The organism is Eubacterium sp. ER2 (assembly GCF_000765215.1).
Taxonomy (GTDB): domain Bacteria; phylum Bacillota; class Clostridia; order Lachnospirales; family Lachnospiraceae; genus Claveliimonas; species Claveliimonas intestinigallinarum.
The window spans coordinates 1-57671 of the sequence record NZ_JPJE01000005.1; the positions used below are offsets into that span (position 1 = coordinate 1).

General features: G+C 54.9%; 52 protein-coding genes and 4 tRNA genes (1 of these 56 running past the window's edge). 50 read left to right on the top strand and 6 right to left on the bottom strand.

The genetic code is table 11. The features are described from left to right. Positions 1 to 134: 134 nt before the first annotated feature. The 4 genes from NI21_RS0101450 to NI21_RS0101465 all read left to right on the top strand — a co-directional run bounded on the left by NI21_RS0101450 (position 135) and on the right by NI21_RS0101465 (position 4384). The gene (locus NI21_RS0101450) at positions 135 to 1214 is read left to right on the top strand and encodes a glycoside hydrolase family 172 protein (RefSeq protein WP_205156082.1); all 1080 of its coding nucleotides are present in this window, start codon (positions 135 to 137) and stop codon (positions 1212 to 1214) included. Positions 1215 to 1278: 64 nt separating this feature from the next. Next, a complete protein-coding gene (locus NI21_RS0101455) occupies positions 1279 to 2772 on the top strand; it encodes a glycoside hydrolase family 32 protein (protein WP_033124475.1) in 1494 nt (497 codons plus the stop codon). Between the two features lie 25 nt (positions 2773 to 2797). Beyond that, complete coding sequence (locus NI21_RS0101460; protein ID WP_033124476.1) at positions 2798 to 3763, top strand: PfkB family carbohydrate kinase; 966 nt, start codon at positions 2798 to 2800, stop codon at positions 3761 to 3763. Between the two features lie 282 nt (positions 3764 to 4045). Further along, a complete protein-coding gene (locus tag NI21_RS0101465) occupies positions 4046 to 4384 on the top strand; it encodes a hypothetical protein (RefSeq protein ID WP_033124477.1) in 339 nt (112 codons plus the stop codon). Positions 4385 to 4457: 73 nt separating this feature from the next. Here NI21_RS0101465 and NI21_RS0101470 read toward each other — a convergent pair whose 3' ends face one another. Genes NI21_RS0101470 through NI21_RS16680 form a run of 3 tightly spaced genes read right to left on the bottom strand, consistent with a single transcriptional unit; the run spans position 4458 to position 8314 of the window. Then, positions 4458 to 6539 carry a glycogen-debranching protein gene (locus tag NI21_RS0101470; RefSeq protein WP_033124478.1) on the bottom strand — a complete coding sequence of 694 codons (2082 nt, stop codon included), beginning with the start codon at positions 6537 to 6539 and terminating at the stop codon, positions 4458 to 4460. Between the two features lie 60 nt (positions 6540 to 6599). Continuing rightward, on the bottom strand, positions 6600 to 7223 hold the full coding sequence (locus NI21_RS0101475) for a response regulator transcription factor (RefSeq protein WP_033124479.1): 624 nt from the start codon (positions 7221 to 7223) through the stop codon (positions 6600 to 6602). After that, entirely contained in the window at positions 7220 to 8314 is a 1095-nt protein-coding gene (locus tag NI21_RS16680; RefSeq protein WP_138302706.1) for a sensor histidine kinase, read from the bottom strand. The genes NI21_RS0101475 and NI21_RS16680 overlap by 4 nt, the downstream gene beginning before the upstream one ends. A gap of 132 nt (positions 8315 to 8446) precedes the next feature. Here NI21_RS16680 and NI21_RS0101485 point away from each other — a divergent pair, with 132 nt between their 5' ends. From NI21_RS0101485 to NI21_RS0101530, 10 genes are all read left to right on the top strand, one after another. Next, entirely contained in the window at positions 8447 to 9412 is a 966-nt protein-coding gene (locus tag NI21_RS0101485) for an ABC transporter ATP-binding protein (protein WP_207742229.1), read from the top strand. Position 9413: 1 nt separating this feature from the next. After that, positions 9414 to 10547, top strand: a complete 1134-nt coding sequence (locus NI21_RS0101490; protein ID WP_033124480.1) for an ABC transporter permease — start codon at positions 9414 to 9416, stop codon at positions 10545 to 10547. Continuing rightward, complete coding sequence (locus NI21_RS0101495) at positions 10534 to 11688, top strand: ABC transporter permease (RefSeq protein WP_033124481.1); 1155 nt, start codon at positions 10534 to 10536, stop codon at positions 11686 to 11688. Before NI21_RS0101490 ends, NI21_RS0101495 begins: the two co-directional genes overlap by 14 nt. 63 nt (positions 11689 to 11751) lie before the next feature. After that, positions 11752 to 12936, top strand: coding sequence for an iron-containing alcohol dehydrogenase (locus NI21_RS0101500; protein WP_033124482.1), 1185 nt, complete (start codon positions 11752 to 11754; stop codon positions 12934 to 12936). A 24-nt stretch (positions 12937 to 12960) separates the two neighbouring features. Then, complete coding sequence (locus tag NI21_RS0101505) at positions 12961 to 13911, top strand: ornithine cyclodeaminase family protein (RefSeq protein WP_033124483.1); 951 nt, start codon at positions 12961 to 12963, stop codon at positions 13909 to 13911. 3 nt (positions 13912 to 13914) lie between these two features. Next, on the top strand, positions 13915 to 14292 hold the full coding sequence (locus NI21_RS0101510) for a Rid family detoxifying hydrolase (RefSeq protein ID WP_033124484.1): 378 nt from the start codon (positions 13915 to 13917) through the stop codon (positions 14290 to 14292). A gap of 49 nt (positions 14293 to 14341) precedes the next feature. Beyond that, a complete protein-coding gene (locus NI21_RS0101515; protein WP_033124485.1) occupies positions 14342 to 15172 on the top strand; it encodes an Mrp/NBP35 family ATP-binding protein in 831 nt (276 codons plus the stop codon). A 265-nt stretch (positions 15173 to 15437) separates the two neighbouring features. Beyond that, positions 15438 to 16745, top strand: coding sequence for a putative DNA modification/repair radical SAM protein (locus tag NI21_RS0101520; protein ID WP_033124626.1), 1308 nt, complete (start codon positions 15438 to 15440; stop codon positions 16743 to 16745). Beyond that, the gene (locus tag NI21_RS0101525; protein ID WP_033124486.1) at positions 16742 to 17542 is read left to right on the top strand and encodes a TIGR03915 family putative DNA repair protein; all 801 of its coding nucleotides are present in this window, start codon (positions 16742 to 16744) and stop codon (positions 17540 to 17542) included. The genes NI21_RS0101520 and NI21_RS0101525 overlap by 4 nt, the downstream gene beginning before the upstream one ends. A 100-nt stretch (positions 17543 to 17642) precedes the next feature. After that, on the top strand, positions 17643 to 20045 hold the full coding sequence (locus tag NI21_RS0101530) for an ATP-dependent DNA helicase (protein WP_033124487.1): 2403 nt from the start codon (positions 17643 to 17645) through the stop codon (positions 20043 to 20045). On the opposite strand, the gene NI21_RS0101535 is transcribed toward NI21_RS0101530, so the two are convergent. Then, positions 20027 to 20908, bottom strand: a complete 882-nt coding sequence (locus NI21_RS0101535; RefSeq protein ID WP_033124488.1) for a LysR family transcriptional regulator — start codon at positions 20906 to 20908, stop codon at positions 20027 to 20029. The genes NI21_RS0101530 and NI21_RS0101535 overlap by 19 nt on opposite strands. A gap of 94 nt (positions 20909 to 21002) precedes the next feature. Here NI21_RS0101535 and NI21_RS0101540 point away from each other — a divergent pair, with 94 nt between their 5' ends. The 22 genes from NI21_RS0101540 (at position 21003) to NI21_RS0101640 (ending at position 42373) form a co-directional block, all read left to right on the top strand. Continuing rightward, positions 21003 to 21722, top strand: a complete 720-nt coding sequence (locus NI21_RS0101540) for a TIGR01906 family membrane protein (protein WP_033124489.1) — start codon at positions 21003 to 21005, stop codon at positions 21720 to 21722. Between the two features lie 114 nt (positions 21723 to 21836). Beyond that, positions 21837 to 25637, top strand: a complete 3801-nt coding sequence (locus tag NI21_RS0101545; RefSeq protein WP_033124490.1) for a phosphoribosylformylglycinamidine synthase — start codon at positions 21837 to 21839, stop codon at positions 25635 to 25637. 255 nt (positions 25638 to 25892) lie between these two features. Then, the gene (gene gdhA, locus NI21_RS0101550; RefSeq protein WP_033124491.1) at positions 25893 to 27227 is read left to right on the top strand and encodes an NADP-specific glutamate dehydrogenase; all 1335 of its coding nucleotides are present in this window, start codon (positions 25893 to 25895) and stop codon (positions 27225 to 27227) included. Between the two features lie 114 nt (positions 27228 to 27341). Beyond that, positions 27342 to 27950, top strand: a complete 609-nt coding sequence (locus NI21_RS0101555) for a LysE/ArgO family amino acid transporter (RefSeq protein ID WP_033124492.1) — start codon at positions 27342 to 27344, stop codon at positions 27948 to 27950. 75 nt (positions 27951 to 28025) lie between these two features. Next, positions 28026 to 28643 carry a sugar O-acetyltransferase gene (locus NI21_RS0101560; protein ID WP_033124493.1) on the top strand — a complete coding sequence of 206 codons (618 nt, stop codon included), beginning with the start codon at positions 28026 to 28028 and terminating at the stop codon, positions 28641 to 28643. 148 nt (positions 28644 to 28791) lie between these two features. Further along, a tRNA-Val gene (locus tag NI21_RS0101565) sits at positions 28792 to 28864 on the top strand. 8 nt (positions 28865 to 28872) lie between these two features. After that, positions 28873 to 28946 (top strand) — tRNA-Met (locus tag NI21_RS0101570). Between the two features lie 133 nt (positions 28947 to 29079). After that, positions 29080 to 29439 carry a hypothetical protein gene (locus NI21_RS0101575; protein ID WP_033124494.1) on the top strand — a complete coding sequence of 120 codons (360 nt, stop codon included), beginning with the start codon at positions 29080 to 29082 and terminating at the stop codon, positions 29437 to 29439. Positions 29440 to 29442: 3 nt separating this feature from the next. Continuing rightward, entirely contained in the window at positions 29443 to 30024 is a 582-nt protein-coding gene (gene ispF, locus NI21_RS0101580) for a 2-C-methyl-D-erythritol 2,4-cyclodiphosphate synthase (protein ID WP_033124495.1), read from the top strand. Between the two features lie 6 nt (positions 30025 to 30030). After that, positions 30031 to 31029 (top strand): GNAT family N-acetyltransferase, encoded by a 999-nt coding sequence (locus NI21_RS0101585; protein WP_033124496.1) that lies wholly within the window; start codon positions 30031 to 30033, stop codon positions 31027 to 31029. 460 nt (positions 31030 to 31489) lie between these two features. Further along, entirely contained in the window at positions 31490 to 32200 is a 711-nt protein-coding gene (gene epsC / locus NI21_RS0101590; protein WP_033124497.1) for a serine O-acetyltransferase EpsC, read from the top strand. Then, positions 32187 to 33593: a cysteine--tRNA ligase gene (cysS, locus tag NI21_RS0101595; protein WP_033124498.1), complete on the top strand. Its 1407-nt coding sequence runs from the start codon at positions 32187 to 32189 to the stop codon at positions 33591 to 33593. Before epsC ends, cysS begins: the two co-directional genes overlap by 14 nt. After that, on the top strand, positions 33578 to 34138 hold the full coding sequence (locus NI21_RS0101600) for a ribonuclease III domain-containing protein (protein WP_081957930.1): 561 nt from the start codon (positions 33578 to 33580) through the stop codon (positions 34136 to 34138). The genes cysS and NI21_RS0101600 overlap by 16 nt, the downstream gene beginning before the upstream one ends. After that, the gene (gene rlmB, locus NI21_RS0101605; RefSeq protein WP_033124499.1) at positions 34135 to 34890 is read left to right on the top strand and encodes a 23S rRNA (guanosine(2251)-2'-O)-methyltransferase RlmB; all 756 of its coding nucleotides are present in this window, start codon (positions 34135 to 34137) and stop codon (positions 34888 to 34890) included. The genes NI21_RS0101600 and rlmB overlap by 4 nt, the downstream gene beginning before the upstream one ends. A gap of 47 nt (positions 34891 to 34937) precedes the next feature. Continuing rightward, positions 34938 to 35564, top strand: a complete 627-nt coding sequence (locus NI21_RS0101610; RefSeq protein WP_033124500.1) for a sigma-70 family RNA polymerase sigma factor — start codon at positions 34938 to 34940, stop codon at positions 35562 to 35564. A gap of 325 nt (positions 35565 to 35889) precedes the next feature. After that, positions 35890 to 37215 carry a hemolysin family protein gene (locus tag NI21_RS0101615; protein WP_033124501.1) on the top strand — a complete coding sequence of 442 codons (1326 nt, stop codon included), beginning with the start codon at positions 35890 to 35892 and terminating at the stop codon, positions 37213 to 37215. Between the two features lie 4 nt (positions 37216 to 37219). Further along, positions 37220 to 37402, top strand: a complete 183-nt coding sequence (locus tag NI21_RS16240) for a hypothetical protein (protein WP_081957931.1) — start codon at positions 37220 to 37222, stop codon at positions 37400 to 37402. Beyond that, a tRNA-Thr gene (locus tag NI21_RS0101620) sits at positions 37385 to 37457 on the top strand. The genes NI21_RS16240 and NI21_RS0101620 overlap by 18 nt, the downstream gene beginning before the upstream one ends. Before the next feature lie 33 nt (positions 37458 to 37490). After that, positions 37491 to 37563 (top strand) — tRNA-Ala (locus tag NI21_RS0101625). Between the two features lie 128 nt (positions 37564 to 37691). Beyond that, the gene (locus NI21_RS0101630) at positions 37692 to 39185 is read left to right on the top strand and encodes a polysaccharide deacetylase family protein (RefSeq protein WP_242842792.1); all 1494 of its coding nucleotides are present in this window, start codon (positions 37692 to 37694) and stop codon (positions 39183 to 39185) included. 103 nt (positions 39186 to 39288) lie between these two features. Then, the gene (locus NI21_RS0101635; protein WP_033124502.1) at positions 39289 to 40956 is read left to right on the top strand and encodes a glutamine--tRNA ligase/YqeY domain fusion protein; all 1668 of its coding nucleotides are present in this window, start codon (positions 39289 to 39291) and stop codon (positions 40954 to 40956) included. Positions 40957 to 40963: 7 nt separating this feature from the next. Next, a complete protein-coding gene (locus NI21_RS0101640) occupies positions 40964 to 42373 on the top strand; it encodes a PLP-dependent aminotransferase family protein (protein ID WP_033124503.1) in 1410 nt (469 codons plus the stop codon). Between the two features lie 117 nt (positions 42374 to 42490). On the opposite strand, the gene NI21_RS0101645 is transcribed toward NI21_RS0101640, so the two are convergent. Next, a complete protein-coding gene (locus tag NI21_RS0101645) occupies positions 42491 to 42769 on the bottom strand; it encodes a hypothetical protein (protein ID WP_033124504.1) in 279 nt (92 codons plus the stop codon). A 175-nt stretch (positions 42770 to 42944) separates the two neighbouring features. Between NI21_RS0101645 and cls the strand changes: the two genes are divergently transcribed. From cls to NI21_RS16840, 4 genes are all read left to right on the top strand, one after another. Further along, positions 42945 to 44504 carry a cardiolipin synthase gene (gene cls, locus NI21_RS0101650; RefSeq protein WP_033124505.1) on the top strand — a complete coding sequence of 520 codons (1560 nt, stop codon included), beginning with the start codon at positions 42945 to 42947 and terminating at the stop codon, positions 44502 to 44504. Between the two features lie 115 nt (positions 44505 to 44619). Next, positions 44620 to 45900: an adenylosuccinate synthase gene (locus NI21_RS0101655; RefSeq protein WP_033124506.1), complete on the top strand. Its 1281-nt coding sequence runs from the start codon at positions 44620 to 44622 to the stop codon at positions 45898 to 45900. Positions 45901 to 46080: 180 nt separating this feature from the next. Continuing rightward, on the top strand, positions 46081 to 47610 hold the full coding sequence (locus tag NI21_RS0101660) for a sodium:solute symporter (protein WP_033124507.1): 1530 nt from the start codon (positions 46081 to 46083) through the stop codon (positions 47608 to 47610). A gap of 182 nt (positions 47611 to 47792) precedes the next feature. Further along, positions 47793 to 47948, top strand: coding sequence for a hypothetical protein (locus tag NI21_RS16840; RefSeq protein WP_171031481.1), 156 nt, complete (start codon positions 47793 to 47795; stop codon positions 47946 to 47948). On the opposite strand, the gene NI21_RS16965 is transcribed toward NI21_RS16840, so the two are convergent. Beyond that, complete coding sequence (locus NI21_RS16965; protein WP_242842793.1) at positions 47939 to 48217, bottom strand: hypothetical protein; 279 nt, start codon at positions 48215 to 48217, stop codon at positions 47939 to 47941. The two genes, NI21_RS16840 and NI21_RS16965, sit on opposite strands and share 10 nt — an antisense overlap. Positions 48218 to 48416: 199 nt before the next feature. Here NI21_RS16965 and NI21_RS0101670 point away from each other — a divergent pair, with 199 nt between their 5' ends. The 10 genes from NI21_RS0101670 to NI21_RS0101715 all read left to right on the top strand — a co-directional run. Next, positions 48417 to 48920 carry an SEC-C metal-binding domain-containing protein gene (locus tag NI21_RS0101670; protein WP_033124508.1) on the top strand — a complete coding sequence of 168 codons (504 nt, stop codon included), beginning with the start codon at positions 48417 to 48419 and terminating at the stop codon, positions 48918 to 48920. A gap of 1 nt (position 48921) precedes the next feature. Next, positions 48922 to 49635: a YdcF family protein gene (locus tag NI21_RS0101675; protein WP_033124509.1), complete on the top strand. Its 714-nt coding sequence runs from the start codon at positions 48922 to 48924 to the stop codon at positions 49633 to 49635. An 11-nt stretch (positions 49636 to 49646) separates the two neighbouring features. After that, on the top strand, positions 49647 to 50510 hold the full coding sequence (locus tag NI21_RS0101680; protein WP_033124630.1) for an aldo/keto reductase: 864 nt from the start codon (positions 49647 to 49649) through the stop codon (positions 50508 to 50510). Next, the gene (locus tag NI21_RS0101685; RefSeq protein ID WP_033124510.1) at positions 50507 to 50950 is read left to right on the top strand and encodes a thioesterase family protein; all 444 of its coding nucleotides are present in this window, start codon (positions 50507 to 50509) and stop codon (positions 50948 to 50950) included. Before NI21_RS0101680 ends, NI21_RS0101685 begins: the two co-directional genes overlap by 4 nt. A 69-nt stretch (positions 50951 to 51019) precedes the next feature. Then, positions 51020 to 51400: a DUF1540 domain-containing protein gene (locus NI21_RS0101690; RefSeq protein ID WP_033124511.1), complete on the top strand. Its 381-nt coding sequence runs from the start codon at positions 51020 to 51022 to the stop codon at positions 51398 to 51400. Positions 51401 to 51611: 211 nt separating this feature from the next. Continuing rightward, complete coding sequence (locus NI21_RS0101695) at positions 51612 to 52967, top strand: AI-2E family transporter (RefSeq protein WP_052083794.1); 1356 nt, start codon at positions 51612 to 51614, stop codon at positions 52965 to 52967. 75 nt (positions 52968 to 53042) lie between these two features. After that, on the top strand, positions 53043 to 53963 hold the full coding sequence (metA, locus tag NI21_RS0101700; protein ID WP_033124512.1) for a homoserine O-succinyltransferase: 921 nt from the start codon (positions 53043 to 53045) through the stop codon (positions 53961 to 53963). A gap of 73 nt (positions 53964 to 54036) precedes the next feature. Further along, positions 54037 to 55641, top strand: coding sequence for a response regulator (locus tag NI21_RS0101705; RefSeq protein WP_033124513.1), 1605 nt, complete (start codon positions 54037 to 54039; stop codon positions 55639 to 55641). A 9-nt stretch (positions 55642 to 55650) separates the two neighbouring features. Further along, positions 55651 to 56688 carry a sensor histidine kinase gene (locus NI21_RS0101710; protein ID WP_052083796.1) on the top strand — a complete coding sequence of 346 codons (1038 nt, stop codon included), beginning with the start codon at positions 55651 to 55653 and terminating at the stop codon, positions 56686 to 56688. Then, positions 56663 to 57671, top strand: partial view of an ATP-binding cassette domain-containing protein gene (locus tag NI21_RS0101715; protein WP_205148479.1) — the 5' portion only. Its footprint extends 410 nt past the window's final position; only the first 1009 of its 1419 coding nucleotides appear in the window; its start codon is at positions 56663 to 56665; the stop codon falls past the right edge of the window. Before NI21_RS0101710 ends, NI21_RS0101715 begins: the two co-directional genes overlap by 26 nt.

The window sequence follows — 57671 nt, forward strand, 5'->3', positions numbered from 1 at the left end:
AGGGAGAGAACCTCCGGAGGGATGACTCCTCTATACCATTAAAAGTGAATAATCCCACCCCTGTATATCTGGGGTACAGGCTTATTATACGAAGGAGGAGAAATATGAAAATGTGGTTACCAGGCAGCATGGGAATGCTGCCTTATCTTTCACAGGGAAGAAGCAGAGCAGTGAACGCTGAGAATCCTACCGGAGAAAAGGGAAGAGGAGGGATGAGGGAAAGTGTGCTGGGACCGTCCAGAAAAGGGAGCCCCTGTTTGAAAAACATAAGGCCCCATGAAGAGATTATCCTAGGAGAGATGAAAGGACCGGGTGTTATAACACATATCTGGATTACTGTAGATCAGAAGACATCCCCGTCAGAGTGCTTTGTACTGAGGGACCTGATTTTGAGAATGTATTGGGATGAGGAAGTTAGTCCATCTGTGGAGGTCCCACTGGGAGATTTTTTTTGCTGCGGTTTTGGAAGAGAATGCCTGATTGATTCATCTGCGATTATTGTAGCACCTGCCCGCGGATTGAATTCATATTTTCAGATGCCATTCAGGGAAAAAGCAAAGATTACAGTAGAAAGTCAACATGCCAATGTGATTCCGGAATTTTTTTATCAGATAGATTATGTGCTTTATGATACACTCCCGCCGCAGACGAAATATTTTCATGCAAGCTGGAGACGGGAAGCGATTTCCAGAACAGGTGAGGATTACGTGATCGCAGACCGCATAACAGGCCAGGGGTGGTATGTAGGTACTTATATTGCTCTATCGGTTCTGCAGAGATATTGGTGGGGAGAAGGCGAGGTGAAATTTTATATAGACGGGGATGATAGGTATCCGACTGTTTGTGGAACCGGGATGGAAGACTATTTCGGCGGTTCATGGAGCTTTGCCGTGCAGGAGAATGGAAAGACTGTGGAAAAAACGTACAGTACGTCGTATCTGGGTTATCCCTATTATTCGAAGCAGGATGATCTATCTAAAAGTCCGTATTATAATGATGACTGTCCGCCTATGCGTGGACTTTACAGATGGCATGTGTTGGATCCTATCTTTTTTGACGAGAATTTAAAAGTTACGTTGCAGCAGATTGGCTCAGGCCCGGGCGGACTGTTTGAACGTCAGGACGACTTGTCAAGTGTAGCATACTGGTACCAGTCAGAACCTCATAAAAGTTTTGAAAAAATTCTGGACAGAGAAAAAAGAAAACCGAGATGAGATGGATAAATAACAAAAAAAGTGCGGCTTTTTGGAAAGGGATTAGCTATAGGAGCGAAAGAGAATGTCAAAAGAAATCATGCAGAAAAACATAGCCCGCGCCCAGGCGTATATCGACCAGAACAAGGAGAGTGTAAAACAAGGCCGGATGCGCCAGGACTATCATTTTATGCCCCAGACCGGATGGATCAATGACCCCAACGGGCTCATTTTCTACAAGGGGAAATACCACATTTTTTATCAGTATAACCCCTACTACGGACACTGGGATTATATGCACTGGGGGCATGCCGTCAGTGAGGATCTTGTCCACTGGGAACACCTTCCCCTTGCGCTGGCGCCCAGCGAGACATATGATGACCATTACCGGGGAGGCTGCTTTTCTGGGAGCGCTATCGAGCACGACGGAAAGCTGTTCCTTATGTACACGGGATGTACGAACAATGGCAGCGGTTTTGAACAGACCCAGTGTATCGCCTTCAGTGAAGACGGCATCCATTTTGAAAAATATGAGGGAAATCCGGTTCTCGCAGCCCCGGAGGGAGTGCCAAAACATTTATTTAGGGATCCAAAAGTGTGGAAAAATGACGGGAAATATTATATGATATGTGGAGCAAGCAAAAATAATCTTGCGCAGGCTCTTTTATATGTGTCTGAAGACATGCTCCACTGGGAATTTTTCAGTGTCCTTGCCCAGAGCAGGGGTGAATGGGGATACATGTGGGAGTGCCCGGATTTCTTTCCTCTTGGAGACAAATATGTGCTCCTTGTGTCACCTATGGGTGCGGGAGAGCGGACCTGTGTGTACATGGTTGGAGATTTCAGCTATGAGACAGGGAAGTTTGTCTGGGATGTCTCGGGAGAGGCTGACTGGGGATTTGATTTCTACGCGCCTCAGTCCTTTGTGGACGGGAAGGGGCGGCGCCTTGTCATAGGGTGGGCCAATGCCTGGGACTGGATGCCCTTCTGGAAGGACTGGGGTCCGGCCTACAGGGAAGGGTGGTGCGGATCCTTTGCCGTGCCGCGGCAGGTCAAAATGAACGCAGACCATACCCTCAGCTTTGAGCCTGTGGAGGAGCTGGAGACACTCCGCGGAGAGGAAACTGTGCAGGAGAATGTGCTTGTGGAAGGCGGGAGAGAGGATATCCCGCTGCAGGACGGATACGCCTATGAGCTGAAAATGGAAGTGGACCTGAAAGAGACGACAGCCAGCGCATTTTCCCTTTTGCTGCGCTGCGATCAGGACAGGACCAGGCAGACAAAGATTACCTTTGACCTGAAGGGACAGCACATGTATTTTGACAGAAACCAAGCGGATGGCTGGAGCAGAGGCGTCAGCCACAGCCCTCTCAGACTGAAGGAGCCGGGGGTGTTCTCTGTCCACATATTTGTGGACACCAGTTCCATTGAAGTGTTTGCGGAGGATTACAGGACCAACCACAGCTGTAATGTTTTCGCTGACCGGAGCCAGGATAAAAATTTTCTGTCCGTTCCTGCCGGAAATTTAAAAATACGCTCAATGCAGACATGGTCCCTCAAAAAGACGATGGACTGCTGATACATGCAGAACAGGAGGAACGAGTATGGAGACAAGATACGATGTGGTGGCGCTTGGAGAGCTTTTGATCGACTTTACGGAGAACGGCCTGAGCGGTCAGGGGAACCCTCTTCTGGAGGCAAATCCTGGGGGAGCTCCCTGTAATGTGCTGGCCATGCTGAACAAGCTGGGCAAGAAGACGGCCTTTATCGGCAAGGTTGGAAATGACCAGTTTGGAAAAATGCTGAAGGAAGTGGTGGAGGAAAGCGGTACGGACGTGTCAGGCCTTGCCATGGATGAACAGGTACACACGACACTGGCATTTGTGCACACATTTCCGGACGGGGACAGGGAATTTTCCTTCTATCGGAATCCGGGCGCTGATATGATGCTGACAAAGGAGGAGGTTGACCCGGAGCTGATCAAAAAGGCCAGGATCTTCCACTTCGGAACTCTTTCCTCCACCCATGCAGGCGTGAGGGAGGCCACACGCTATGCTATTGACGTGGCGAAGGAGAACGGCCTTCTCGTCTCCTTTGACCCGAACCTGCGGGAGCCCCTTTGGGAAAGCCTGGACCAGGCGAAAGAGGAGATCCTGTACGGCATGTCCAAGTGTGACATCCTGAAGATCTCGGACAACGAGATGGAGTTCATGACCGGAACGACAGACTACAATAAAGGCGTGGAGATGCTGCGGGAGCAGTTTGACATCCCCCTTATCTGTGTCACTCTCGGAAGAGAGGGAAGCCGCGCCTTCTACAAGGATATGATCGTGGAGGCGGCCCCCTTTGTGAGGGAGGACACCATCGAGACGACAGGAGCGGGGGACACCTTTGAGGCCTGCACCCTGAACTACATCCTGCAGCACGGCCTGGAGGATCTGACAGAGGAGAACTTAAAGGAGATGCTCACCTTTGCCAACGCGGGCGCTTCCATCATCACCACGAGAAAGGGAGCCCTGAAGGTTATGCCGGAGAAAGAGGAGATCGAGAAGGTTATCCGGGAGAGATAAGACCGGACTTAAAATGAAATAAGAACAGCGCAGGATGCGTGCCTAAATAGAGGAAAGGCGTGCAGCTACGCTGTTTTTTGTTGACAGAAGACATAAGCTGATGTAAGCTTGGAGTATCTTCTTTTTTGAGGAAACATTTCTTGAACCGCATCGTTCAAAAGCGGTTCCCATTCATATCTGACGTATCGGGCATATCTGCCGGATTACCCGGAAATGATGAAAAATTTATGTAAAAGTTGCACGGAGGGAAGAAACTGTATTATACTGACAAGGAGGAGAGGGATGGACCTGATCGTGCGGGCCAACTGGGACAGGATGAAGGAGGAGAAGGAAATGTGCGAGGCGTTGAGAGAGTTGTTTGCAGATGAGCTGCAGGAGTCGGAGGAGAGAGGAAAAGAAAAGGGGAAGGAGCAGGGGGAGGAGACAAAGCTTATATCACTGGTCTGCAAGAAAATCAGGAAAAACAAGGCAGTATCAGTCATAGCGGAAGAGCTTGAAGAGCCGGAGGAGAAGATAAGTCTTATCTGCGAGACGGCCCGCCGGTTTGCCCCGGACTATGACGCAGACCAGATCTACGCAGTCCTTGCCAAAAAAGAGACAGAGGAAGTGAAGAAACCGTAATAGACGGTCTGCATGTATATTTGAAACGATATTTTGCCCACACAGCAGCCTGTGTGGGCTTTTTCTGGTGTGATCATCGGCCTACAAGGACAATGACAGACCGCGCTCCGATGAGCAGACTGTCCCCTGCCAGCACAGGGAGGGGGTCCTCAAAGAGGATATGCTCCTCGTCTCCGGTGTTGACCGCGATGTGCCAGTGGAGGCCGCCGGGGAGGTGGGGCAGGGTCATGCTGTGGGCCTCCCAGTGCACATTGATCGCCAGATAGACAATGTCGTCCCTGGACTTGGACGAATCGTAGCCCGCAAAGAGGACGCCGGCCACCCCGTTTCCGTCATCCCGGGGCGCTTCCCAGGGCTCCTCCGAGTGATAGCTGATGTCCGGCAGGGTGTAGCGGCAGCTCCTGGCAGATCCCCGCAGCACCGGGTGCTCCCTGCGGAAGTGGATCATGTACTGGAAGAAGCGGAAGATGTCCTGGTGCTTTTCCAAAAGGGACCAGTCCAGCCAGGAAATCTCGTTGTCCTGGCAGTAGGGGTTGTTGTTCCCGAACTGGGTGTTGCAGAATTCGTCTCCCGCAAAGAACATGGGCGTGCCCCGGCTGCACAGGAGGACAGCGCAGGCGTTGCGTATCATCCTCATGCGCAGGGAGAGGACCTCCGGGTCGTCTGTCTCGCCCTCAGCCCCGCAGTTCCAGCTCCGGTTGTCACCCGCACCGTCTGTGTTGTCCCAGCCGTTTGCCTCGTTGTGCTTCTCGTTGTAGGAGTACAGGTCGTAGAGGGTGAAGCCGTCGTGGCAGGTGAGGAAGTTGACGGAGGCGTGGGTGCCCCGTATCTTGGGGTCGTAGATGTCCGGGGAGCCGCTGATCCGCTGCAGGGCCGCGGAGGTGTGGGAGATGCCTCCTTTCAGGAAATCTCTCATGTCATCCCGGTATTTTCCGTTCCACTCGCTCCAGCGGTTGAAGGAGGGGAAGTTGCCCACCTGGTAGAGACCGCCTGCATCCCATGCCTCCGCGATCAGCTTTGTGTTTCCCAGGAGCGGGTCAAAGGCCAGACTCTTGAGGAGCGGAGGGTGCTCCATGGGTGAGCCGTCCTCGTTGCGCCCCAGGATGGAGGCAAGGTCAAAACGGAAGCCGTCTATCCTGTAGGAGGTGACCCAGTAGCGCAGGCAGTCCAGGATCAGCTGCTGCACCACCGGGTGGTTGCAGTTCATGGTGTTGCCGCAGCCGCTGAAGTTGTAGTAGCAGCCCTCCGGGGTGAGGAGGTAGTACACGTTGTTGTCAAAGCCTTTAAAGGAGAAAATGGGACCGTTCTCGTTTCCCTCCGCCGTGTGGTTGAAGACCACGTCCAGGATGATCTCAATGCCGTTGTCGTGGAGCTCCTTTACCAGCTCTTTCAGCTCCAGCCCCTCCCGGTTGTACTCCACGTCAGCGGCGTAGCTGGTGTTGGGGGCAAAGAAGCTGACCGTGCTGTAGCCCCAGTAGTTGAGGAGCTCTTTCCCGTTGTAGGTGCGCTTGTCCATGAGCTCGTCGAACTCGAAGACAGGCATCAGCTCCACCGCATTGACGCCCAGGGCCTTCAGGTAGGGGATTTTTTCTTTTACGCCCAGGAAGGTGCCGGGGGCGGACACATCCTTTGCCATCTTTGTGAAGCCGCGCACGTGGAGCTCGTAGATGACCAGGTCCTCTATGGGGGTGCACAGCTGGGGCGCCACGCCCCAGTAGAAGTTGTTTTTTACCACCCTGGCCCGGTAGCCCTTCTCCAGCACCTTCTTCCCCCAGGTGCTCTGGCCGGTGATGGCCTTGGCGTAGGGGTCGATGAGGATGTTTTTCTTGCTGAACAGAAGGCCCTTCTCGGGGGCCCAGGGACCGTCCAGGCGGAAGGCGTACTCGAATTCCTCCACGTCCAGGCCGAAGACGATCATGGAGAAGACATTTCCTATCTTGTAGTTCTCCGGGATAGGGAGGACGGCGTAGGGCTCCTCCGCCTCCCGATGGTAGAGGAGGATCTCGCAGGAGGTGGCGCTTTGGGAGTGGACCGTGAAGCTGACTCCCGACGGGATGGCCCAGGCTCCGAAATACTGGTAGAGGCCCGGGCGGACGCGAAATCCATTGATAGTTGCAAGCGGTTCCATGTGGGCTGGTAAGGTTTCTTTGATCATAGCTGCCTCCTTTGTCTGCTGTGTTGTCTGTTGTGTTGTCGGGTGTGTGGAGTGGACGGGTTACTGCAGGTGCTGGTAAAAAAAGACGGCCAGCTGGGTGCGGTCTCTGAGGGAGAGCTTTTCCAGCAGGCTGCTCAGGTAGTTCCTCACGGTTCCCTCCCCCAGGAACATGCGGGAAGCGATCTCCCTGTTGCTGTGTCCCTCCGCCACCAGACTGATGAGCTGATACTCCCTGTCTGTGAGACCGTACTCCTCACGCGGAAAAGCTTTCTCTTTCTGGAGAAGCCCCGGGATGCGGGACATGATCTCCGTGCCGAACACGGTCTGGCCTGTCTGCACGGCCCGCAGGGCGGGCAGGATACTGCTGTAGTCGGCTTTCAGGAGATATCCTTTGACCCCGCAGCGGAGGGCCTGGATGATGTACTCGTCGTCTGAAAATGTGGTGAGAAGGAGGATGCGGGCTCCCGGATCCTCCGCGAGGACAGCCTTTGAGGCCTCCAGGCCGCTCATGCCCTCCATGCGGATATCCATGAGGAGCACGTCCGGCCGCAGGGCTCTGTAGAGGGAGAGGGCCTCCCGGCCGTCGCTCCCTGTCCCTGTGACCGTGACATGCGGGTCTGCCTCCAGTATGGTCTTCAGCGCTGTGGTCACGAGCGCGTCGTCGTCAATGATCACTATATTCATATAGATTTCCTTTCTGTCATGTCTTTTGCCGCTGCCTTTGGGACAGAGGCGTGGATGGAAAATCCCTGCTCTGTGTTAAACTGGATGACGCCGCCCAGGCAGCGGATCCGCTCCTTCATGTTTGAGAGCCCCATGCCGTCCGTGAGAGACAGAGGGGCGGAGGTGCCGTTGTCCTGGATGCACAGCCGGTAGAAGCCGGGGTGCTCCCGGAAGGAGACGGTGACCCTGGAGGCATCGCTGTGGCGTATCACATTGCTCAGGGCCTCCTTGCAGATCATGATCACACTGTATTTTACCTCCCTCGGGATGGACAGCCCTGCCTCGTAGGAGAGGGAGGCGCTGCAGAACTGAAAATCCCGGATCAGGTCCTCCATCGCCTCCTTCAGGCTGACAGAGTCATCCCGCAGGTCGTGGACGCTGCGCCGGATGCTTGTCATGGCGGTGTGGAGGGTGTCCTCCAACTCCTCCAGCGGTCTGTCCAGAGCCCTGTCCTGGCTAACCGTGCGGATAGCCCCTGTCATGAGGATGGAGCGGGAGAGCATATGTCCCACATTGTCGTGGATCTCCCTGGCGATCCGGTTCCGCTCTTTCAGGGTCGCGGTGTACACCTGGTAGTCCTGGTTTTCCAGCAGGGCCCTGTTTTTTTCTTCCAGGAGAAGATTTCTCTCCATGCCTGTGTCCCTGGCCGCATGGACCTCTTTTTCCAGGCGCAGGCCCTCCTGCGTCCGCCTGGCAAGGAGCAGGGCGGCCAGGCAGAAGCACAAAAGAAAAGCGGCGGGCCTGGGGCTGGCAGCGGGGACGTGGAAGGCTGCGGGCAGGAGGCACAGGGCAAAGAGAAGGGGGCTTTTGCAGGTGCAGACGGTGTACAGCACAGGGGGCAGGAAGATAAGCTGCCAGGGCGTAAGGAGAGCGGAAATAGTCCAGCAGAGAAAGGCGGGGATATATACGGATTTCCGCGGAAAGAGGAGGACGGCGGAAAGGCAGATCAGGGTTACCAGGAAGCCGGTGACGGCCCAGGTCAGGTCCTGACAGAAGAGGGTCAGGGACAGGGAACAGACAAACAGGAGAAGGCAGTCGCTCAGTCGTTTCATCAGGGGCCTCCTTTCTTTGGGATGGATAAAAAATGACAATTGTCATTCGGTCTGCTGACAGGTGACACTATCATTATAGGACGGAAACTTTTATACTACAAGTGAAATCAAAAATGAGAGAGGGAGGTCAGTATGGAGGAGAAAACCATTGTCAGTATACACAATCTGGTGAAGAGATACGGGGATGTGCTGGCTCTTGACCATCTGGATCTGGAAATAAAGAGAGGGGAGATATACGGCCTTTTGGGGCCAAACGGGTCGGGGAAGACCACGGCCATCAACTGCCTGCTGGCTCTCCTTGGATATGACAAAGGGAGCATCCGGGTCTTCGGAGAAAAGATGGAGCCGGACAGCTATGAGAGCAAGAGGAGGATCGGCGTGGTCATGCAGAATGTGGCCGTCTTCGAGGAGCTGACCGTGCGGGAGAACATCGACTATTTCTGCAGCCTGTATGTGAAGGACAAAAAGCGGCGCAGGCAGCTTGTGGAGGAGGCGGTCCGCTTTACCGGGCTGGAGGACCATCTGAAAAAATATCCCAAAAAGCTTTCCGGGGGACTTCTGCGCAGGCTGAACATCGCCTGTGGCATCGCGCACCGGCCGGAGCTGATCCTCATGGATGAGCCCACGGTGGCGGTAGACCCCCAGAGCCGCAATCACATCCTGGAGGGGATAAAAAAGCTCAATGAGCAGGGCTCCACCATCATCTACACATCCCATTACATGGAGGAGGTGGAGAAGATCTGCACCAGGATATCCATCATGGACCGGGGCCGCATTCTGGCCACAGGCACAAAGGAGGAGCTGAAGGCCATGATCGGCACCGGGGAGACCATCACGGTGGAGACAGGCGGAATGACAGGAGAGCAGGTGGAGGAGGTCAGGCTGCTCCCGGGCGTGGTGTCGGCAGACTGCCAGGAGGGAGTCCTGCGGGTGCAGTGCACCCAGGGGGCGGGCAACCTGACAGGGCTTCTGCACAGGCTGGAGGAGGCGGACATTCCCTTCGGAAGGGTCTGGTCCCAGCCCCCCACGCTGAACGATGTGTTCCTGGAGATCACGGGAAAGAGGCTCAGGGACAGAAAGGAAGAGGAGGAGGGATAAAATGGGAACCTATCTGAAATACAGATTTCTCACCCTTGTGCGGGAGAAGTCCTTTATGTTCTGGGCCCTTGCCTTTCCGCTGATCCTGGCAGTCCTCTTCTACGTGTCCTTCGGCAATCCGGCAGGGGATGGCATGGGAGAGAAGATGCAGTCTGTGCCGGCCGGCGTGGTGGTCACGGAGGAAAACCCTCCTTTCTCTGCCTTCCTCGAAGCCCTGGACGGGGACGTGATAGAAATAAAAGAGTATGAAGACAGCCAGGAGGCTTTCGCCGCGCTGCGGGAAGGAGATGTGACAGGCGTCTTCACCGTAAAGGAAGAGCCGGAGCTGACAGTGGACGGCTCCGGGCTTGCACAGAGTATCCTTGGGGAACTCATGGAGGGGTACGAGCAGCAGGCGTATCTCCTTGCCCGGGCAGCCAAAGACCACCCGGAGGGAGTGGAACGAGCTGCCGCGGCCGCACTGGAAGCGTCCGAGGAGAGCGGGGTGCGGGAGGTGAGCCTTGGAGGAAGGACCACCAATACAGGGGTGCAGTATTTCTTTGCCCTCATCGCCTTCTCCTGCCTGTCCGGCGCCTATCTTGGCATCAAGACGTGCTGCGACGGGCAGGCCAACCTGTCTGCCCTGGGAGCCCGCCGGAGCGTCTCTCCCATGCACAAGCTGAAGGGGATCCTGGCGGATTTTGCCGTGCTGATCCTTCTCCACTATGCAAATGTGCTGGTGCTGACCGGATTTATATGGCTCGTGCTGGGAGTGGACCTTGGCAGCAGCCCGGGATGGGTCCTTCTTGTGGACCTTGCGGGGACCCTGATCGGGGTGGGCATTGGCATCCTGACAGGGAGCATCAGCCGTTTTTCCTTCTCCATCAAGATGGGGCTTTGTGTCTGTGCGACCCTGTTTCCCTCCTTCCTGGCAGGGCTTATGTTCGGGGACATGAAATATGTCATAGAGACCCGCTGCCCGGTCCTTGACCGGATCAACCCTGCGGCAGTGCTGAGCGACGCCTTCTACTGCCTGGCGGTGTACGAGGACTATGACAGACTGCTGGAGGATATGGCGATCCTGGGAGGCATGAGCATCCTCTGCATCCTCCTGGCCTTCGCCGCAGTGAGGAGGGAACAGTATGACAGTATTTAGAGGATTTATCAAGCTGGCGCTCCGTCAGCTCCACATGCTGCTCCTGTATGTGGCTGTCTTTGTGACTATAGCTGTTATTGTCCAGCTCTCCCTGAGAGAGGAGGGGACGGATACCTTTGAGATGACCTCCCTGCCTGTGGCCGTGGAGGACCGGGACGGGGGAGCGGCGGCAGAGGGGCTGAAGGAATACCTGGGACAGATCCACCGTGTGACGGAGTGGGAGGGGGACCTGACGGGTCTGCAGGAAAAAATGTTTTACAGGGACATCTACTATTTGGTGAGGATACCGGAGAACTTTGAGGCTGCCTGCCTTGCGGGGCAGGAGAAGCTGGAGGTGACCAAAATCCCGGGGACGACCAGCGCTTACTATGTGGACAGCCAGATCAGCGCCTGGCTTCGGGAGATGAAGGCCATGCTGGCAGCGGGATACGGGACCCAGGAGGCCTGCGCCCTTGTGCTACAGGCCCAGAGCGGGGCCGGCTCTGTCCGGATGCTGGACGAGAGCGGGTACGGGGGAGAGCCGGCGCCCCACGCCTTTCTCTTTCAGTATCTGCCCTACATGGTCCTCTCGATCCTGTGCTACGGGGCGGCCTTTATCATGATCGCCTTCAGGAAGGAGGAGGTGAGGCGAAGGCTCCTTGTATCCCCTGTGCCCAGGCTGCGTCAGAACCTGGAGCTGATGGCCGGATATCTGGTCCTGGGGGCGGCTGTGTGGGTGATCTCCCTGATCCTGCCGGTCACCCTCTACAGAGGTGACTTCCTGTCAGACGGAAATCTTCCCTATTATATGGCAAATGTGACCGCCCTGGTCCTGGTCAGCCTCTCCATCGCCTATGTGATCGGCATGCTGGTGAAAAACGCGGACATAGTGAACGGTGTGGTCAATGTGGTGACCCTGGGCATGTGCTTCCTCTGCGGTGTCTTCGTGTCTATGGATGTCCTGGCCGAGGGGGTGAGGCGGGCGGCGTCATTCCTGCCTGTGTACTGGTACGAGACTGTGAACGGGATCCTGTCGGACCACGCCTCCCTCACGGCCGGCCAGAGGGCGGAGGTGCTGCAGGGACTGGGGCTCCAGCTTCTCTTTGCGGCGGCCATCTTCGGCGTGGGGATGGCGGTGAGCAGATACCGGGAGACCGATTGAATTTGAGGCCTCCTTATGTTACAATCTTTAGAGTACGATTGGAGCGTAAGGAGGTCTTTTATTATGAAAAATTTTGTGCAGTACGCACCCACGGAGATCGTATTTGGAAAGGATGCGGAGAAGGAAGCCGGGCGGCTTGCCAGGAAGTGGGGCGGGGATAAGGTCCTCATCGTCTACGGGGGAGGAAGTGTGAAAAAGAGCGGTCTCCTGGACCGGGTAAAGGCGGAGCTTGCGGACGCAGGTGTGGCCTTCCAGGAGCTGGGCGGTGTGAAGCCAAACCCACGCCTGGGCCTTGTCCGGGAGGGCGTGAAGATGGCGGTGGATCTCGGGGCGGACCTGATCCTTGCTGTGGGCGGAGGCAGTGTTATTGACACGGCTAAGGCTGTGGCCATCGGTGCCGCGGATCCTTCTGTGGACGTGTGGAGTTACTGGGCCGGGGAGAGACAGGTGCAGGCGGCTCTGCCGGTGGGTGTCATCCTCACCATCTCCGCAGCGGGCAGCGAGACAAGTGACTCCGCTGTCATCACCAACGAGGAGACCGGCAAGAAGGCGGGAATCAACACGGATTTTAACAGACCGAAGTTTGCCATCATGAACCCGGAGCTTACATACACCCTGCCGAAATACCAGCTCACCTGCGGCATCGTGGATATCATGATGCACACGCTGGAGCGGTATTTCACGCCGGTGGACGGCAACATGCTGACCGATGAGATCGCAGAGGGACTCTTAAGGACCATGATCACCTGTGGGAAAAAGGCATATGAAGACCAGACAGACTACGATGCCATGAGCGAGATCATGTGGTGCGGCAGCATTTCCCACAACAATCTGACAGGACTTGGTCGTCCCAAGGATTTCCTCTGCCACAAGCTGGGTCATGAGATCGGAGGCATGTTCGACGTGGCGCACGGGGCGACTCTGTCGGCTATCTGGGGAAGCTGGGCCAGATATGTGTACAGGATCGATCCGTCCAGATTTGCCCGCTATGGAGAAAAGGTGTGGGGCCTCAAAGAGGAGGATGATGAGAAGGCGGCTCTGGCGGCCATCGGGGCGACGGAGGACTTTTTCCGGTCCCTTCACATGCCCACATGCATCGGAGAGCTGGAGATCGGCGTGCAGCCCGACGAGGTGCTGCGGAAGCTGGCGGACAGCGCCACAAAGGGGAATACCATCCAGCTGGGCTCCTTTAAAAAGATAGACGCCGAGGACGCCTACCAGATTTACAAGGCTGCCAACCACGACTGATAAAGACAAGAGAGGTAAAACGGTATGATTTTTTTAGGGAAAGAAGAGATTGAGAAGCTGGTAGATCCAAATGAGATCATGGACCAGATTGAGGAGGCCTACCGGATTTTCGGGGCGGACGCCTACTACATGCCGCCCCGACCGGTGATCGAGCACGAGAACAAGACGCTCATCTACATGCCCTGCTTTACGGAGAATGTCATCGGCACAAAGATGCTGACCATTTTCCCGGAAAATGCGAAGCTGGGACTTCCCTCCCTGGACGGGCTTGTGATCCTGAACGACAGGACCACAGGAGCGCCCCTGGCTATCATGGACGGCCAGGCTGTCACCGCCTGGAGGACAGGAGCCGTGGGCGGCGTGGGGATCCGCCATCTGTCCAGAAGGGACGCCCGTACAGTGGGCATCGTGGGGGCCGGAGCACAGGGCTTCCACCAGGCCGTGTACGCCTGCGCGGCCAGAAATATTGAGACCGTGTACATCTGGAACCACAGCGACCGGGACCTGACGGATTTTATGGACAGGCTGAAGAAGACTATTGCGGACCCGGCGGTGAAAGTAGTACAATGTAAGACAGTGGAAGAGCTTGTGAAAGCCAGCGATATCATCTGCACCGCCACCCCCTCTGAGGAGCCTGTGCTCCCCAATGACAGGGAGCTGCTGGAGGGCAAGTGCATCATTGCCATCGGATCCTACACTCCCAAGATGCGGGAGATACCTGACGTGATCTGGGATCTGGTGGACAAGGTGTACATCGAGCTGCCCTACGCCTGCGAGGAGAGCGGGGATCTAAGCCAGCCCCTGGCAGAGGGACGGCTCACCATGGACCGGGTTGTTCTTATGGACAAGTTCCTGGCGTCCGGGGCGGACGAAGATGAGATCGCGGGGAAGACCACGTATTTTAAATCTGTGGGCATGGGTCTTTTTGACGTGTGCGTGGCACAGAAATTATTGGAGAAGGCAAAGGAGAGATAAGAAATGAAATTAGTAGCGACAGAGAAGGCACCAAAGGCACTGGGACCCTATTCACAGGGATATATTTACAACGGCGTATTCTACGCGGCGGGACAGATCGCCATCAACCCGGCTACAGACGCGGTTGAGGCGGACACCATCGAGGGACAGACAGAGCAGGTGTGCAAGAACATCGGCGAGCTTCTTGCGGCAGCAGGAACAACCTACGACAAGGTCATCAAGACAACCTGCTTCCTGGCAGACATGGGAGATTTTGGCGCATTTAACGAGGTGTACGCAAAATATTTTACATCCAAGCCGGCCAGAAGCTGCGTGGCTGTGAAGACCCTTCCGAAGAACATGCTGTGCGAGATCGAAGTCATCGCAGCAGTGGAAGAGTAGAAGAAGCGGTTTCAGCTGAGGAGACCAATAGAAAAGAGGTAGAGTAAAAATGGCAGAGCAGCAAAACGGGTGCTCCCCCTCCGACTGTGCGGGGTGCGCCCATGCAGACTCCTGTGGCAGCAAGCCCCAGGATATGAGGGAGCCGGCGAACCCGTTTTCCCATGTAAATAAAGTGATCGCCGTTGTCAGCGGAAAGGGCGGCGTGGGCAAGTCCATGGTGACGGCCTCCCTGGCAAGGATCATGCGGGAGCAGGGCTTTTCCGTGGGAATTCTGGACGCAGATATCACCGGACCCTCCATCCCGAAGATGTACGGTATCCATGAGACAGCAAAGGGGAGCGACGCGGGTATCTTCCCCAGCGAGGCAAAGGACGGCACGAAGATCATGTCCGTCAATCTCCTCCTGGAGCATGAGTCTGACCCGGTGATCTGGAGAGGCCCCATCATTGCGGGAGTGGTAAAGCAGTTCTGGACCGATGTCATGTGGGGAGAGCTGGATTACCTCTTCGTGGATATGCCTCCGGGAACAGGGGACGTGCCCCTCACTGTGTTCCAGTCCCTTCCGGTGGACGGCATCGTCATCGTCACCTCCCCTCAGGATCTGGTGCAGATGATCGTGGACAAGGCCTGCAACATGGCCCGGCAGATGAATATCCCGGTGCTTGGCATTGTGGAGAACTACAGCTATCTCGTCTGCCCGGACTGCGGGAAGAAGATCTCTGTGTTCGGCGAGAGCCACATCGAGGAGACCGCCCGGCAGCTTGGCGTGCCGGTTCTCGGCAAAATGCCCATTGACCCCAGGCTGGCGGAGGCTGTGGAAGAAGAGAAATTCTATGAGGCGGACAACCAGTATCTGGCGGACGCGGTGAATAAATTATAGTCAATTCGTAAATGCAGACGTAATACTTTTCAAAAGTATTACGTCTGCATTTACGTTTATTGGTGCATAATTGTGTATCAGGATCTGGGGAAAAATGATCAAACTGGTGCATAATTGTGTGTAACATGAGGAAAGGGATCCCCTAAAGGCGGACGAAGGAAATAAGCAGGCACTTGACAGGTAGAACATATGTTTGTATACTAAAAACAAACATATGTTCTTATTTTTGGAGAGGGGAGGAATAGATGTGGAAATCCAGCAGTCTATGTCCATAGCTGAAAAACTGAAAATACTGACAGACGCGGCAAAATACGACGTGGCGTGCACGTCCAGCGGAACCCAGCGCAGCAATGACGGCACCGGTATAGGAAGCTGCGCGCAGGCGGGGATCTGCCACAGCTTCTCCGCGGACGGGAGATGTATCTCCCTGCTGAAGATCCTGTTTACAAATGAGTGCATCTATGACTGCAAATACTGCATCAACCGGAGGGACAACGATGTGCCCAGGGCCTCTTTTACGCCGGACGAGATCTGTACGCTGACAATGGAGTTTTACAGGCGCAATTATATAGAGGGACTTTTTTTGAGTTCCGGCGTGCTCAAAAGCCCGGACTATACGATGGAGCTGATCTATGCGGCCCTGTACAAGCTGCGGACAGAACACCGCTTTCAGGGGTATATCCATGTGAAGGCCATCCCCGGCACAAGCCAGGAGCTGCTGGAGAGGCTGGGATTTCTGGCGGACAGGATGAGTGTTAACCTGGAGCTGCCCACGGCAGAGGGACTGCGTCTCCTTGCGCCCCACAAGACGAGAGAGAGGATCCTTGCGCCCATGCGGCTTGTGCAGAACAGGATGGAGGAGAACAGGCAGGAGATACAGCTCTACCGGAACGCAAAGAGGTTTGTAACTGCCGGTCAGAGCACCCAGATGATCATAGGCGCCACGCCGGAGACGGATTTTCAGATTATCCATGTGGCGGAGGCCCTGTACAAAAAGTTCGGGCTGAAGAGAGTGTTCTATTCCGCATTTGTCCATGTAAACGAGGACGCATCCCTGCCTGCCAGGACGGGGCAGGGGCCCCCGCTCCTTCGGGAGCACCGGCTGTATCAGGCAGATTTTCTGCTCCGATACTATCATTTTCAGGCAGGGGAGCTCCTGACGGAGAAAGACCCTAATTTTAATGTGTTTCTCGACCCAAAGTGCAACTGGGCTCTGCGGCATCTGGATGTTTTCCCTGTGGAGGCCAACACGGCGAAATATGAGCTTCTGCTGCGGGTGCCGGGCATTGGATACAGATCGGCGGCCAGGATCGTGAAGGCCAGGCGGTATGGGAAGCTGGACTTTGGGGATTTAAAGAAAATGGGGGTGGTTCTTAAACGGGCGCTGTACTTCTTGACCTGCAGCGGGAAGATGATGTATCCGGTAAAGATTGAGGAGGATTACATTACGCGGAACCTTCTGGACGAGAAGGAGAGACTGCCTGAGGGGGCGGACGGCATGACCTACAGACAGCTCTCTCTTTTTGACGATGTGAGATTTGGCGGCATGGCAGAGAAAGGAGGCACTATATGAAAACCATTTACATCTGTACGGACAGCATTACAGGAATTTTCTCTGCTGTGCACGAGGCGTGGAAGGACCGGCGCCGGGAGGGGGCCAGCGGCATCGCCATCCGGGGCAGCGTGGAGCCGGAGCTGTTCTGTGAGTACAGGGAGATAGGGGAAAATGAGAGCAAGGTGGAGGCGGTGGAGAGGATGATACTCACCAACCTTGGAAGGAATGTCTACCGTCATATTTATTATGCGGCGCTTTCCAGGGATGAAGAGAAAGGAGAGGCAATCCTGGGGACGCTGCTGGCGGCCCGGAAGCTCAGGCAGCCTCGAAGGATTATGGAACATTTGGGGAGCCCTGCCGTGGAAAAGGTGTTTGAGCTGAGCCGTAGCGTGGGGAATGAGGCACACCTGCTGACGGGATTTGTCCGCTTTCGGGAGCTGGAGAACGGGATACTCTTTTCAGACATCACACCGAAAAACCGGGTTCTTCCCTGCCTGGGGGCTCATTTTCAGGAGCGCTTTCCCATGGAGAACTGGATGATCCGGGATAAAAACCGCGGCATGTTCGTCGTCCACGAGGCGGGAAAGCGGTGGGTTCTTGTACAGGAGGATCCGGGAGTGAGGGGGGATGAGGGCTTTTTACGTCTCTCCGATCAGGAGGAAACGATGCAGGTGTTGTGGCGGGAGTTCTGCGACACCATTGCCATCAGGGAGCGTGAAAATCCCAGATGCCAGAGAACCCACCTGCCGCTCCGCTTCCGGCCCAACATGACAGAATTTGCAGGAGAGTGCGGGATAGACAATTTCGTTAAATAATCAGATAATATTTCCGCGTTATACACAATATCCCACCAGTTGGTTTAATTTCAGACGCAACATTATTGAAAAGTATTACGTCCCCACTTATAATAGACCTATGGAAAAGCAACTGATCAAAATTTCGGTCCGGGCCCTGGTGGAGTTCATCCTCCAGAGCGGGGATCTTGACAATCGAATTGCCTCGGCGGACAAGGAGGCCATGCAGATGGGAGCCCGGCTCCACCGGAAGATCCAGCGGCAGATGGGGAGTATGTACACGCCGGAGGTGTCCATGAAATGCCAGGTGCCCTACGAGAAGTTCGTCCTCCAGGTGGAGGGGCGGGCGGACGGCGTCATGGACACGGAGGAGGGCTTGGCCATCGACGAGATCAAGGGGGTGTTCAGGGATGTAAACACCCTGGAGGAGCCGGTACCGGTGCACCTGGCCCAGGCCAAATGCTATGCCTTTATCTACGGGGATCAGCATGAGCAGGAGAAGATGGGCGTGCAGATGACCTACTGTCATCTGGAGACAGAGGAGATCCGCCGGTTCTGGCAGGAGTATACCATAGAGGAGCTGAGAGAGTGGTTTTACGGTATCACGGACGCCTACGAAAAGTGGGCTCTCTTCCAGGTGGAGTGGAGGGAGAAGCGGGACGCTTCTATAAAAAAAGTAGAATTTCCCTACCAGTACCGGGAGGGCCAGAAGAAGCTGGCGGCCGCTGTCTACAGGACCATTGAGAGAAAGAAAAAGCTGTTCATCCAGGCTCCCACAGGTGTGGGAAAGACCATGGCCACCGTCTTTCCGGCTGTGAAGGCAGTGGGGGAGGGGCTGGCGGACAAGATTTTTTACCTGACCGCCAAGACCATCACCAGAACCGTGGCCCAGCAGGCCTTTGACATACTGAAGCAGCCCGGCCCGGATGGGCCCGCTGCAGTGGAGGAGGGGGATACGGCTCTCCAGTACAAGGTCATCACCCTGACGGCAAAGGAGAAGATATGCTTCTGCGAGAAGCCGGAGTGCAATCCGGACTACTGTCCTTACGCCAAGGGACACTTTGACCGTATCAACGATGCGGTCTATGACATGATCACCACCTCCGACGACATGAGCCGTCAGGCGGTGGAGGAGCAGGCGAAGAAATGGCAGGTGTGCCCCTTCGAGCTGGGTCTGGACCTGTCCCTGTGGGCGGACGCAGTCATCTGCGACTACAACTATGTCTTTGACCCCAACGCGAAGCTGAAGCGGTTTTTCGGCGAGGGGGTGAAGGGGGACTACATCTTCCTCATTGACGAGGCCCACAACCTGGTGGAGCGGGGGCGGGAGATGTTCAGCGCCAGCCTCTGCAAGGAGGAGGTGATGAAGGTCCGCCGCCTTGTGAAGACAAGAGACGTCCGGCTTGCCCGTCAGCTGGAGGACTGCAACCGGCAGCTGCTGGCCCTGAAGCGGGAGTGCGATGGCTGTCAGGTGCTGGAGAGCGCCGGGGGCATTTACCTGAAGCTCCTGTCCGTTATGGCCGAGATGGAGCGGTATCTGGAGGAGTGCCAGGAGGAGGACGTCCGGGAGGAGGTGCTTGGTCTCTACTTTGAAGTGCGGATGTTTGAGACCATTTATGAGAAGCTGGATGAGAACTATATGATCTATTCGGAAATCGACGAGGAGGGCAGATTCCTCATCCGTCTGTTCTGCGTCAACCCTGCGGTCAATCTGAACGAGGCCCTGGAAAAAGGGGTGAGCGCCATCTTTTTCTCCGCCACCCTCCTTCCTATCCGCTATTACAGGCAGCTCCTCAGCACAAAGACGGACGACTACGCGGTCTACGCCCAGTCCACCTTTGCCAGGGAGAACCGCCTTCTTCTCCTTGGAAATGATGTGAGCACCCGGTACACTGCGAGAGGGGAGGCCACCTACCGGAAATACGCCTCCTATCTTCTGGAGATGGTGCAGGGGAAAAAGGGAAACTACATGGCCTTTTTTCCCTCCTATAAATTCATGGAGGAGGTCTACGACCAGTTCCTCCTCCTGGCCGAAAAGGAGGGGAGCAGCGCTCAGTGCGTGATCCAGGCCCCCTACATGTCGGAGGAGGCAAGGGAGATCTTTCTGGAGGAATTCGAGGAGGAGAGGAAGGAGAGCCTCCTCGGCTTCTGCGTCATGGGCGGCATCTTCTCCGAGGGCATTGACCTGTCCAGAGACAGGCTCATCGGCGCCGCCGTGGTGGGAACCGGCCTGCCCCAGGTGTGCCGGGAGAGAGAGCTCCTTAGGGAGTACTTTGACAAAAAGGGACTCCGGGGCTTTGACTACGCCTACGTCTACCCGGGCATGAACAAGGTCCTCCAGTCCGCGGGCCGTGTCATCCGCACGGAGGAGGACAGAGGGGTGATCCTGCTTTTGGACGACCGTTTCCGGGAGCCCAGATACAAAGAGACCTTCCCCAGGGAGTGGGAAGGTCTGGAACTCTGCAATGTGAAAAATGCCGGCGCGAAGATGCGGGCCTTCTGGGATCAGACCTCCTCGAAGTAATCGAGAAAGGCGGCAGCGGCCCTGGAAAGAGGGATGCGGGTGCCTCGGACAGCCAGCAGCTCCCGCGGGGGCAGCTCCTCCTTGGTGTGCACGACAAAGAGATTGTCGTCCTCCCGGGGGATGCAGTAGTCCGGAAGAAAGGCGATGCCCAGGCCGATCCTGGCCAGATCAATAAGCAGGTCGTTGCTGCTCAGCTCCACCTCCGGCACAAGGTCCAGGTGGTGTTGCTGGAACTGGCTGTGGAGAAACTCGCTTGTGGTGCTCTTCTTGTCCAGCATCAGGATGGGGTACTCCAAAAGCTCCGAAAAGGAGAGGCGGCGGCCCTTCAGGTCCGCGAAATCCCGGTTGGCAAGAAAGACGTCCCGGAACAGCTTGATCCGTTTTACGGTGGCGGCGCTCCCCAGGTAGGCGTTGGGCGAGTTGACCACGATAAAGTCCACCTGCCCTGATTTCAGGAGCTCCACGCTCTGGATGGAGGTGGCGTTGGTCACCTTGATGTGGGCCCCGGGAAATGCCTCGTGGAACCGCTTGATGTAGGGCACGAGAAAATACCGGCAGATGGTGTCGCTGGCGCCGATGCGGATCTGTCCCCCGGTGGAGGCGGACTCCATGAGCTGGGCCTCCCCGCGCTGGATCAGGTTCATGGCCGGCTCCACGTGGCGCAGCAGGATCTCCCCCTCCGGCGTCAGCTGGACCCTCTTTGTGCTCCGGATGAAGAGCACCTGGTCCAGCTTTCTCTCCAGCGTCTTGATGGACTGGCTCACCGCTGACTGAGAGATGAAGAGCTGCTTGGAGGCCTCGGAAAAGCTCAGGGTCGAGGCCACATAGTAAAACACTTTATATAATTCATAGTTAATATCCATGATAAGTCCTCCTAATAAAAATCATTTGTATTATAGGGGAAAATCAGGGAAATTACAATCAAAAAATGAGACAACAAAAAAGAGGGATTGCTTTATGAAAAAACTGCATCATGTACTGGCCGTGGCAGCTATGCTCCTGCTTGTTGTGGCCCTTCTGATCACCAGCTTCCAGCTGGCCATATACGGCGACCCAGGCTACGGGTTTTACGAGAGGGAATACGAGAAATACCATGTGGCGGAAAGCCTGGACATGGAGATGGGGGATGTCATGGACGTGACGGAGAAAATGATGGATTACCTCATCGGCAAGAGGCCGGAGCTCTCCGTGATCACGGACGTGGACGGGCAGACCCAGGATTTCTTTAACGAGCAGGACCGGCTCCACATGGCGGATGTGAAGAACCTGTTCCTGGGCGGGCTGACCCTGCGCTGGGTGCTCCTTATTACTGCGGCTGTGTTCATTGCTCTGCTTGTAATTCTGAAGGGGGACTGGAGACGTATCATCCCCAGGGCCTACTTTATCGCCCTTGGCATCTTCCTGGCGGCGACAGTCCTGCTGGGAGTTCTTTTTGCCTCGGATTTTACAAAATATTTCACCATCTTTCACGAGATCTTTTTCACCAACGACCTGTGGATTTTTGACCCGGCTACAGACTACATGATCCGGATGCTGCCGGAGGGATTTTTCTACGATATGGTGATGAGGATCGGAGGATTTTTCCTGGGCTTTCTTGCGGCCTTTCTTGCGATTTTCCTCGTGTGGCGGCATTTTTTGGGCAGAGGGCAGCAGGATGAGGACAGACAGGGAAAATAGATAAGAAATACTTATAAAAAACTTTAATTTTATTAACTTTACTAATAAGAAACCTCATGTTATGATAAAACCAGCGTATCATAAAATCAACATATATAAAATGGAGGAAATTTTATGGGCAATGTAAAACGAGTATATGTGGAGAAAAAACCGGAGTATGCGGTTCAGGCAAAGGATCTCTTCCACGAGATTAAGAGCTATCTGGGCATAAGCGCTCTTACGGGTGTGCGGGTGCTGATCCGCTACGACGTGGAGAACATCTCGGAGGAGACCTTTGAGAAGGCCTGCAGAGGCGTCTTTGCGGAGCCTCCGGTAGATATTCTGTATAAAGAGACCTTTCCGGCAGCGGAGGGGGCCAGGATCTTCGCCGTGGAGTTCCTTCCCGGCCAGTTTGACCAGAGAGCGGACTCTGCCGTGCAGTGCGTGCAGTTTATAAAAGAGGATGAGAAGCCGGTGATCCGCACCGCCACCACCTATGTGATCGAGGGACAGCTGACGGACGAGCAGTTTGAGGCTGTCAAGCACCACTGCATCAACCCGGTGGACTCAAGAGAGACAGGCATGGAGAAGCCGGAGACGCTGGTGACAAAGTTTGACGAGCCGGCCGATGTCATCATATTTGACGGCTTTAAGGATCTGGAGGAGGAGAAGCTGCGGGAGCTCTACGACTCTCTCGGGCTTGCTATGACCTTCAAGGACTTCCAGCATATCCAGAACTATTTCAAGGGGGAGGAGGACAGAGACCCCTCCATGACGGAGATCCGGGTGCTGGATACCTACTGGTCCGATCACTGCCGCCACACTACCTTCTCCACAGAGCTGAAAGACATCACCTTCGGAGAGGGAGATTACAGAAAGCCGATCGAGGACACCTACCGCCAGTATGCGGCGGACCATGAGGAGATCTTCAAGGGCAGAGACGACAAGTTTATCTGTCTGATGGACCTGGCTCTCATGGCCATGCGCAAGCTGAAGAGGGAAGGAAAGCTTGAGAATCAGGAGGAGTCCGATGAGATCAACGCCTGCAGCATCGTTGTGCCGGTGACCGTGGACGGCGTGGAGGAGGAGTGGCTTGTGAACTTCAAGAATGAGACCCACAACCACCCCACAGAGATCGAGCCCTTCGGAGGAGCTGCCACCTGTCTTGGCGGTGCCATCCGGGATCCCCTCTCAGGACGTACCTACGTGTACCAGGCCATGCGTGTCACGGGAGCGGCAGACCCCACTGTCTCCGTGAAGGACACGATGAAAGGGAAGCTTCCCCAGAAGAAGCTTGTCCGCGAGGCGGCCCACGGCTACAGCTCCTACGGCAATCAGATCGGACTTGCCACCGGCGCTGTAAAGGAGATCTACCACCCCGGCTATGTGGCCAAGAGAATGGAGATCGGGGCTGTCATGGGAGCGGCTCCCAGACGCGCCGTGATCCGTGAGACCTCTGATCCGGGAGACATCATCATCCTTCTTGGCGGGCGCACCGGCCGGGACGGCTGCGGCGGCGCAACAGGTTCCTCCAAGGTGCACACAGAAGAGTCCATCGAGACCTGCGGCGCGGAAGTGCAGAAGGGAAATCCGCCCACAGAGAGAAAGATCCAGCGCCTCTTCCGCAGGGAGGAAGTGAGCCGCCTCATCAAGAAGTGCAACGACTTTGGAGCGGGCGGCGTGTCCGTGGCTATCGGAGAGCTGGCAGACGGACTGCGGGTGGACCTGGACAAGGTGCCCAAGAAATACGCGGGACTGGACGGGACAGAGATCGCCATCTCCGAGTCCCAGGAGCGCATGGCTGTCGTCCTTGACCCGGCTGATGTGGAGACCTTTATGGGCTACGCCAAAGAGGAGAATCTGGAGGCCGTGCAGGTGGCTGTGGTGACAGAGGAGCCAAGGCTTGTCCTTGTGTGGAGAGGCAAGGAGATCGTGAACATCTCCAGAGCCTTCCTGGACACAAACGGCGCCCACCAGGAGACCAGCGTGGCTGTGGACATCCCGGACCGTGCGGACAAGGTGCTGACGGATAAAGTGGAAGTGACGGATGTGAAAGCAAAATGGCTGGAGACACTGGCAGACCTGAACGTATGCTCTCAGAAAGGGCTTGTGGAGATGTTTGATGGTTCCATCGGAGCAGGATCTGTGTTCATGCCTCACGGCGGAAAATATCAGATGACAGAGACCCAGGCCATGGTGGCGAAGCTCCCTGTACTGAAAGGGGACTGCGACACAGTGACCATGATGAGCTACGGCTTTGATCCCTACCTGTCAAGCTGGAGCCCCTACCATGGAGCGGTCTACGCTGTGACAGAGTCTGTGGCCAAGATCGTGGCAGCAGGCGGCGACTACCGGAAGATCCGCTTTACTTTCCAGGAGTACTTCCGCCGCATGACGGAGGACCCCCACCGCTGGAGCCAGCCGTTTGCCGCTCTCCTTGGAGCCTATGCGGCCCAGCTTGGATTTGGTCTTCCTTCCATCGGAGGCAAAGACAGTATGTCCGGTACTTTCGAGGACATCGATGTGCCGCCTACTCTTGTTTCCTTTGCCGTGGATGTGGCAAAAGAAAAAGATATCATCACGCCGGAGCTGAAGAAAGCGGGAAGCAAGCTTGTGTGGCTGCGCATCCCCAAGGATGAGTACGATCTGCCGGTATATGAGAAAGTGATGGAGCAGTACGGAAAATTTGCGGAGGATATCAAGGCCGGAAGGATCATCTCCGCCTACGTGCCGGACCGCCACGGCGTCATCGCCGCTGTCAGCAAGATGGCCTTTGGAAACGGCATGGGCGTGAAGATCGAGCACAGCATGGATGAAAGAGAACTCTTTGCCCCCGCCTTCGGAGATCTGGTGGCTGAGGTGCCGGAGGGCAAAGTGGGAGAGCTGCAGATCACCTACACGGTCATCGGCGAGGTGACAGGCGACAGGGCCTTCTCCTACGGCGACGCGGTCATCGGCCTGGACGAGGCGGAGAGCGCATGGACAGGCACCCTGGAGAAGGTGTTCGCCACCCGGTCCGGCGCCCAGGATGGCCCCACCAGCTGGTTTGTAAAGTCTGAGAAGAAAGAGGACGGAGAGCTTAAGGAGGACGGCTGCTTCCACGCCTCCAGGGTGCATATCTGCAGCCACAAGATCGCGCAGCCCACTGTGTTCATTCCTGTCTTCCCGGGCACCAACTGTGAGTACGACAGTGCGAAGGCATTTGAGAATGCCGGGGCAAAGGTGATCACCAAGGTGTTCAGGAACATGGACGCAGCGGACATCGTGGACTCTGTGGACGTGTTTGAGAAAGCTATCAGCCAGGCCCAGATCATCATGTTCCCGGGCGGCTTCAGCGCGGGCGACGAGCCCGACGGCTCCGCCAAGTTCTTCGCCACTGCCTTCCAGAACGCCAAGCTGAAGGAGGCGGTGGAGAAGCTCTTAAATGAGCGGGACGGCCTTGCCCTCGGCATCTGCAACGGCTTCCAGGCCCTCATCAAGCTGGGACTGGTGCCAAACGGAAAGATTACAGGGCAGACAGACAACTCGCCTACACTGACCTACAATACCATCGGGCGCCACATTTCCAAGATGGTGTACACAAAGGTGGTGACAGACAAGTCGCCCTGGCTCGCGAATGCCCGGCTTGGCGGCGTCTATGTCACTCCGGCTTCCCACGGAGAGGGACGCTTTGTGGCGCCTGCTGAGACCATTGCCCGGCTTTTCGCAAACGGCCAGGTGGCTACCCGGTACTGTGATCCGGAAGGAAACATCTCAAACGACGAGGAGTGGAACGTGAACGGCTCCTACTTTGCCATCGAGGGCATCACAAGCCCGGACGGAAGAGTACTGGGCAAGATGGCCCATGTGGAGCGCCGGGGCCGGAGCGTTGCGATCAACATTTACGGAGAACAGGATCTGAAGATCTTTGAGTCCGGCGTGGAGTACTTTAAATAGAACACATGGATAAAAATGCATTTTCACAAGTGCAATGTTGCAAAGTTTCTGTAAAAAAGTACTAAACACAGCTTGAAATGCAGGAATGAAAGTATAAAGTTGCAGAAAAATCATAAAAAATGCAAAAAATACTTGTGTTTTGCCCCGGAATATTTTATTCTGTTAAAGAGGCAAAGAGGTCTAGTGAAGAGCAGGCTTATGCCTGCTCTTTTTTATGGCTTCCGCCTGATAAGAAGATCAAGGAGGAAGAAAACAATGTCATATGTTGATGAAGTGATTGAAAGAGTTGTGGCCAAGAACCCGGCGGAGCCGGAGTTCCATCAGGCTGTCAAGGAAGTGCTTGAGTCCTTAAGACCTGTAATCGAGGCAAATGAGGAGAAATACAGAAAGGAAGCGCTTCTTGAGAGACTGACTGAGCCGGAGAGACAGTTCAAATTCCGTGTGCCGTGGGTAGACGACAATGGACAGGTCCAGGTAAACACAGGATACCGCGTACAGTTTAACAGCGCGATCGGACCATACAAGGGCGGACTTCGTCTTCATCCCTCTGTAAACCTTGGTATTATCAAATTCCTCGGATTTGAGCAGATTTTCAAGAATTCCCTTACAGGACTGCCGATCGGCGGCGGCAAGGGCGGATCTGACTTCGATCCCAAGGGCAAATCAGACAGAGAAGTGATGGCATTCTGCCAGAGCTTTATGACAGAGTTATGCAAATATATCGGCGCTGACACAGATGTTCCGGCCGGAGATATCGGAACAGGCGCAAGAGAGATCGGCTACATGTTCGGACAGTACAAGCGCATCCGCGGACTGTACGAGGGCGTTCTGACAGGAAAGGGACTGACATACGGCGGATCCCTGGTTAGAACAGAGGCTACAGGCTACGGCCTTCTGTACCTGACAGAGGAGATGCTCAAGATGAACGGAAAGGACATCGCGGGCAAGACCATCGCAGTGTCCGGTTCCGGAAACGTTGCCATCTACGCTACAGAGAAAGCGCAGCAGATGGGCGCCAAGGTTGTCACAATGAGCGACTCCACAGGCTGGGTATACGACGCTGAGGGCATTGACCTTGCGGCAGTAAAGGAGATCAAGGAAGTCAACAGAGCAAGACTTTCCGAGTACACAAAGTATCGCCCGAACGCTGAGTACCACGAGGGCAGAGGCGTGTGGGGCGTGAAGGTTGACATCGCTCTTCCCTGCGCGACACAGAACGAGCTGCACCTTGAGGATGCCAAGGCTCTCGTTGCCAACGGATGCATCGCGGTTGCAGAGGGTGCCAATATGCCCACCACTCTGGAGGCTACTGAGTACCTGCAGGAGAACGGCGTGCTCTTCGCACCTGGAAAGGCTGCAAACGCCGGCGGCGTTGCCACATCTGCTCTGGAAATGTCCCAGAACAGCGAGCGCCTGAGCTGGACATTTGAGGAAGTGGACAGCAAGCTTAAGAACATCATGGTCAACATCTGCCACAACATGGCTGATGCTGCCAAGAGATACGGCCATGAAGGAAACTACGTGATGGGAGCAAACATCGCGGGCTTCGAGAAGGTTGTAAACGCAATGGAGGCTCAGGGCATCGTCTAGGAGCTGCCTTCAGAGCGCATGGTTCCGGCTTTGGCCCGGAGTATATAAAAAAACGGCGCGGCTGCGCCGTTTTTTGCTACAGAAATATTTTTGGCACAGTATGAGGAGGAGGCTATGGGATTTTTCCTTCAGGGGCTGTCCATAGGGCTTGCCTATGTGGCGCCCATTGGGCTGCAAAATCTTTTCGTCATCAACGGGGCTCTGACCCACACGCGCCGCCGTGCCCTGGCGACAGCGCTGATCGTCATCTTTTTTGACGTGACGCTGGCTCTGGCCTGCTTTTTCGGCATCGGCGCTGTGATGCAGCGGTGGAAATGGCTGCAGATGGTCGTTCTGCTGGCGGGGAGCATTGTCGTTATTTTCATAGGGGCAGGCCTGCTGCGGGCAAAGACGCAGGACATAGACCGTTCCGGGGAGACCATGTCACTTGGGAAAACAGTCTATTCCGCCTGCGTTGTGACCTGGTGTAATCCCCAGGCTATCGTGGACGGGACGATGATGCTGGGTGCCTTCCGGGTGACGCTGCCGGCATCCCGGTCCATCCCCTTTATCTGCGGTGTGGGGACAGCCTCCTGCCTGTGGTTTACAGGGCTGACGCTGGTGATCTCCGCCTTCAGCAGCCGGTTTAACGCCAGGGTGCTGCGGGCCATCAACATTGTCTGCGGCGTCGTCATCCTCTTTTACGGGTGCAGGCTGCTGGTTAGCTTCTTTGCGCTCATCTGACAAACAGGTCGTCCCAGGCAGATTTTTCTGCTATAATGAAAGCATCATGAGAATTCGCAAGCGGAGGGACGAGATATGGACAGGGAAGCAGAAAAGAAAATGCACGGAGGCGCGCTCTATCTGCCCACGGACGGGGATCTTCTTGAGGAGCAGGCGGCCTGCCTGGATCTTCTCTATGAGTACAATCATCTGAAGCCGTCCAGGGGAGAGGAGAAGAGGGCGCTGCTGGAGAAGATGTTTGCGCAGATCGGGGAGGGGTGCTATATTGAGACGCCCTTCTACGCCAACTGGGGCGGAAGGCATGTCCACTTTGGCAGCCACATCTATGCCAACTTTAATCTGACGATGGTGGACGACACCCATATTTATGTGGGCGACCACACCATGATCGGACCTAACGTCATCATTGCTGCGGGAAGTCATCCTGTGCTCCCCTCACTCAGGGAGCAGGAGTACCAGTTCAATATGCCGGTCCATGTGGGGAGAAACTGCTGGATCGGCGCGGGGGCCATCCTCCTGCCCGGCGTGACTGTGGGGGACAACACGGTCATCGGGGCCGGCAGTGTGGTGACAAAGGATATCCCGGCGGATGTGGTGGCGGCCGGGAACCCCTGCCGGGTGATGCGGCCCATCGGCGAGCGGGACAGAGAATTTTACTTCCGGGACCGCCGGATCGACCCGGAACTTCTCTGATGGGGCGGAAAATGCCGAAAAACCGGCCTTTGAGGGACTCTCGAAAAAAATGAGAAAAAATGTAAAAAAAGTGTTGACATTTGCTCGAAATCAATAGTATAATAGCAAAGCGGGTTGCGGGAAAGCAGCCCGCGAGACCAGAAAATATGGGGTCTTAGCTCAGCTGGGAGAGCATCTGCCTTACAAGCAGAGGGTCATAGGTTCGAGCCCTATAGGCCCCATATACTATGGCGGGATAGCTCAGTTGGCTAGAGCATACGGTTCATACCCGTAGTGTCGCTGGTTCGAATCCAGTTCCCGCTACTCCCGTAAGATGCGGCATCGGAGATCATCCGGTGCCGTATTTTTTTGTCTGCGGGCGGCGCCGCTCATTGACAAGATCCCGGTGGAAATTATATACTTGTACTACATATGAAAAAATGGAGGAGCGCATACTATGAATGGAAAAACGAGAGACTGGCTCTGGATCATTGTGGGAGGATACCTCACCTACACAGGCGTACAGCTTGTCATGGATGTCATGAACCAGAAGCCGGAGGGATATATAGGATTTGTGGTGGCGGGCGTGCTGTTTGCTGTGTTCGGCATCGGGCTGATCGTCTATGCTATCCGGAATATGACCAAGCCGGTAGAGGAAACGCCGGAGGAGGAAGAGCTGGATGAGGAGCTTTCCTCTGACGAGGACATGCAGCAGGAGATTGATGAGATCGAGGCGCAGGACGCAGGGCAGACCGGGACACAAAGCGCGGAGCTGACCGGGGCGCAGTCCCAGGACGAAGAGGAAAGCGGGGAATAGAAGATGAGGATTGGAACAGGCTACGACGTGCACAGACTGACAGAGGACAGGAAGCTGATCCTGGGCGGTGTGGAGATCCCCTACGAGAAGGGACTTTTGGGGCACTCTGACGCGGACGTGCTCCTCCACGCCATCATGGACGCCCTCCTGGGGGCAGCGGCTCTGGGAGATATCGGGCGGCATTTCCCCGACACAGACGAGGCCTACAGGGGCGCTTCCAGCATGAAGCTGCTGGAGCGTGTGGGAGAGCTGGTGGCCCAGGAGCTCTACGTCATCGGGAACATTGACGCCACTGTCATCGCCCAGCGCCCGAAGCTGGCCCCCTATATCGGGGAGATGCGGGACAATGTGGCCAGGGCCCTGGGTATCCGGAAGGATCAGGTCAATATCAAGGCTACCACAGAGGAAGGGCTTGGCTTTACTGGCAGCGGTCAGGGGATCGCGGCTCAGGCGGCGGCCTGCCTGGAGACCATCGCCAACTACAGCTATGAGCCCCGGCTGGAGCAGGAGGGTCAAAGCGAGGAGGCAGGGTGCGCCTCCTGCAGCGGCTGCCCCAGACAGTCCGGGCAGCGGAAGGACGGGTGAGAGAGGATGCGGATCAGAAAGCTGAAAGACGGGGAGAAGGGCGGCACCCGGAGACTGTATGAGGAGATCTTCTCCGAGGACAGCCCCTCCTTTGTGGACTATTACTATACAGAAAAGACGAAGGACAACACCATCTATGTAGTGGAGGAGGAGGGCGGCATGCGGGCTATGCTCCACCTCAATCCCTACACCCTGATGGTAAACGGAAGGGAGGAGCCCTCCCACTATATCGTGGCGGTGGCCACGGAGGAGGCCTACCGGAAGAGAGGGTATATGGCGGCTCTCTTAAAGACGGCCATTCAGGATATGTACCGGGCAGGAGAGCTCTTTACCTTCCTCATGCCGGCGGCGGAGGAGATCTATCTGCCTCACGGCTTTTCCACAGTATATGAGCAGGAGCGAAGATACTTCCGGGGGGAGGAGGAGCTTCCCGATGGCTGGAGCGCAAGAAAGGCCCTTCCGGCGGATGCGGCGGACATTGCGGATATGGCCGAAAGTGAGCTGAAGGGCCGGTATAAGGTCTATGCGAAGCGGGATCAGGCCTACTACGAGCGGCTCATCCGGGAATATGAAAGCGACGGGGGGTGCCTGATGGTCTGCGAGCAGGAGGGCCGGATTGTGGACTGCCTGCCTGCGGTGGAGGAACTGCCGGAGGAGAGACCAAAGATCATGGTCCGCCCGGTGAATGTGAAAAGGCTGCTCCTTCTTCTGGAGCTGAACTATCTGACAGCTGTGTGCTTTCAGGTGACAGATCCCATCATCCCTGAGAACAACCAGGTGTTCATGATGACGGGGACGGAGTTTTCCGGAGTCATGCTGATGGAGGGAAAGCCGGAGAACAGCGAGGGTACTCTGACTGTGGAGGCGCTCACAAAGCTTGTCTTTGGAAGGATTTCACCGGACGATATTGAAAAGGAAAAGGGAGTCACGGTGACGGAGAGGATGAAGGAGGAGCTGAAAAAAATCGTTCCTCTGTCTCCTGTTTATTTGAACGAGGTAGTGTGACCGAACCGGAAAAAGAGAAAACTCTGCCCGGCGGAGGTTGACAAATTCCGGCTTTTCACATACTATAGTAGCTATAGCGGTAAAAACGGAGAACGGAAAGAGTAATATGGAAGGGAGCCACCAGAGAGGAGCTGTCACCGGCTGAAAGCAGCTCCGGGCGAGATCCGTATGAAGTGCATCCGGGAGTTGATCCGGCGAAAGGAGGGCGCTCAGAAGAGTGCGGCGCTGACTAGCCGGGTACGCGAGGGCGGGCGTTATCAGCCGGAAAGCGGGGAGCAGCTGCGTGCGCAAGGCAGGCGGGTGCTTTCAAAAGGAGTGGAACCACGGATCATCATTCGTCTCTTACATGTATTGTAAGAGACTTTTTTATTCTCCTGGAAAGTCCCTTTGGACTCCCCGGCCGATCCGCGGCATGGCGGCGCGCCCCTGACATGGAAAGACCAGAAAAGGGAGGAAGGATATGGGACTTGTAAAATATATTCGGGAAGAGATACAGGTGATCCGGGAGAGAGACCCGGCCATCAAGTCCAACTGGGAAGTGTTTCTCTACCCGAGCTTTAAGGTGATTTTAAGCTACCGGGTGGCCCACAGGCTGTACCGGAAGAAGCATTACTTTCTCGCCAGATGGGTGTCCCAGCGGGCGGCCAGGAAGACGGGAATCGAGATCCACCCCGGCGCCAGGATCGGCAGGGGGCTCTTTATCGACCACGGGACAGGCGTTATCATTGGCGAGACCACCATCATCGGAAACAACGTGACCCTCTACCAGGGTGTGACCCTGGGGGGCACAGGCAAGGAGAAGGGGAAAAGACACCCCACCCTGAAGGACAATGTGATGGTCAGCGCCGGGGCCAAGATACTGGGGTCATTTACCATCGGGGAGAACTCCAAGATCGGCGCCGGGGCGGTGGTGCTCAAGGAGGTGCCGCCTAACTGCACTGTGGTGGGAGTCCCGGGACGCATCGTGAAGATGGGAGACCAGAAAATTCCCAGGGAGGATATGGATCAGGTGCATCTGCCTGACCCGGTGAGCAACGACATCCGTGAGCTCCAGCAGGATAATATCCGCCTGAAGAAGGAATTAAGAGAGCTGGAAAAGCACATGAAATGCATGAAAGACAATTCCATAGAGATGGAAGAAGATAAGGAGGAGCAACATGAAGCTGTTTAACACAATGACAAGGAAAAAGGAAGAGTTTGTACCCCTGGAGGAGGGCAAGGTCAGGATGTACGTCTGCGGCCCCACGGTGTACAATCTGATACACATCGGAAACGCCAGACCTATGATCGTGTTTGACACGGTCAGGAGATATTTTGAGTACAAGGGGTACGATGTGAATTTTGTGTCCAATTTCACGGACGTGGACGACAAGATCATCAAGAAGGCCATCGAGGAGGGCGTGTCCGCGGACGAGATCTCCAAGAGATACATCGCCGAGTGCAAAAAGGACATGGAGGGCATGAACATTGAGCCCGCCACAAAAAATCCCCTGGCCACAGAGGAGATCTGCGGCATGGTGGAGATGATCCAGCAGCTCATCGACAAGGGGTATGCCTATGAGAAGAACGGAACAGTCTATTTCCGCACAAGACAGTTCAAGGACTACGGCAAGCTGTCCCACAAAAATCTGGACGACCTGCGCTCCGGCAACAGAACCCTGCTGGTGAGCGGCGAGGACGAGAAGGAGGACCCGCTGGATTTCGTGCTCTGGAAGCCCAAGAAGGAGGGAGAGCCCTCCTGGGAGTCACCCTGGAGCGACGGCCGCCCGGGCTGGCACATTGAGTGCTCTGTCATGTCAAAGAAATACCTTGGAGAGCAGATCGACATTCACGCGGGCGGGGAGGATCTGGTGTTCCCCCATCACGAGAACGAGATCGCCCAGAGCGAGGCGGCAAACGGAAAGGAATTCGCAAAATACTGGATGCACAACGCGTTCTTAAATATCGACAACCACAAGATGAGCAAGTCCCTTGGCAACTTCCGCACAGTCCGGGAGATCAGCGAGCAGTACGACCTGCAGGTGCTCCGGTTCTTCATGCTAAGCGCCCACTACAGGAGCCCCTTAAACTTCAGCGCGGATCTGATGGAGGCCTCCAAGAATGGTCTGGACAGGATCGTGAACGCGGCGGAGAACCTGAAGTATCTGAGTGAAAACGCAAAGACCGCCGACATGTCCCCGGAGGAGAAGGAGGCGCTGGCGAAGACAGAGGAGTATGTAAAAGCCTTTGAGACCGCCATGGACGACGATTTCAACACGGCGGACGCCATTGCCGCCGTCTTTGACCTTGTGAAATACTGCAACACCACTGCCGGCGAGGACAGCTCCGCCGCTTACGCGAAAGGGCTGCTGGAGGTGCTGGAGAAGCTCTGCAATGTGCTGGGGCTGATCGTAGTGAAGGAGACAGAGATGCTGGACGAGGACATCGAGGCTCTCATCGAGGAGCGCCAGGCGGCCAGAAAGGCAAAGAATTTCGCCCGGGCGGATGAGATCAGAGACGAGCTGGCAGCCAGGGGCATTATCCTTGAGGATACACGTGAAGGAGTAAAATGGAAAAGAGCGTAGAACAGAAGATACAGTGGCAGTTTGAGGACTATATGCGGGAGATCTTCCAGATGGAGGAGGCGGATATCCGGGAGTATTCGCCTCTCACCCTGGCCTACATCGGCGACAGCATCTATGACCTGGTCATCAAGACGCTGGTGGTCAGCAAAGGGAACCGCCCTGTGAACCAGCTCCACAGGATGACCAGCTCCCTTGTGCAGGCGTCCGCACAGTCCCGGATGATGCGCACCCTGCAGGGGATCCTGACAGAGGAGGAGCACGGGGTCTACAAGAGGGGGAGGAACGCCAAGAGCGTGTCCCCCGCCAAGAACCAGTCTGTGACAGATTACAGGCGGGCCACCGGCTTTGAGGCCCTTATGGGGTATCTCTACCTGAAAAGGGACTGGGCGAGGATGCTCACCCTGATCCGCGCCGGGCTTGACAGCCTGGAGGCCGGGGAAGAGGCAGGCGAAGCCGGCGGAGACGTGCCAAGCGCAGAGGTGCCCGGTAAAGATGTACCCGGTAAAGACAAAGTCCGCGAAAACCATAAAGAGGATGAACTATGAGTGACAGAGAGATAGAAAAAAACAGTACTGTGATCGAAGGGCGGAACGCTGTCCTTGAGGCCTTCCGCTCCGGGAAGACCATTGACAAGCTGTTTGTCCAGGACGGCTGCAAGGACGGCCCTGTGCAGACCATTCTGCGGGAGGCGAGAAAGCACGACACTATCGTCCAGTTTGTGTCAAAGGAGAGACTGGGCCAGCTCTCCGGGACAGGACATCACCAGGGCGTGATCGCCCAGGCCGCGGCATGGGAGTACGCCAGCGTGGAGGATATGCTGAAGCTGGCAAGGAGCAGGGGGGAAGCCCCCTTCCTCATCCTCCTGGACAATGTGGAGGATCCCCACAATCTGGGGGCCATCATCCGGACAGCCAACCTGGCCGGGGCCCACGGGGTCATTATCCCGAAGCGCCGGGCAGTGGGGCTGACGGCCACAGTGGCCCGCACCTCCGCCGGAGCCATTAACTACACGCCGGTGGCCAAGGTCACCAACCTGGTCCGCACCATGGAGGAGCTGAAGAAGGAAGGCCTCTGGTTTGTGTGCGCCGACATGGGCGGGGAGCTCATGTATGACCTGGATCTGAAGGGGCCCATCGGCCTTGTCATCGGAAACGAGGGGGAGGGCGTGGGACGCCTTGTGAAGGAAAGCTGTGACTTTACGGCAGCCATCCCCATGAAGGGGGACATTGACTCCCTGAACGCGTCGGTGGCGGCGGGAGTTTTGGCCTACGAGATCGTCCGCCAGAGGATGAGCTAGAGCGCGAAGAGGGCCGGAGGCTTTGGCGGGACGGAAAGGAAGGTAGTATGCCTCAGTATGAACAGATGACAGATGAGCAGCTGATACGCAGGCTCCGGGAGGGGGACCGGGCGATCACGGACTATCTGATGGAAAAATATAAGGGACTGGTCAAAAAGGAGGCCAAGGCCATGTACCTTCTGGGAGGAGAGAACGATGACCTCATCCAGGAGGGGATGATCGGCCTTTTCAAGGCCGTCCAGGACTACGACACGACCCAGGAGGCATCCTTTTACAGCTTTGCCAGGCTCTGTGTCAGAAGGCAGCTCTACAGTGCCATAGAGGCGTCCAGGAGGAAGAAGCACACCCCCTTAAATTCCTACATCTCCCTCTACGAGAGGGAGAACCCGGAGGAGGGGGAGGGAGCCAAGCTGATGGACACCATCCAGGCCGGCACGGAGAGCGACCCGGAGCAGGCCTTCCTCAGCAAGGACAATGCCAGGAGGATCGAGGAGGAGCTGGAGGGAGCTTTAAGTGACCTGGAGAGGAGGGTGCTCTACCTCCATCTTCTGGGGACAGACTACCGGACCATAGCGGGGCTGCTGGACAAAAGTCCCAAGACTGTGGACAATGCCCTCCAGAGAATCAAGGCCAAAACTCAGAAGATCCTGCGCAGTGAGGACGGGAAAGATTGACAGACAGCCGGAAGTGTGATATTTTATTTATCAATCCGGTATAAATCTGACAAATGCCGGGAACAAGCAGAAAAGAAAGGTGTGATTACATACATGGACGATGACAGTGACACTGAGAGCTGTGCATGCTTTCAGATGACAGTGTGTGCGGCAGATTTGTGGGCACAGGAAGAGAATGATCCATGTGATATCATGAATAGATAAGGGTATAGCCTGCAGGCGCGCGCCGGTACGACGCGGGGCCTGTGGGTTATACCCTTTTGCGATATTACTTATGACATTACATTCATTACATTAATGATCGATCGGGAGGATTAAGAAAGAAATGGTTGGACCATTAATTTTACAGGTTGTACTGATCGCGCTGAACGCGATCTTTGCAAGCGCGGAGATCGCCGTGATCTCCATGAACGAGACGAAACTGAAAAAAATGGCGGAGGACGGAGACCGCCGGGCACGCCATCTGTACACGCTGACAGAGCAGCCCGCCAAGTTCCTGTCCACCATCCAGGTGGCCATCACCCTGGCAGGACAGCTGGGAAGTGCCTTCGCGGCGGACAGCTTTTCCGGCCCTCTCTCGGACTGGATCATCAGCATGGGAGTGGCTGTGCCGGAGCGGGTGGTGAGAACGGTGGCCCTTGTGGTCATTACAGTCATACTGGCCTACTTCAGCCTCGTGTTCGGCGAGCTGGTGCCCAAGCGGATCGCCATGAAGAAGTCGGAGCAGCTCTCCCTTCTGCTGTCCGGCCTTCTGTACGGGGTGTCCAAGGTATTTGCGCCCATCGTGTTCCTGCTGACCAAATCCACCAACGGCATGCTGCGGCTTCTGCACATCAACCCGGAGGAAGAGGAGGAGCAGGTGACGGAGGAGGAGATCCGGATGCTCCTCATGGAGGGAAATGCCCAGGGAAATATTGACAGCGAGGAGAGCGAGATGATCCGCAACGTGTTTGAGTTTGACGACATCTCCGTGGAGCAGATCTGTACCCACAGGGTGGACATGGACTGCCTGTACCTGGACGAGGACATGAAGGAGTGGGAGACCCTCATCCACTCTACCAGACACACCCACTATCCGGTCTGCAACGAGAACCAGGAGGACATAGTGGGCGTGCTGGACACGAAGGACTATTTCCGCCTGGAGGACAAGAGCAGGGACAATGTCATGGCAAATGCGGTGGAGAAGGCCTACTTTGTGCCGGAGACCATGAAGGCCAACACCCTGTTCCAGAACATGAAGAAGAAGCGCATCTATTTTGCTGTGCTTGTGGATGAGTACGGCGGTGTCAGCGGCATCATCACCCTCCACGACCTGATGGAGTCCCTGGTGGGGGATCTCTATGACCCGGACGACGAGGAGGAGCCGGAGGACATCGTGAAGATCGCCGACGGCCAGTGGCGCATCCAGGGAGGCGCGGACGTGGAGGATGTGGCTGAGGAGCTGAAGGTAGAACTCCCCGCCCAGGACTATGACACCTTTGGCGGCTACGTCTGCGGCGTCATAGACCGCATCCCGGAGGACGGGGAGACCTTTGTCTGCGGCACTGACGACCTGGAGATCCGGGTTCTGGCCGTGGAAAACCACCGCATCAAGGAAGCCATTGTGTGGAAAAAGGAAAAGCCGGAGGAGGAGACGCAGGAGAGAAAATAGCCTGATGCCTGAAAAGAGGACCGGTGAGAAGACGGGACAGGAGCGCGGGAGCGTCTGCAAAGCCGCAGATGCTCCCGTGGGCCTGAAAACAGAAAAAGAGATTTTCAAAAAAGTCATTGACAAGTCCGGCTTTATATTGTATATTGTTCATGTTGCTTACGAAATATATGCTGCCTTGGCTCAGTAGGTAGAGCGTCGCCTTGGTAAGGCGGAGGTCGGCGGTTCAAGTCCGCTAGGCAGCTTTTCCATTTATAATGGAACTCATATTGTTGAATGGGGCATTAGCGCAGTTGGGAGCGCGCCACACTGGCAGTGTGGAGGTCACGGGTTCAAGTCCCGTATGCTCCATTTTTTTTGTGCGAAAATTTAAGAATTTCTTTACATTTCTTAAGTATTCATTGCCCTTCTTGTGGATCCTGTCGGATTAGGTTATACTCTGTCGAAAAGAGTATGTCTGGGGAGGATGAAGAGGGACAATGAACAGGAAGGGGAAAAGCAGAGAGACAAGAGGGCGGATACATGGCAGACCCGGGGCAGGGGAGCGGATGCGCAGAAGAAGGAGAAAACGGCTCACAGCCAGGCTGCTGGTGGCCGCAGCCATCCTGCTTGTCTGCGCCGGAGCCGCGGGAACGCTCCTTGTCCTGTCCGGCTTTGGGCGGCAGGCCCGGATACAGATCGCCGCCCCGGACCAGGAGGTCTATGTGGGGGAGGAGCAGCCGCCTCTGTTTGCAAAGGTGACTTCGGATACGGAAAAGTACAATAAGAGGATCCGACTGGACAAACAGAAGAAATGGACGGCAGAGGAGCTGATGCGCCAGCTGGAGAGAGGAGAGGGTTTTTCCCTTGTGTGCGACGCGGACCTGTCCATGGAGGGGACTTACCCCGTGCGGATCGAGCTTGGCGGGAAGCTGAAGAAAAAACTGGGAGGAGACTGGGAAAAGAAGGTGCAGATCCAGCTAAAAGACGGCACCTTGACGGTCAAAAACCCTGTGGGTCAGTGGAAGGACGGAAAATTTCAGCGGTATGACGGCTCATGGGTCACAGACAGCTTTGTCACCTGGCAGAAGAAGAGCTACTATTTTAACTCTGCCGGGGACATGGCAACCGGCTGGCAGGAGATCGGCGGAGGCAGGTATTTCTTTGACGACAGCGGCGCCATGGAGGCCGGCCAGTGGAAGGACGGGGAGGACGGCAGGTATTACCTTGGGGCGGACGGACGGGCCCTCACCGGCTGGCAGGAGATAGAGGGGAGCCGGTACTATTTTGACCAGAAGGGGAAGATGGCTGTGGGGGACGTCTACATGGGCCTCTCCCTCTATTCCTTTGACGGGGACGGGAAATTTCTCTCCGTGAAGGAGAGCCAGGTGGACCCGTCCCGTCCTATGGTGGCCCTCACCTTTGACGACGGCCCCGGGAAGAGGACAGGGGAGATACTGGATCAGCTGAAAAAGTACGGCGCCCACGCCACATTCTTCATGCTGGGGGAGAAGGTCTCCTCTTACCCGGAGCTGGTAAAGCAGATGAAGGACACAGGCTGCGAGCTGGGGAACCACTCCTATGACCACCCGGACCTGACTAAGCTGGACGCGGGGGGCGTGTCCTCCCAGATCCGGCGGACAAACGACAACATCCAGGCGGCCGCCGGCTCCCAGGCCACGGTCATGCGCCCTCCCTACGGAGCCATCAACAGCACCGTGTCCGGGAACGTGGGGATGCCCATGATCCTGTGGAGCATCGACACGCTGGACTGGAAGACAAGGGACGCCAGGAAGACGATAGACACGGTCATGAGCTCTGTGGATGACGGCGACATCATCCTGATGCACGACATACATACAGAGTCTGTGGACGCGGCCCTGGAGCTTATACCAAAGCTCCAGGAGGCGGGCTATCAGCTTGTGACCGTGTCAGAGATGGCGGCGGCAAAGAACACAGCTCTGCTGTCCGGAAAGAGCTACACGGATTTTTAGCCTGGTTTCCCGCCAGACCTTGCGGCTTGTGCTTGTGGATTGCCGGGAAGTATGGTAAGATATTCTTCATGACCAGATCAATTATTGTTATCAGGAGGTTGACATGGGAGAAGAAGTGGTTTCCAAAAATTTTATTGAGCAGGAGATAGATAAAGATCTCAGAGAGGGAGTGTACGACAATGTGTGTACCAGGTTCCCGCCGGAGCCGAACGGGTACCTCCACATCGGACATGCCAAGTCCATCCTCTTAAACTACGGGCTGGCGCAGAAGTACGGCGGCACCTTCCACCTGCGGTTTGACGATACCAACCCCACCAAGGAGGATATGGAGTTCGTGGAGTCCATCAAGGAGGATGTGCAGTGGCTGGGCGCTGACTACGGAGAGCATCTGTATTTTGCCTCCGACTATTTTGATATCATGTACGAGTGCGCGGTGAAGCTGATCAAGAAGGGAAAGGCCTACGTCTGCGACCTGAGCCCGGAGGAGATACGGGAATACAGAGGAACTCTCACAGAGCCCGGCAAGAACAGTCCCTACAGGGATCGCTCCGTTGAGGAGAACCTGGCCCTCTTCGAGGCTATGAAAAACGGGGAGTACAAGGACGGGGAGAAGGTGCTGCGGGCCAAGATTGATATGGCCTCCCCCAATATCAACATGCGGGATCCCATCATCTACCGGGTGGCCCATATGACTCACCACAATACGGGAGATAAATGGTGCATTTACCCCATGTATGATTTTGCCCACCCCATCGAGGACGCGGTGGAGAAGATTACCCACTCTATCTGCACACTGGAGTTTGAGGATCACAGGCCTCTCTACGACTGGGTGGTGAGGGAATGTGAATTCGATCCGGCTCCCCGCCAGATCGAGTTCGCCAAGCTGTACCTGACCAACGTGGTGACAGGCAAGCGCTATATCAAGAAGCTGGTGCAGGAGGGCATTGTGGACGGCTGGGATGACCCCCGCCTTGTGTCCATCGCGGCTCTGAGAAGGAGAGGCTTTACGCCCGAGTCCATCAAGATGTTCGTGGAGATGTGCGGTGTGTCCAAGAGCCAGAGCTCTGTGGATTACGCCATGCTGGAGTACTGCATCCGGGAGGACCTGAAGATGAAGCGCCCCCGCATGATGGCAGTCCTGGATCCCATCAAGCTGGTGATCGACAACTACCCGGAGGGAGAGAAGGAATACCTGGATGTGGCTAACAACCTGGAGAACGAGGAGCTGGGAATGAGACAGCTTCCCTTTGAGAGAGAGCTGTACATTGAGCGGGATGATTTCATGATCGAGCCTCCGAAGAAATATTTCCGCCTCTTTCCGGGAAATGAGGTGCGCCTGATGCACGCCTACTTTGTGAAGTGCGTGGGCTACGAGACCGACGAGGAGGGCAATGTGACCGTGGTACATGCCACCTACGACCCGGAGACAAAGGCGGGCTCCGGCTTTACAGGAAGGAAAGTCAAGGGAACCATTCACTGGGTTCCGGTCTCCTGTGCCCAGAAGGCAGAGATCCGTCTCTACGAGAACCTGATCGATGAGGAGAAGGGTGTGTACAATAAGGAGGACGGCTCTTTGAACCTGAACCCCAACTCTCTGGAGATCCGGAAGAACTGCTTTGTGGAGCCCAGCTTCCAGGATGCAAAGGCCTACGACAGCTTCCAGTTCGTCAGAAACGGCTATTTCTGCATTGATGCCAGGGACTCAAGGCCGGATGCCCTCGTGTTCAACAGGATCGTGTCCCTGAAGAGCTCCTTTAAGCTGCCTAAATAGCCGTGCCATGAACGAGCTGACGATCCATCTTGCGCCTCACAGCGGCACGCCGCTGTACGAGCAGATTTACAGGTATATAAAAGAAAATATAAGGACAGGCAGGATCTCCTGTGGGGAGAAGCTGCCCTCCACCCGGGCTCTGTGCAGCCACCTGGAGGTCAGCAGGAGCACAGTGGAGATGGCCTACGAGCAGCTTCTTTCAGAGGGCTACATCGAGGCTGTCCCATACAGGGGATACTTCGTGGCAGAGGTGGAGGAGCTGTGGCATCTGGAGCCGGCCCCGGCCAGGGATGAAAAAAAGCGGGAGGAAAAGAAGCCGTCTTTCAGATACCGCTTTGACTTTACGCCCAACGGGGTAGATCTGAACAGCTTTCCTTACAACATCTGGCGGAAGCTGTCCAGGGAGGTGCTGCTGGATGACAGGACAGAGCTCTTCCGGCTGGGTGAGCCACAGGGGGAGTACGAGTTCCGCAGAGCGATCTGCAGCTATCTCTACCAGGCCAGGGGAGTGAACTGCTCACCCCGGCAGGTGGTCGTGGGGGCCGGGAGCGACTACCTCCTCATGCTCCTTTGCTCCCTGCTTGGGAGAGATCATGTCATCGCCGTGGAGAACCCTACCTACATGCAGGCCTACCGGCTCTTCCGGAGCCAGTCCTACAGGGTTTGTCCCATCCGCATGGACAGGCGGGGAATGGACACCCGGCTGCTGGAGGAGTCGGGGGCGGACATCGCCTACGTGACGCCCTCCCACCAGTATCCCACCGGGATCGTCATGCCTATCCGCCGGCGGATGGAGCTGCTGGCCTGGGCGGAGGCGAAAAGAGGCAGATATATTGTGGAGGACGACTATGACAGTGAATTCCGCTACAAGGGGAAGCCGATTCCGGCGCTCCAGGGCTATGACGCCAGGGGGAAGGTCATATACCTGGGTACCTTTTCCAAGTCCATTGCCCCTGCCATCCGTCTCAGCTACATGGTGCTCCCGGAAGTCCTGTGCGTGGAGTACGAAAGAAAGCTGGGGTTTATCAATTCCACTGTGTCCAAGGTGGATCAGCTCATCATGTGCCGCTTCCTGGAGGAGGGGTACTATGAGCGCCATCTCAACAAGACACGGTCCCTGTACAGGGGCAGGCACGACCAGCTCATAGCGGGACTGAAGCCCCTGGCGGACACATGCCGGATATCCGGGGAGAACGCGGGAGTACACCTTCTCCTTCACTTTGACGACGGCAGGACGGAGAGAGAGCTGATAGAGAAGGCGGCCGCCCGGGGGATCCGGGTGTACGGCATGTCAGACTACATCGTGGGCGAGCCGGGCAGAGAGGCGGTCATCCTTCTGGGCTATGCCAACATGCCTGAGGAGCGGATCAAGGAGGCCTGCGACATTCTCTGCGGGATATGGAAGCGGGACGTGTGAACAGAAGGGAAGCGCGAACCGAAAATGAAACATAAAAGCGGGAGCTCTCCCTGGATGATCCTTGCAGATCACCGGGAAGGCTCCCGCTTTTTACATAACTTCATTTTCACGTGATTTTTATGCGTCCTTTTTGTCCTCGCTGCCGGCCTCTTCTTTTTTATCGGCAGGCTCCCGCGCATCCTCTTCGCTGTCCTCCCTGGGAGGGGTGTTGAGGGGAACGTACTCCCGGTCGCCTACCGGCTTCAGGTCGTTGTCAAGGTCAAAATCCTCATCCTCAAACTCATCCATATCGTCATCTGTGGTATCTGAAGAAGATTTTTTCAGATAATAGTAAAGTCCGGCAGCGGCGCTTCCCACAGCGGCCAGACCGAGCACGCGTTTTATCCATTTAGACATATTCATGACTCCTTTCTGCAGACTGCGTGTATGTTATGATACATTGTAATACTTTTGAACAAAAAAAGAAAGGGGAAACATGCAAATACTGGCGAAATTCCGGGCACAGGTCCGGTTGTAGAGGCCGGGAAAGTGTGTTACACTATATTGCGTCAGACAAGATAAGGAGGACTTTATGGGAAAAAACGAACCGGGAAAGGCGCGGTCAGGGCTTTCCAGGATCATATTCAGCCGTACAGGATTTATTCTTCTTCTGATCCTGATACAGCTTGGAATTTTTGTGGTGACAACAAATCTGCTGCAGTCGTACGCGCTTTTTATAAACGGAATTCTCAGAGTAATGGGTGTTGTCGTGCTGATCTATATTATCAACGCGGAGGGAAACCCTGCCTTTAAGATGACGTGGATGCTCTGCGTCATGGCGTTTCCCGCGGTGGGCACACTGTTCTATATATATGTAAAGACACAGGTGGGCGCCCGGTGGATGGGAAAGCGGCTGGCCACCCTGAAGATAGAGACAGATCCCTACATGATGCAGGACATGGACGTGGTGGACGCGCTGCGGGCCAGCAAGCCGTCCAATGCGAATCTGGCCTACTACCTGGCCCATCACATGGGATTTCCCACATACCGGAACACGGAGGTGACATACTTTCCGCTGGGGGAGGACAAATTTGAGGCCCTTGTCCCTGAGCTGAAAAAAGCCCGCAAATACATTTTCATGGAATATTTTATCGTGGAGAAGGGCTACATGTGGGACACCATCCTTAAGATCCTTGTGCAGAAGGCAAGGGAGGGGGTGGAGGTGCGCTTCATGTACGACGGCACCTGCGCCATCTCCAACCTGCCCTACGACTATCCCCAGGAGCTGGAGCGAAAGGGCATCCGGTGCAAGATGATGAACCCTATCAAGCCCTTTTTGTCCACCGTGCAGAACAACAGGGACCACCGGAAGATCTGCGTCATTGACGGCCGGGTGGGCTTTACGGGAGGCATCAATCTGGGGGACGAGTACATCAACCGGAAGGAGCGGTTCGGCCACTGGAAGGACACGGCTGTCATGCTGAAGGGGGACGCGGTCCAGAGCCTGACCATGCTGTTCCTCCAGATGTGGAACGTGGACGAGAAGGAGGAGGAGCACTACGGGCATTACCTGACTCCAAGGCGGCAGGGGCTGCGAAGAGAGCTGGGGTACGTGCTCCCCTACGGGGACAGCCCGTTTGACGATGAAAATGTGGGGGAGGAGGTGTACTTCCACATCCTGAACCATGCGAAGAAGTACGTGCACATTATGACCCCCTACCTCATACTGGACAATGAGATGATCACTACCCTGACAAGGGCGGCCAAGAGCGGCATCGAGGTCATCATCATCATGCCTCACATTCCGGACAAGTGGTACGCCTTTGTGGTGGCCAAGACCTACTACAGGGAGCTCATCCGGGCGGGGGTCCAGATCTACGAGTACAAGCCGGGCTTTGTCCACGCCAAGGTCTTTGTGTCAGACGATGACACGGCCACGGTGGGTACCATCAACCTGGACTACAGGAGTCTCTACCTGCATTTTGAGTGCGGCGTGTTCATATACAACAATTCCGTGGTGGACCGGGTGGAGAGAGATTTTCAGGAGACACTCATGAAGTGCCACAAGGTCAGTCTTGTGGAGCTGAGAAACAGGAGCCTGTTCTCCAAGATAGCAGGGCAGGTGCTCAGACTGGTTGCTCCTCTCATGTAGCCGGCAAAGCAGGCCCGTTGGGAAATAAGTGTTGTACAACAGGAGAAAAATATAGTATAATGCATATGGCTGTTTGTGAGCCATGAATGTAAATGATACACAGGAGGAATGGATAATGGTAAAAGCAGTAGTAGGTGCGAACTGGGGCGATGAAGGTAAGGGCAAGATTACCGACATGCTGGGGGAGAACGCGGATATAATCGTCCGTTTCCAGGGCGGTGCCAACGCGGGACACACCATCATAAATGATTACGGTAAATTTGCACTTCACACACTGCCTTCCGGCGTGTTTTACAGTCACACCACAAGTATTATCGGCAACGGGGTTGCGCTGGATATTCCCAGACTTTTCGGAGAGATCCAGTCCATCGTGGAGAAAGGGGTGCCCATGCCGAAGATCCTTGTGTCAGACAGAGCGCAGATCGTGATGTCCTACCACAAGAATTTTGACGCCTACGAGGAGGAGAGACTGGGAGGAAAGTCCTTCGGGTCCACGAAATCCGGTATCGCGCCCTTCTACTCAGACAAATACGCAAAGATCGGCTTCCAGGTAAGCGAGCTCTTTGACGATGAGCTGCTCAAGGAGAAGACTGTCCGGGTGGCAGAGCAGAAGAACGTGCTGCTGGAGCATCTGTACCATAAACCATTGATCGATCCTGCTGACCTTTATAGAGAACTGAAAGAGTACAAAGAGATGATCGAGCCCTATGTGTGCAATGTATCACTCTACCTTTACAACGCTCTCAAGGAGGGCAAGGAGATCCTGCTGGAGGGCCAGCTCGGCTCCCTGAAGGATCCGGACCACGGCATTTACCCCATGGTCACATCCTCCTCCACTCTGGCAGGCTACGGCGCCATCGGGGCCGGTATCCCGCCCTATGAGATCAAGCAGATCATCACTGTCTGCAAGGCCTACTCCAGCGCTGTCGGCGCCGGCGCCTTTGTCAGCGAGATCTTCGGCGAGGAGGCGGACGAGCTGAGGCGCAGGGGAGGAGACGGCGGCGAGTTCGGCGCCACCACAGGACGCCCGAGACGTATGGGCTGGTTCGACTGTGTAGCCTCCAAGTACGGCTGCAGACTGCAGGGAACTACAGACGTGGCCTTCACAGTGCTGGATGTGCTTGGTTATCTGGATGAGATCCCTGTCTGTGTGGGCTACGAGATCGACGGGGAAGTGACGACAGAGTTCCCCACCACCCATCTTTTGGAGAAGGCAAAGCCGGTCCTCAAGACTCTCCCCGGCTGGAAGTGCGATATCCGGGGCATTAAGAAGTACGAGGACCTTCCGGAGAACTGCAGGAACTACATTGAGTTCATCGAGAGGGAGATCGGCTACCCCATCACAATGATCTCCAACGGACCGGGAAGAAGAGACATTATCTACAGAAATAAATAGTTTGATCTTGATCCCCTTCGGGCGGCATGGCTGACAGGCTATGCCGCCTGTTTTCGTTGTACATTTTGTGTTGACAGGACAGCCCGGGCTGTGGTATTCTTTTAGAGAAATAATTTAACACGTTAAAGCGTTGCGGTTTAAAGCGACGAAGAAAAAAGCAGAGAAAAGGAGGAAACAAAAATGATCATCAAGCTTACGATCCTGCTGTTATTTTTTATTGTCATGGTGGCAGTGGGGATCTATGCCAGGAGACATGCGGGCAGTGTAGACGGATTTGTGCTGGGAGGACGGTCAGTGGGGCCGTGGCTGACAGCATTCGCCTACGGAACCTCCTATTTCTCAGCGGTCGTCTTTGTGGGATATGCAGGGCAGTTCGGGTGGAAATACGGCCTTGCCTCCACCTGGATCGGAATTGGGAACGCGGTTATCGGCAGTCTTCTCGCCTGGGTTGTCCTTGGAAGGAGAACCCGCGTCATGAGCCAGCACCTGAGCTCCAGGACCATGCCTGATTTCTTCGGGGAGAGGTATGGAAGCCGGTGGCTGAAGATCGCGGCGTCAGCCATCGTGTTCATTTTCCTTGTGCCCTACACAGCGTCCATCTACAATGGACTTTCCAGGCTCTTCGGGATGGCCTTCAACATTCCCTATGAGTGGTGCGTGATCCTCATGGCGGTGATCACGGCCGTGTACGTGATACTGGGCGGATACATGGCCACAGCCATCAATGACTTTATCCAGGGCATCATCATGCTGGCGGGCATTGTGGCGGTCATCGCGGCGGTGCTCTCAGGCCAGGGAGGCTTCATGGAGGCCGTAGGTAAGATGGCCCGGATCCCCAGCGACGTGGAGGTGACAATGGGGCAGCCCGGAGCCTTCACATCCTTCTTCGGCCCGGATCCCTTAAACCTGCTGGGAGTGATCATCCTGACTTCCCTTGGAACCTGGGGACTGCCCCAGATGATCCACAAATTCTACACCATCCGGGATGAGAAGTCGGTTCAGACGGGAACCATCATCTCCACTGTGTTTGCCATTGTGGTGTCCGGAGGATGCTACTTCCTGGGCGGCTTTGGCAGACTCTTTGACTCCCCGGAGATCTACGGGGCGGACGGCTCCGTGGTGTACGACAGCATCATTCCCTTTATGCTGTCGGGACTTCCGGACATTCTGGTGGGCATTGTGGTGATCCTGGTGCTGTCGGCGTCCATGTCAACCCTGTCCTCCCTTGTCCTCACATCCAGCTCCACCCTGACGCTGGATTTCCTGAAGGATACAGTGATGAAGAAGATGAGCGAGAAAAAGCAGATCATTGTGATGCAGCTGTTGATCGTGTTCTTTATCCTCTTGTCTGTTGTGCTGGCTCTGGACCCGCCGGCCTTCATCGCGCAGCTTATGGGCATTTCCTGGGGCGCTCTGGCAGGGGCATTCCTGGCTCCCTTCCTGTACGGCCTGTACTGGAAGCGGACCACAAGGGCGGCCGTGTGGGCCAGCTTCATCGCCGGCGTGGGCATCACCGTGTCCAACATGTTCATAGGATATATCGCCTCCCCCATCAACGCAGGCGCTCTGGCCATGGTGGCGGGAATGATCATCGTGCCAATTGTGAGCCTTCTGACGCCGGCACCTGAAAAGGAGCATATTGAGAAGATATTTGCCTGCTACGATGAGACGGTAGTGATCAGGAAAAAGCATTCCCTGGAGGAGCAGTGACAATACTTTTTTAAGAAATTCCTTACTTTTATTTTAGGTTCTCTCCATACAGAAGACACATTTGCGGAGTATAGTAGCAGCATAGAAGAAAAAAGTCATAAAAACAGAAAGCCGGCAATATAATAATAAAGCCGGGAAAACGGAGTATGGAGTATAAATAAGTAGAAGTGGAGGTATGCATCATGAGAAACAGCGAGAGAAAAGACATCAGCCAGGAAGCGATTTCCATGGAAGAATACTTGAGTAAGAGACAGAAGATAAAGGAGGCACAGCAGCGCAGACGGAGCCGGGAGAAGGAAAAAAGCCCGGCCTGGATGTGGGCCGGACTCTACGTCTGATCCTGTCCGGGGTCAGACGCTTCTGCAGCCTTCCCCGCATTTTCGGGGGAGCTCTCCTCGCCGGAGGGCGGGCGGCTGTTTTGAATATTTTTGTACACCAGAGTGTAGGCGTACAGAAGGACGGGGATGACAAAGGTGCAGACGATGGAGGCTTTCAGAAGGCCCATTGTCTGTGAATGGTCAGTGACTGCGAAGAACAGGGTGCTGCCGTACATGACGAGGAGCAGCAGGGCTGCGCAGGCCGCCAGGATCCGTCTGATCTTTTCCATGGAAGGGGCTCCTTTCAGAAACATATTTACGATGTCCACGGATTGTTCCGTGCTGCGGGCTTTCACAATCCTGGCATCATTATATCGGGAAACAGCTAAAAAATCAAACCCATCCTCTTTGAAAATCGTGGAAAATAGTATATAATAGGGCTTGCACAGAAAAAAACCTGCACAGGCAGGAGCACAAAGGAGTATAAAAATGAGTACATTACTGGAACAGTGGCGGGCTACCGCTTACAATGAGAAGGCAGACAGAGGCCAGCTTCAGAAGTTCTGGGCTTCCTATTTCCAGATTGAGAAGGAAATCTATGAGAAGCTGCTCTCCAATCCGGACGAGGAGGTCCGCGGCACAGTCAAGGAGCTGGCGGAGAGATTTGGACACAGCGTCATGACTATGGTAGGCTTTCTGGACGGCATTGACGAGAGTCTGAAGGTGCCTAACCCTATTGAAACCATGGATGAGGACACACAGGTAAACCTTGTGTATGACAAAGCTCTGTTATATAAGAACATGGTGGCTGCCAAGGCTGACTGGCTTTACAATCTTCCCCAGTGGGACAACATTTTCACTGAGGAGGAGAGAAAGGCCCTCTACAAGGAGCAGAAAGAGTCAGGCACGATCCGCAAGCCGAAGAAGATAGGGCGCAACGATCCCTGCCCCTGCGGAAGCGGAAAGAAATACAAGCACTGCTGCGGAAGATAAGATGATACTGGCAGCAGCGGTTTTCTGTCTGGCCTATTATCTGATCATCTGTAAGGCGATGGGAAAATGGAATTCTACCTTTGCCGGGTTCTGGCCCGGGGCCGGGGCGGCGTGCCTTCTCGGGCATGCGGCCGTCATTGCAGGCCCCCGCTGGCTTAGACTGGCAGTGGAGAGTTCTTTTTCCATTGCCCTTTTTGTATTTGTGCTGGTGGAGCTCAGGATCCTCCGGGGGATGCGCCCGGACCGGGAGACGGACTGCCCCTTTATCATTGTCCTGGGTGCCCAGATCCGGGGGACAGAGGTGACTGTCTCCCTGCGCCGGCGCCTGGATACAGCCATTTCCTACCTGGAAGAGCATCCGGGGACGATGGCTGTCCTGTCCGGCGGACAGGGCAGGGAGGAGGCTGTCAGCGAGGCCAGAGCCATGGGAGAGTACATGCGGGCAAGAGGGATCAGCCAGGCAAGGCTCATTCTGGAGGAGCGATCCACGTCCACCAGGGAGAATTTTGCCTTTTCCAGCCCGCTCATACCGGACCGGACAGCGCCGGTGGGGATCGTGACCAACAGCTTTCACATGTACAGGGCAAAGGAGTATGCCAGGAGAACAGGATACCAAAATCCCCGGGCCATACCGGCGCCCAGCGGCCCGGTGCTGTTTTTGAACTACATGACAAGAGAATTTTTCGCGGTCTGGAAAATGTGGATTTGCAGATAAAGGAGAAAAATATGAAAAATATGTACGACTGCTACACTTTGAACAATGGAGTGAAAAATCCCTGCCTTGGTTACGGCACCTACAAGGCGGCGGACGGAAAGAGCGCAGACATCATCCAGATGGCCATCGAGGCGGGATACCGGTATTTTGACACGGCCTCCTTCTACGGGACAGAGGAGTATCTGGCGGAGGCTATACGCAGAAGCGGCGTCCCAAGAGAAGAGTTCTTCATCACGTCCAAGGCCTGGAAGACCCAGATGGGTTACGAAAATGTAAAGGAGGCCTTCCGGCAGTCTCTGGAGGCGCTTAAGACCGATTACCTGGATCTCTACCTGATCCACTGGCCCCTGCCGGAGGAGGGCTACAGTAACTGGAAACAGCTGGACAAAGAGACATGGAGGGGGCTGGAGGAGCTGTACGAGGAGGGAAAGGTGAAGGCAATCGGCGTCAGCAATTTCCTCCCCCATCACATTGAAAATCTGCTGGAGGACTGCCGCGTCCGCCCGGCGGTGGACCAGATCGAGTTCCATCCCGGCTACACCCAGGAGATGACAGTTAGGTACTGCCAGGAGAAGGACATTCTGGTGCAGGCCTGGAGCCCCATCGGCAGGCGGGCCCTCCTGGATAATGAGATGCTCCAGGAAATGGCCGGGCAGTACGGCGTGTCCGTGGCCCAGCTGTGTATCCGCTACGCTATCCAGCGGGGGATCGTGCCCCTTCCCAAGTCCTCCGCCATGGAGAGGATGAAGCAGAACCAGGATGTGTTCGGATTTGAGATCACGGAAGAAGACATGTACAGGCTGGGGACTATGCCCCAGACCGGCTGGTCGGGACTGCACCCGGACGCCGGATCTGTGAGGAGGCCGGAAAAATGATGAGAGAGATACAGGAATACAGACACAAAGTGCAGTATTACGAGACAGACCAGATGGGGATCGTCCACCACTCCAACTACATTCGCTGGTTCGAGGAGGCCAGGACAGACCTTCTGGAGCAGATGGGGATGGGATATGACAGAATGGAGGCCCTGGGCATAGGAAGTCCGGTCCTGGGAGTGGAGGCGGACTATCTGCGGATGGTCCACTTCGGGGACATCGTGTCCATACAGACCAGGATGAAGGAGTACAACGGCATCAAGCTGACGCTGGAGTACGAGGTGACAGATGAGAAGAACGGCATGGTCCACTGCCGGGGGCTGACAAAGCACTGCTTTCTAAATGAGAAGGGGCGTCCCGTGTCCCTGAAAAAGGATTACCCGGATATCCACGCTCTCTTTGTGGAGATGATGGAGCAGGGGAAGCAGAAGCCAGAGTAAAAAAGAAGAATATTTTTCAAAAAAAGTGCAGATACTATCTCTGATAAACAGATAAAGGAGGTAGTATCAATGCCAGAATTAAAATGTACTGTACAGACCTGCATGCACAACCAGAACTATTACTGTACGCTGGACAAGATCCAGGTGGGAGGCAATTCTGCCCAGAGAGCGGAGGAGACAAGCTGCGACAGCTTCCAGGAAAGAGGAGGCGCCCAGACCAATTCCTTCGGAGGCTCCTACAGCAATTCCCAGAGTAATTCCTACAGCGGCGCCGCCGGCATGGGAATGGGAAACAGCACAGGCAGCGCATCCGCCTGCAGCTGTGTGGACTGTCAGGCAGTCCAGTGCAAGTACAATGACAACTGTCACTGCAACGCGGGAAAGATCAGTGTGGAGGGCGGAAATGCCTGTCAGAGCAGCCAGACAGAGTGCGCCACATTTACCTGCTGAGACTAGAGCGGGCAGCGCGAGAGCGGCTGGAGAGCACGGAATAATCTTCCTATCATGAAAAAGAGAGGAAGGACGGCATATGTATTGGCATATGCGCTGTCCTTCCTCTCTGTATGTCCTTTGCATGCCTGCTGTTCCTTTCTGCGTTGCTTTTTCAGATGGGCATTGCTATAATAGTTTATATGCGCAGAATGAAAAGGAAATGATAGATATGACCGAGACGGAGAGGGAAACAAAAAAAGAGAATAAGGACAGGCCAAGGAGCGGGAGAGGAACCTCCTGGATCCGCCAGCAGTTTGGCCGGGGACTTACATATTTTATCGTGGTGGCAGCAGGAATTATGTTTTATTTTGCCCTGCTGCGGGCCACCAATCTGACAGATGTGCTCTGGACTGTGGTGGATGTGCTGAAGCCCATTTTGTACGGGCTTATCATCGCCTACCTGCTGAACCCCATTGTGAAGCAGGTGGACCGGCATCTCGGACCGGCGCTGAAAAATAAGATGAAAAACGAGACAAAGGCAAAGAAGCTCTCACGGGCGGCCGGGATCGCCCTGGCTGTCGTGTTCCTCTTCTTCCTGATCACTGCCCTGATCAACATGCTGATACCGGAGCTGTACAAGAGTATCCGGGATCTGGTGATGACGCTGCCGGGGCAGCTGAACAGCCTGGGACGGGAGTTCAACAGGTTCTACGCGAATGACTCTGCCATAGGCGATATCGTAAAGCGGGCTCTCAGCGAGGGGACGGATATGCTGCAGAACTGGCTTCGCACGGATCTGCTGGCCCGGATCAACGACCTGATGGCCAGCCTGACGGAGGGCGTGATCAGCTTCCTCAGCGAGGTGTTCAACGCTCTGATCGGCGTCATCGTGTCCGTGTATGTGCTGTTCAGCAAGGAGAAGTTTGTCTCCCAGACAAAGAAGACAGTCTACGCGGTGTTTTCCACCAGGAACGCCAACGCCATCCTCCATCTGACCAGGAAGAGCAACGAGATATTCGGCGGCTTTATCATCGGAAAGATCATCGACTCCGCCATTATCGGCGTGCTCTGTTTTATCGGCATTTCCATACTGAGGATGCCCTACGTCATGCTGGTCAGCGTGATCGTGGGAGTGACCAATGTGATCCCCTTCTTCGGACCCTACATAGGGGCGATCCCCTCGGCTGTCCTGATCATGCTGGCCGATCCGCTGAAGGGCGTATACTTTGTTATCTTTATCTTCCTCCTGCAGCAGCTGGACGGCAATTTCATCGGGCCTAAGATCCTCGGAAACAGCACAGGGCTTTCCGCCTTCTGGGTTATCTTTTCCATCCTCCTGGGAGGAGGGCTTTTCGGGTTCCCGGGGATGCTCATGGGGGTGCCCACCTTTGCGGTGATCTACTATATTGTCCAGACAATCGTCAACAGACGGCTGGAGAATAAAAATCTCCCTACTCAGTCGGACTTTTATGACGAGCTGAGCTATGTGGATGACAGCGGCTCCTACGTGGGCGGCGGAGATGCCGGCGATACCCGCGATGGGCAGGGCAGCGAGCCGGAAAACGGCAGGCAGGACCAGAAGTGAGTCAACAGAGCCAGGACAGCGAGATAACAGAGTGAATATATAGAAGAATTCAGAGAGGATAAAGGAGAAAAGACTATGCCAATTCGAGTACAGAACGATCTTCCGGTAAAAGAGATACTGGAGCAGGAGAATATCTTTGTGATGGATGAGCACCGGGCTACCCATCAGGACATCCGGCCCATCCGCATCGGGCTTCTGAACCTGATGCCGCTGAAGGAGGACACGGAGCTGCAGATCCTGCGGTCCATGTCCAACACACCCCTTCAGATTGATGTGGTGTTCATCAATGTGTCCAGCCATGAGTCCAAGAACACGTCCACCAGCCATCTGAACAAGTTTTATCTGCCCTTTAAGGAGGTAAAGGATCAGAAATTCGACGGCTTTATCATCACCGGCGCCCCGGTGGAGCAGATGCCCTTTGAGGAGGTGGACTACTGGGAGGAGCTGACCGAGATCATGGAGTGGACCAAGACCAATGTGACCTCCACCCTCCACCTGTGCTGGGGAGCCCAGGCGGCCCTCTACTACCACTACGGGATCGACAAGGTGCCTCTGGAGAAGAAGCTGTTCGGCGTCTTCAGCCACAGGGTGCTGAACCGGAAGATCCCCCTTGTGCGTGGATTTGACGATGTGTTCCTGGCACCCCACTCCAGACACACCGACGTGCCGGCGGACAGGATCCGCGCGGACGGCAGGATCACCATCCTGGCGGAGTCAGAGAAGGCGGGGGCTTTCCTGTCCATGGCCCGGGACGGACGCCAGATCTTCGTCATGGGGCACCCGGAGTACGACAGGGTCACCCTGGACGGGGAGTATAAAAGAGACCTGGCCAAGGGGTTGCCCATTGAGATGCCGGAGAACTACTATCCGGATGATGACCCGCAGAAAAAGCCTCTCCTGACCTGGCGGGCCCACGGGAACAACCTGTACACCAACTGGCTGAATTATTACGTGTATCAGGTGACGCCCTACAACATGATCGGGACGCCGTTTTAAGAGAAGACTTTTGGTGTTGGCCAGCAGATGATAACGTAACTGATACATCTTTGCGATTGAGAAGGAAGAAAAAATGCAGAAGAGGAAATGGCAGGTTTTAATTGTTGAGGATGAATTTCGGATAGGGATGCTGATCAAGCATCTGATCCGCTGGGATGAATTCAATATGGAGTGCGTGGATGTAGTGGATAACGGTGAGAGCGCTTTTGAGCTCATACAGAGAGTGCCTCTTGATATTGTCATCACTGACATCCGTATGCCTAAAATGAATGGGCTTGACCTGATCAGCAAGGCAAGAGAGCTGCATGAAGAGATGAAGTTTATTGTGATCAGCGGGTACAAGGAATTTGAGTATGCGCATCGCGCACTTCAGTATGGCGTAGACGATTATCTGTTGAAGCCGATCAATGAGAACGAGCTCAATAAGGTGATGAAAAAGCTTCACACAGAGCTTATGGAGAAATATCAGCAGTCCATAGAACAGATGGAGATGAGGGAAGCGGTTTCTGAGAGTCGTCAGATCATTAAGAGAGATTTCCTGAAAAATATTATTGAGCAGGAAGACGAAATCCAGCCGGAAGATATGCGGGTGCCTCTGGAGGGAGAGATCTACAGGGGGATTGATATTAAGCTGGACTACGTGGATTACAATAAGCATGATAAAAAGCAGGATAAACTGACTGTTGAGAGAATCACCTCTTCGGTGGAAAGTATCCTTCAGACAGAGGCGGAGGAAGTGCTGATCTGCGAGAAGGAAAATCTGCATATCTACTGTCTGTTTAACTACGACTGCAGCAAAACAAAAGAGATCAGGAACAGGATCAGCGATATCCTCTCATCCGTTAAGGAATATCTGATGGGATTTGAACAGTATGAGGTGACGATAGGAGTAGGAACTGAGAGAACGGAGTTCAGTGAGATCCGGTTTTCTATACGTGAGGCGAACCAGGCTGTCGGAAACAGGATCAAGCTGGGAGTTGGCAGAATCATTTACGCAGAGTCCATTACCCGCGGACGAAAGACAGATTCCGCTGATTTTATTGACAGATACAGAAATGATATACTGACAAGTATCGAGAGTTATTCCCGGGAGAAATTGGAACAGTGCATTAATCAGATGTACAGTGAATTTATGTTGAGAGACGATCTGGATTTTTCCGTATGCTATGAGTTGGCTGAAGCTCTGATCACTCTTTTCTTTGAACATATCGATATGCAGCACGATGAGTCCAGAAGTGTCAGAAAAGGACTGAAGTCCAACTGCCAGCACTGCTATACGATTCCGGCGTTAAAAAGTCTTCTGAAGGAGAGCCTTGGAGGGTACCTGGACGCAAGCCGGGAGGCTATGGAAGCAGAGTCTGCAAAACCGATCAGACAGGCACAACAGTATGTGGATGAGCACTACGGAGAGAAGATTGTACTGGAAGACCTGGCTGATATTGTCGGGCTTAATCCAGTGTATTTCAGCGTACTTTTCAAAAAAGAGACAGGAATCAATTTCAGCGCATATCTTGTCAATATCCGCATGGAGAAAGCCAAGGAAATGATCTGCGATACAAATGAGACGATCGCTGCGATCGCAGAGAGTGTGGGATATAAGGATTCCAGATATTTCAGTCAGATTTTTACCAAGACAGTCGGGGTGAAGCCGGCTCTTTACCGTAAGCTGCACTCGTAGGAGGGAAGCATGAAACAGATCCGGGTTACGAAAATTATATTAGTGATAGAGACAGTGCTTGTTTTTCTGCTGGTGGGAGCACTTGGTCGGATAGGCTATCCCCCTGTGACACTGTTCTTACTCTGCGTACTCCAGCTGATGTTGGACGTTGTTGTCTTTTGCGCTGTGATAAAACCGCTAAAAAATTTAGGTGAGACTCTGGACATGTTCGCGGGAAGAAACTGGACTGACGAAGAGTTTGAAGAACGGACGGAGAGCGTGCCGTATATCAGACAGATCAGAGAGATGATGGACCGGTATGCGGCCCAAAAGACAAGAGAAAACTCAGCGCAGATATTTGACAAGCAGACAGAGCTCACAGCTCTTCAGAGCCAGATCAATCCTCATTTTCTCTACAACACACTGGAATGCATCCGGGGACAGGCCCTGATGGACGACAATCGGGAGATAGCAAGGATGGTTGAGGCTCTGGCAGCCTTTTTTCGGTACAGTATCAGCAAAAAGGGAAGTCTTGTCACCCTCAGAGATGAGATGGCAAATATTGACAATTATATGCTGATACAGAGGTACCGTTTTAACAATCGGTTTTCTATGGAGATCATCATAGACGAGGAAGATGAGGAGGCGTACAATTTCCTGATTCCCAGGCTGATCATCCAGCCTGTTGTGGAGAACGCTATTTTCCACGGGCTTGAGGAGAGACTGGAAGGGGGGAAAGTTGTTATTGAGGTGATCGTGACAGAAAAAAATCTGATCATCACCATATCGGATAATGGCAAGGGAATTGAAAAAGAAAAGCTTAAGAAACTGAATGAAAAGATTCGATCAAGGGATATAAAGCTGGAAGACGGCGCCGGGAAGGATCAGAGGAATACAGGGATTGCCCTTCCCAATATCCATAAGAGGATCCAGCTTCTGTACGGAGAGGAGTATGGTGTCAATGTATACAGCACACCGGGACAGGGAACCGATGTGGAAATTACAATCCCGGTAAACGATGGGACAGACAGGGGTGGGGAGAATGAAGAAAGAAATATTGCGGATTAATGATCTGAATTATACTTATACTTCGACAAACAGGCTCGAGAATATTTCACTTTGCATTCTGGAAGGGGAATGCGTGGGATTTCTCGGGCTTACTTATTCAGGAAAAGATCTTCTCGTACAGCTTTTGGACGGAAATCTGGAAGGTGGTATAGACGGAGCCGCGGTTTATATTGCGGGGGAAAAAGTGAGCGGGAGCAAGTACCTGCGCGAAAAGGTGTATCGCATAACCGCGGACAACTATCTGATCGACGACTGGACAGTGGCGGAATATATTGGCCTTGTTGATACAGGATGGCTCGGTATGCTGCTGCATGGGAGACAGCTGGCGCAGGAGATAGGACAGTATTTTGAAAGCCTGGGGCTAAAATTTGATGTATCAAGAAAAATGAGGGAGCTCACCGAGGCAGAAAAGAGAATCGTAGATCTGGTTAAAGCACTGAAGAGGGGAGCAAAATTAGTCATTATTGAAGATGAGTTTGAGGGCATGGACTCGAGGGACATTGCGCTTTTTGCAGATGCGATGAAAAGATTGATAGCAGACCGGATGGCTGTTGTCGTGAACAGTCATTCTAATATGATCATGCATCTTCTGTCCGACAAATATATCATTTTCAGCAAGGGACGCATTGTGAAAAAATGCTCCAAGAGTTATATCAGAGACACTGAGCATTTGGAGCAGTTCCTTTTGAGTGGAGGGACGATAGCCGGGAAGACAGCAGCGGGAAGGTATGTTCAGGAACAGGCGGAAGACGAAAATATTGTGTATAGAGTAAAAGGTTTTGTGTTTCAGAAAGAACAGAGAAGAGATTTTGCGTTTGCTAAAGGAAAAGTGGCGTCATTTCTTATATTGGACGGAAAAGAGAAAGAACGATTTTTTATGGCCCTTTCAGGCAGAATACCAGAGGAGGATATCGAGTATGTTGTAGATGGCCGGCGTTATAGAAGTGTGAGCCCGGATTTCCTTGTCAGGCATAAAATCGTGT

Excerpts from the sequence above, each read along its gene's own strand:
- NI21_RS0101710 (WP_052083796.1), top strand. The coding sequence starts at position 55,651 with ATGAAACAGATCCGGGTTACGAAAATTATATTAGTGATAGAGACAGTG.
- NI21_RS0101470 (WP_033124478.1), bottom strand. The coding sequence starts at position 6,539 with ATGATCAAAGAAACCTTACCAGCCCACATGGAACCGCTTGCAACTATC.
- NI21_RS0101705 (WP_033124513.1), top strand. The coding sequence starts at position 54,037 with ATGCAGAAGAGGAAATGGCAGGTTTTAATTGTTGAGGATGAATTTCGG.
- NI21_RS0101530 (WP_033124487.1), top strand. The coding sequence starts at position 17,643 with ATGGAAAAGCAACTGATCAAAATTTCGGTCCGGGCCCTGGTGGAGTTC.
- NI21_RS0101450 (WP_205156082.1), top strand. The coding sequence starts at position 135 with ATGCTGCCTTATCTTTCACAGGGAAGAAGCAGAGCAGTGAACGCTGAG.
- epsC (WP_033124497.1), top strand. The coding sequence starts at position 31,490 with ATGGGACTTGTAAAATATATTCGGGAAGAGATACAGGTGATCCGGGAG.
- NI21_RS0101670 (WP_033124508.1), top strand. The coding sequence starts at position 48,417 with ATGAGTACATTACTGGAACAGTGGCGGGCTACCGCTTACAATGAGAAG.
- NI21_RS0101630 (WP_242842792.1), top strand. The coding sequence starts at position 37,692 with ATGAACAGGAAGGGGAAAAGCAGAGAGACAAGAGGGCGGATACATGGC.
- NI21_RS0101615 (WP_033124501.1), top strand. The coding sequence starts at position 35,890 with ATGGTTGGACCATTAATTTTACAGGTTGTACTGATCGCGCTGAACGCG.
- NI21_RS0101475 (WP_033124479.1), bottom strand. The coding sequence starts at position 7,223 with ATGAATATAGTGATCATTGACGACGACGCGCTCGTGACCACAGCGCTG.
- NI21_RS0101680 (WP_033124630.1), top strand. The coding sequence starts at position 49,647 with ATGAAAAATATGTACGACTGCTACACTTTGAACAATGGAGTGAAAAAT.
- rlmB (WP_033124499.1), top strand. The coding sequence starts at position 34,135 with ATGAGTGACAGAGAGATAGAAAAAAACAGTACTGTGATCGAAGGGCGG.
- NI21_RS0101525 (WP_033124486.1), top strand. The coding sequence starts at position 16,742 with ATGAAAACCATTTACATCTGTACGGACAGCATTACAGGAATTTTCTCT.
- NI21_RS16680 (WP_138302706.1), bottom strand. The coding sequence starts at position 8,314 with ATGAAACGACTGAGCGACTGCCTTCTCCTGTTTGTCTGTTCCCTGTCC.
- NI21_RS0101505 (WP_033124483.1), top strand. The coding sequence starts at position 12,961 with ATGATTTTTTTAGGGAAAGAAGAGATTGAGAAGCTGGTAGATCCAAAT.
- cls (WP_033124505.1), top strand. The coding sequence starts at position 42,945 with ATGGGAAAAAACGAACCGGGAAAGGCGCGGTCAGGGCTTTCCAGGATC.
- NI21_RS0101575 (WP_033124494.1), top strand. The coding sequence starts at position 29,080 with ATGAATGGAAAAACGAGAGACTGGCTCTGGATCATTGTGGGAGGATAC.
- NI21_RS0101600 (WP_081957930.1), top strand. The coding sequence starts at position 33,578 with ATGGAAAAGAGCGTAGAACAGAAGATACAGTGGCAGTTTGAGGACTAT.
- NI21_RS0101545 (WP_033124490.1), top strand. The coding sequence starts at position 21,837 with ATGGGCAATGTAAAACGAGTATATGTGGAGAAAAAACCGGAGTATGCG.
- NI21_RS16840 (WP_171031481.1), top strand. The coding sequence starts at position 47,793 with ATGAGAAACAGCGAGAGAAAAGACATCAGCCAGGAAGCGATTTCCATG.
- NI21_RS0101640 (WP_033124503.1), top strand. The coding sequence starts at position 40,964 with ATGAACGAGCTGACGATCCATCTTGCGCCTCACAGCGGCACGCCGCTG.
- NI21_RS0101660 (WP_033124507.1), top strand. The coding sequence starts at position 46,081 with ATGATCATCAAGCTTACGATCCTGCTGTTATTTTTTATTGTCATGGTG.
- NI21_RS16240 (WP_081957931.1), top strand. The coding sequence starts at position 37,220 with ATGCCTGAAAAGAGGACCGGTGAGAAGACGGGACAGGAGCGCGGGAGC.
- ispF (WP_033124495.1), top strand. The coding sequence starts at position 29,443 with ATGAGGATTGGAACAGGCTACGACGTGCACAGACTGACAGAGGACAGG.
- NI21_RS0101585 (WP_033124496.1), top strand. The coding sequence starts at position 30,031 with ATGCGGATCAGAAAGCTGAAAGACGGGGAGAAGGGCGGCACCCGGAGA.
- NI21_RS0101555 (WP_033124492.1), top strand. The coding sequence starts at position 27,342 with ATGGGATTTTTCCTTCAGGGGCTGTCCATAGGGCTTGCCTATGTGGCG.
- NI21_RS0101515 (WP_033124485.1), top strand. The coding sequence starts at position 14,342 with ATGGCAGAGCAGCAAAACGGGTGCTCCCCCTCCGACTGTGCGGGGTGC.
- NI21_RS0101635 (WP_033124502.1), top strand. The coding sequence starts at position 39,289 with ATGGGAGAAGAAGTGGTTTCCAAAAATTTTATTGAGCAGGAGATAGAT.
- NI21_RS0101490 (WP_033124480.1), top strand. The coding sequence starts at position 9,414 with ATGGGAACCTATCTGAAATACAGATTTCTCACCCTTGTGCGGGAGAAG.
- NI21_RS0101695 (WP_052083794.1), top strand. The coding sequence starts at position 51,612 with ATGACCGAGACGGAGAGGGAAACAAAAAAAGAGAATAAGGACAGGCCA.
- NI21_RS0101540 (WP_033124489.1), top strand. The coding sequence starts at position 21,003 with ATGAAAAAACTGCATCATGTACTGGCCGTGGCAGCTATGCTCCTGCTT.
- NI21_RS0101645 (WP_033124504.1), bottom strand. The coding sequence starts at position 42,769 with ATGTCTAAATGGATAAAACGCGTGCTCGGTCTGGCCGCTGTGGGAAGC.
- NI21_RS0101675 (WP_033124509.1), top strand. The coding sequence starts at position 48,922 with ATGATACTGGCAGCAGCGGTTTTCTGTCTGGCCTATTATCTGATCATC.
- NI21_RS0101560 (WP_033124493.1), top strand. The coding sequence starts at position 28,026 with ATGGACAGGGAAGCAGAAAAGAAAATGCACGGAGGCGCGCTCTATCTG.
- NI21_RS0101460 (WP_033124476.1), top strand. The coding sequence starts at position 2,798 with ATGGAGACAAGATACGATGTGGTGGCGCTTGGAGAGCTTTTGATCGAC.
- NI21_RS0101510 (WP_033124484.1), top strand. The coding sequence starts at position 13,915 with ATGAAATTAGTAGCGACAGAGAAGGCACCAAAGGCACTGGGACCCTAT.
- NI21_RS0101500 (WP_033124482.1), top strand. The coding sequence starts at position 11,752 with ATGAAAAATTTTGTGCAGTACGCACCCACGGAGATCGTATTTGGAAAG.
- gdhA (WP_033124491.1), top strand. The coding sequence starts at position 25,893 with ATGTCATATGTTGATGAAGTGATTGAAAGAGTTGTGGCCAAGAACCCG.
- NI21_RS0101655 (WP_033124506.1), top strand. The coding sequence starts at position 44,620 with ATGGTAAAAGCAGTAGTAGGTGCGAACTGGGGCGATGAAGGTAAGGGC.
- NI21_RS0101485 (WP_207742229.1), top strand. The coding sequence starts at position 8,447 with ATGGAGGAGAAAACCATTGTCAGTATACACAATCTGGTGAAGAGATAC.
- NI21_RS16965 (WP_242842793.1), bottom strand. The coding sequence starts at position 48,217 with ATGGAAAAGATCAGACGGATCCTGGCGGCCTGCGCAGCCCTGCTGCTC.
- NI21_RS0101495 (WP_033124481.1), top strand. The coding sequence starts at position 10,534 with ATGACAGTATTTAGAGGATTTATCAAGCTGGCGCTCCGTCAGCTCCAC.
- NI21_RS0101685 (WP_033124510.1), top strand. The coding sequence starts at position 50,507 with ATGATGAGAGAGATACAGGAATACAGACACAAAGTGCAGTATTACGAG.
- NI21_RS0101465 (WP_033124477.1), top strand. The coding sequence starts at position 4,046 with ATGGACCTGATCGTGCGGGCCAACTGGGACAGGATGAAGGAGGAGAAG.
- NI21_RS0101455 (WP_033124475.1), top strand. The coding sequence starts at position 1,279 with ATGTCAAAAGAAATCATGCAGAAAAACATAGCCCGCGCCCAGGCGTAT.
- NI21_RS0101520 (WP_033124626.1), top strand. The coding sequence starts at position 15,438 with ATGTCCATAGCTGAAAAACTGAAAATACTGACAGACGCGGCAAAATAC.
- NI21_RS0101690 (WP_033124511.1), top strand. The coding sequence starts at position 51,020 with ATGCCAGAATTAAAATGTACTGTACAGACCTGCATGCACAACCAGAAC.
- NI21_RS0101535 (WP_033124488.1), bottom strand. The coding sequence starts at position 20,908 with ATGGATATTAACTATGAATTATATAAAGTGTTTTACTATGTGGCCTCG.
- NI21_RS0101610 (WP_033124500.1), top strand. The coding sequence starts at position 34,938 with ATGCCTCAGTATGAACAGATGACAGATGAGCAGCTGATACGCAGGCTC.
- cysS (WP_033124498.1), top strand. The coding sequence starts at position 32,187 with ATGAAGCTGTTTAACACAATGACAAGGAAAAAGGAAGAGTTTGTACCC.
- metA (WP_033124512.1), top strand. The coding sequence starts at position 53,043 with ATGCCAATTCGAGTACAGAACGATCTTCCGGTAAAAGAGATACTGGAG.